Origin of the sequence: Geomonas oryzisoli, assembly GCF_018986915.1 — a bacterium.
Classification (GTDB): Bacteria; Desulfobacterota; Desulfuromonadia; order Geobacterales; family Geobacteraceae; genus Geomonas; species Geomonas oryzisoli.
Window position 1 is genome coordinate 1,637,162 of the sequence record NZ_CP076723.1, and the last position, 55,998, is coordinate 1,693,159.

Sequence of the window (55,998 nt, forward strand, 5' to 3'; positions counted from 1 at the left end):
CCAGGGCTGTGCGAGCTGGTCTGCTCCAACTCGCTGCGCGGCGATTCCCTTGAGAACGCAGTAGGCCTTTTGAAGGAGGAGTTGCGTCGCCTGGACTCGCTGTTCATGGAAGGGGCGCAGGCCACCAAGGTCCCCGCCGGCGGCGCGCTCGCCGTGGACCGCGACCTGTTCTCCGCCTACGTCACCCGCAAGATCGAGGAACACCCGAACATCGAGGTGGTGCACGAGGAGGTGACCGGCATCCCCCAGGACGGGATCGTGGTGGTGGCCTCTGGCCCGCTCACAACCGGAGCCCTGGCCGACGACATCGGCCGCCTGACCGGCGGCTACCTCTACTTCTACGATGCCATCGCCCCCATCGTCGCCGCCGATTCCATCGACTACGACAAGGCCTTCCGGGCCTCCCGCTACGGCAAGGGTGACGGCGACGATTACCTGAACTGCCCGATGGACGAGGAGCAGTACCACGCCTTCGTCAGTGAGATCCTTGCCGCCGAAAAGGTTGAGCCGAAGAGCTTCGAGAAGGTGGTGCACTTCGAAGGGTGCATGCCCATCGAGGAGATGGCGAGTCGCGGCGTCGAGACGCTGCGCTTTGGCCCCATGAAACCGGTCGGCCTCTGCGACCCCCGCGTCGGCGTGGAACCGTACGCGGTGATCCAGCTGCGCCAGGAGAACCGTGAGGCGACCATGTTCAACCTGGTCGGCTTCCAGACCAAGCTCACCTGGCCCGAGCAGAAACGGATCTTCCGGATGATCCCGGGACTGGAACAGGCGCAGTTCCTGCGGCTGGGCTCCATGCACCGCAACACCTTCATCAACGCGCCGCAGCTGCTCCTGGCGACCTGCCAGCTGAAGAGCGATCCCCGGGTCCTCTTCGCCGGGCAGATCACCGGCGTCGAAGGGTACGTCGAGTCCGCCTCCAGCGGCTTCGTGGCCGGGGTCAACGCGGCGCGTCTGGCGTTAGGAGAGGAGCTGGTCGTCCCTCCCGCCGAAACCGCCATCGGCGCCCTGGCGCGCCACATCACCAACACCGAGGCGGCGCACTTCCAGCCCATGAACGTGAACTACGGGCTCTTCCCGCCGCTCATCGGGCGCATCAAGAAGAAGGAAAAGCGTGGGCTGTTGGCGCAGCGCGGTCTGGAAGCGCTGCAAGCGTGGCTGCCAAAGGTAACCGGGTAGTCGCCGCGCCCCAGCGTCCCCCCCTTTGCGAAGGGGGGATAGGGGGGATTTCGGGCCGTCCGTCGGGGCGTGCCGGGGAGGGTGCTATGACGGGGAACAAGGAACAGCAGGAGATAAGCGTCGTCGGGCGGCTGCTTTCGCTGGAGGCTTTGGTCTTCGTGATGGGTGTCGCCTCGCTCATCTACGGCCTGGTCACGGGCAGTCACTGGAGGACGGTCGTCGGCATCATAGTGGTGCTGGCGATCATCCTGATCTTCCGCTATTGCCGCCGTTGTAGGGGCGAATAATCATTCGCCCAAAAGGAGAAACCATGTCCGCAACCACCATCGTCCTCGCCTCCGCATCCCCTCGCCGCAGCGAGCTGCTGGAATCCGCCGGCATCACCTTCCGCGTGCTTCCCGCCGACATCTGCGAAGACCAGCTCCCCGGCGAGGAACCTGTCGACCACGTGCTGCGTCTGGCCGAGGGGAAGGCGCGCGCCGCGGCCGGCATGACCGAGGGGCGCTTCTTCCTGGGCGCCGACACCATCGTCCTTTGCGACGGCGAGATCATGGGGAAGCCCAAAGACCACGCCGACGCGCAGCGCATGCTGAAAAAGCTCTCGGGCGTGCCGCACGAGGTGGTCACCGGGTTCGCCATCTACGACCGCGAGCGCGACGACGCCCTGGTCGAGGCCGTGCGCACCAAGGTCTTTTTCAAGGAACTCCGTGACGAGGAGATCGACGCCTACATCGCCACCGGCTGCCCCTTCGACAAGGCAGGCGGGTATGCCATTCAGGGGGGGGCGGCGCACATGGTGCGCAAGATAGACGGCTCCTACACCAACGTGGTCGGCCTGCCGCTGTGCGAGGTGGTGGAAAAACTGAGGGTGCTGGGAGCGCTGTAGAGAGGGGGACGAAATGGGAGAGATTTCCGAACATCTCGCCGCGATCCGCGCGCGTATCGCACAGGCGGCGGCCAGGGGCGGCCGCGACCCCGAGACGGTGCGCCTGGTCGCCGTTTCCAAGACCAAGCCTGCCGCGGCGATAGCCAAGGCCTTCGCCTGCGGCCAGACCGTCTTCGGCGAGAACTACGTCCAGGAACTGGTGGCGAAGCAGCCCGAGCTCCCCGCCGAAATCTGCTGGCATTTCATCGGCAGCCTGCAGAGCAACAAGGTGCGCCAGATCGCCGGCAAGGTCGACCTGATCCACTCCGTGGACCGCGTGAGCCTCGCCCGCGAGATCGACCGGCAGTGGGGTGCCCTGGGCAAGGTGTGCGACATCCTGGTCCAGGTGAACATCTCCCGCGAGGAGACCAAGGGAGGGACCAGCAGCGAGGAACTCCTCGGTCTGGTGCGCGAGTTGGCGCAACTGCCGCACCTGCGGGTGAAAGGGCTCATGACCATGCCCCCCTTTTTCGACGATCCCGAGGGGGCGCGCCCCTACTTCCGGAAACTGCGCGAGCTCGCCGAAGAGGTGAGGCAGGCCGGGATCCCGGGAGTGGAGATGCGCGAGCTGAGTATGGGGATGTCGGGCGATTTCGAGGCCGCCATCGAGGAAGGCGCGACCCTGGTGCGGGTCGGCTCCGCCCTGTTCGGCGAGCGTCACTACCACTGAAGCGGGGGAGGCCATGGTGCCAGGGCAGGAAAAACAGGTATCAAAGCTACGGCGCCCGTTCGTGGTCGTGGGCGCCGTTGTGGGAGCGGTATTGAGCGGCTGGTATCTCTACGACAGTTTCGGCCGGCGCAGCATCTCCGCCGACCCCATCTGGACCCGCTTCGTCAACGTCGCCCTCATCATGTTCGTGGCCATATTCCTGGCCAACCTGGTGCGGCGCGGCGTCGAGTCCTTCACAAAACGCTAGTCTTCCTCGGCTACCTTGGCACGTGCCGGCACCAGCGCCAGGAAGCCGGCAACCCTCTGGGCGACAAGCGATTCCAGTACGGCAAACACCAGGGATATGATTGCGTAGCAGGCCAGCGCCGCCTCCATGGAGGCCGGGATGCTCAGGTCGTGCGGGGAGTTGCGCACCATCCAGATCATGGCGACGGCCGCAGCACCGCAGCCGAACTGGCGCCACACCCAGTTGTTCTGCTCGGCGAGAAGCTGCATCAGTTGCCCGATCTCCCCCTCGAGGAAGTACCGCTCCGCAACGATCCAGGACATGTAGATGCGAGGCAGCATGACGGCGGTCATGGTCATGGTGACGGTCATCATCAGTGCGCCGAACGTGTTCATTTATCCCCTCCTGCTGACGGTTAGATGCCTTAGCCTCCCTCTAGCACAAACAACGCCCAAAAACTTCCCCGGTGACATTATCTCTCATTAAGAAGCAACTCTCGTTATTACGCAGTCTTAGACTGCTGACCGCGTGTTCCTGCGTCGCGTCACGTGGCAGGGCGGGTGGTCCCTGTACGGCATTTGAACAATTGCTGTTCGGTTATTACGCGAAACCGCCCAGCAAAGGCAAAGAACCGTTGGCCACGGAGAACATCTGAGAGAATCTGAGAAGAGATCACGGCTCAAAGCTCTTCTCTGAAGTTTAAGCCTTGCAGTCCTCAGAAGGTCCTCCGACTTTCTCCTTGTAACGGTTTTTGTTGTTTGAGGTTTTCTCCGAAGTTCTCAGATTTTCTCCGTGGCCAATGGCTGGGTTTAGTTCCTTGAAGAAAATTAAGTTGTCACTGCAGCCGCGTTCGTGCTAACGCTGATAAGTTGCGAATTCAGCACAGGGAGAAAGCATGATCCATCTGTCCAACATCACGAAACAGCACGGCTCGCAGGTCCTTTTCCGCGACGCCAGCTTCCAGATACTGCCCGGCACCCGTTCCGGCCTGGTCGGCCCGAACGGCGCAGGCAAGACCTCACTGTTCCGGATCATCACCGGAGAGGAAGAGGTGGATGCCGGCGATATTACCGTCGCCAAGAAGACGACCATCGGCTACTTCTCGCAGAACATCGGCGAAATGGCGGGACGCTCGGCACTGGAAGAGGTGATGGCTGTTTCTGCGGAGACGGTGCGCCTGGCCGGGGAATTGAAGCAGATGGAGGAGCAGATGGGGCTTCCCATGTCCGATGACGACATGGCGTCACTGCTGGAGCGCTACGGCTCCGCCATGGAGGAATTCGAGCATAGGGGGGGCTACGATCTCGACTCGCGCGCCAAGGAGGTCCTGACCGGCCTCGGCATCGGGCCGGACCGCTTCCACAACCCGGTGGAGTCCTTCAGCGGCGGCTGGCGCATGCGCGTGGCCCTGGCCGGGATCCTGACCCTGTCGCCCGACGTGCTCCTCCTGGACGAGCCTACCAACCACCTCGATGTCGAGTCGATCATCTGGCTCGAGGAGTGGATCGCCAGCGAGTACAAGGGCGCGCTTCTCATGACCAGCCACGACCGCGACTTCATGAACCGCGTGGTGAACCGCATCGTCGAGGTTGCCAACAAGACCGTCACCACCTATGGCGGCAACTACGACTTCTACGAGAAGGAACGCGACATCCGCCGCGAACAGCTCCTGGCGAGCCATAAGCGCCAGCAGGAGATGCTGGCCAAGGAAGAGGAATTCATCGCCCGCTTCGCCGCACGTGCCTCGCATGCCGCCCAGGTGCAGTCGCGCGTGAAGAAGATCGAGAAGATCGAGCGCATCGAGATCCCGCCCGAGGAGCGCGTGGTCAAGTTCGAGTTCGCCACCCCGCCCAGAAGCGGCGACGACGTGGTGATCATGGACAACCTGGGCAAGAGCTGGGACAACCCCGACGGCAGCGTGCATCCCATCTTCTCCGGGGTCACCGGGGTCATCAAGCGTCTGAGCAAGATCGCGGTGGTAGGGGTGAACGGCGCCGGCAAGTCCACCTTCCTGAAGACCATCGCCGGCCAGACCGACGCCAGCCAGGGGACCGTGAATCTCGGGGCCAACGTGGAGCTGGGATACTTCAGCCAGCACGCCATGGAGATCCTCGATCCCAAAAAGACCATCTTCGAGACGGTGCAGGACGTCATCCCGCTGGCCACCATCGGCGTCATCCGCAACCTGCTGGGCGCCTTCCTGTTCCAGGGGGACGACGTCGACAAGCGGGTCGAGAACCTCTCGGGCGGCGAGAAGAGCCGCGTCGTGCTTGCCACGCTGCTCGCGCGTCCGGTCAACTTCCTGGTGCTGGACGAGCCGACCAACCACCTGGACATCCGCTCCCGCGAGATCCTCCTCGATGCACTGGAGAACTTCCAGGGAACCGTGATCCTGGTGAGCCACGACCGCCACTTCCTGCGCAAGCTCGTCGACCGCGTCATCGAGGTAGACCACGGCGAGATGAGGGTTTACGAGGGGAACTACGACTACTACCTCTCCAAGACGGCGCATGCCTAGTCCCACTTCGCTAAAGGGGGATTTAGGGGGATTTGCTTTTGATTGAGGAGTAAAAGGGCGCGAAGCGGAAGATAGCCTAAGATAATCGCCAAGCGGCGAAGATTAACGGCGCTTACATTCATTGTTTGCCTTGAGCCGTCGCTCCGTGCTATAAGAGCCATCTGTAATTCAATGCCATCGAACCAAGGAGATTGCCATGTCGAAAAAACAAAACGAAATGACCTTTAAATACATCTTCACCTACGATTACAACCCCGTCTATGTCAACGGCGCCCACGGCGGCATCTCCCCGCGCGGCGAACTGGTCATCAACTTCTACCTCGAGCGCCAGCCGCTGCCGAACTCCATCAGCCACGAGATCACCCCGGCCGGCACCATCGGGCCGGAGACCGACGTCGAGCCGGCGGATCTGGGCCGCAGCCTGGTGCGCCAGGTCATCAACGGCGTGGTGGTGAACCACCAGACCGCGCGCGAGCTGCACTACTGGCTGGGCGAGAAGATCAAGGAACTCGACGCGATGGAGCAGGCGCGTCAGGATATGGCAGCCGAGCAGGCCGGCCAGGTCACCCACTAGGGGATCGCGACAGCGAAGTAAAAAGGGGCGGCATCCCGTACGGGATCGCCGCCCCTTAATTTTTTCTCCCCTCGAACCGCTGTTTACCCCTCCCTCCGCATGAGGAGGTAAGGGGGAGACGCAATCATATCTGCAACTTGCGGCTTCACCCACCCCCCGCCACCCTCCCGTCGAGGGAGGGGGAGAGCCGAGGGGGCCGCCCGTGTAGGGGCGAATAATCATTCGCCCGTCCACCGCCGGCACCGGGCGCGTCCTCGGAACAGCCGGCGACCCCGCCGGGCTTAGCGCACAGTTACAAGGAGTCACATGTCCAGACAGTACGTGGTAGGAAACGAGTCGGTGCGCATGATCGAGCTGGGGCATCCGTGGATCATCGCCGATGCCTATACCAGAAAGTGGCCCGCCGGTGAGGCGGGGGACCTGGTGGAGCTGGTCGACGGCGCCGGGCGCTTCCTCGCCACCGCGCTTTTGGACCCCAAGGACCGCATCGTGGCCCGGATCCTGTCCCGGCAGCGGATGCGCCTGGACCGCGGATGGCTGCAGGCTCGCCTGGAGCGGGCGGTGGCGCTGCGGAAAAACCACGCCGACCTGGATGACTCGAACGCCTACCGCCTGGTCAACGGCGAGGGGGACGGCCTCCCCGGGCTCACCGTGGACCGTTACGGCGACTACCTCATGGTGCAGGTCTACTGCTCGGGGTGGCGCAGGCATATAAAGCTCGTGACCCAGGCGCTCGATGAGGTGCTGGCGCCGGCGGGGATCTACGAGAAGGGGCGCCCCCAGAACACCCGGGAGCTGGAGTCGGAGAGCGACGACAAGAAGTACGGTCGACTGCTGGCGGGAACGGCCGCGGCGGAGCCCCTGCTGGTTCGCGAGAACGGGCTCACCTTCCGGGTCAGCCTGGAGCGCGGCCTGAACACCGGGCTCTTCCTCGACATGCGCAAGAACCGGCGCGACCTGATGGCGCGGGTGAAGGGAAAGCGCTTCCTGAACCTCTTCTGCTACACCGGCGCCTTTTCGGTCGCAGCCGCCGCCGCCGGGGCGAGCCTGGTCACCAGCGTGGACGCCTCCGCCGGTTACATGGCGCAGGCCCGGGAAAACTTCGAGCTGAACCGGCTGAACCCGAAGCGGCACGAGTTCCTGGTGGGGGACTGCTTCACCGTGCTGGACGACCTGGCCCGGCAGAAGAAGGTCTACGACGTGATCCTCATGGACCCTCCCTCTTTTTCCACCACCGCGAAGAGCCGCTTCACCACGCGCGGCGGCACCTCGGACCTGGTGGCCGCCGCGCTCAAACTGTTGAAGGTGGGAGGCTTGCTGATCACCTCCTCCAACCATCAGAAGGTGGACCTGGCGGACTACCTCAAGGAGTTGCGCCGCGGCGCGCTGCAGGGGGGGGACCAGTTGCAGGTGGTTTCCTTCACCGGGCAGCCCGAGGATTTTCCCTACCCCGTGACCTTCCCCGAGGGGCGCTACCTTAAGTACGTCATCGCCGTGAAGGGGTGAAGCGCCGTCAGCTGACGCCGCAATCGCGCAGGTACTTCGAATAGCGCTTGTCGGTGAGCTCGATGTGGTTCAGTACCCAGCTGGACAGGAAGTTCAAAAGCTCGAGGGCGAGGCCGGGACGCTTCGAGCTCAGCCGCTCCTTGAACGCGAACGCCTTGGCTATGAAGCGCTGGTGTTCCAGCTCGTGCAGCGCCATCTCTGGGTATTTATGGGTGCGGAACAGCTCCTCCTCCACGGCGAAGTGCGCCTGCGCATAGTTGAACAGGTTGGTGAGGACGTCTTCCACCACGTCGGCGGACTCGTTGTTCCTGATTGCCCGGTCCAGTTCCTCCATGAGCTGGATGAGCCTCTTGTGCTGCTCATCCACCTTGCTGATCCCTACCTCCAGACTTTCCGACCACTCTATTATTTCCATGAACCTCTCCCTTTGGGGGCGTGCTGAAAAAACTCTATCGTCCTGTGCCGTAGCCAACCGGACCACTCTGTGCTATGGTGTCGCTTCGCCGCCAACTTCGCCGCCAACTTCGCTGCATCACCCGGAGCCTGTCATGGCCGAGCACCGACAGCACGAACTGGAAATCTCCTGCCAGCAGATACTGCTTCCCGATTCGAGCGTGTACTCGGTGCAGTGGATCGAGCTCCCGGCCGAAGCGGCACTGCGGGCGACGCCGGCCTTCTTGCTGGAGCATTACTTCAAGGTGGTGCGGCGCTGCACCCTGGGGCTGATCACCCCGGTCCAGTACCCGCGCGGGGTCGAGTTCCGCATCACCGGGACCCGCTGCGCACTGCTCGCCTTCAGCGCGGCGCGCTTCGAGGCCGAAGAGGGGACGCGGTCGGTCCATCTCTGCATCAGCGGCGGTATCCTGGTGCAGCCGGGGGAATGCGACAGCGGCATGTTCTCCCTGTCGAGCGCGACCGGCGCGGATGCCGGGCGGGTCACGGTGCAGCTCTCCGATTACTGTCCCCTTCTGTTAGGGAGCAGGAACCCCTCCTGGCTGCGCAAACTCTGCTACGGCATGACGCAGTCCTTCTTCCACAAGGTGGTGACCTTCAGGTACCTCGCCTCCGTCTTTCGCGAGCTGTGTGGCGTGAAAGCGCGGGTGGCGGTCAGAAACGTGGTGGTGCGCCGGGGTACGGACATCTGACCCAAGCTACTATTCGGATACAGGGGAGAGTACTTGAGGGGATTTGCAGCGGAAGGTGATCGAGCGGCGCTCTAGTCGGGCTTCTTCTGGTTCAGCGCTTCGTAGAGCGCGATCTGTTCGGCGCTGGAGAGCTTTTTGCGCGAGCAGTGCTTGCCCCGGCACATCCTGCACCTGTCATCGGAACACCACTGGCAGAAGGTGCAGTCGGGGCAGGGATGCTTCTTACAGTTGTGGGACTCTTTCTTTTCTTCCATGTGACCGCTCGTACGGGGGCTGTGTGACAAAAAGCGGCGCCGGCATTACAGCCGTGCGCCGCTTTCCTGTTTCGGTGCTAGTACACCACGTTCCTCTTGGGGGCGGTCCCCTCGACGATGCGGGCGAACGATTTGCCCTGGTCCGCGTTGATCAGCAGGTAGCGCGGCAGCTTCATCGCGACGTCGCCGGGGCCTGCGTGGTGGGCCTCGATGGTGAAGGTCGCCACGTACCCCGCCTCGGCAGCCCTCTTAAGCAGGTAATCGTCGTAGATGCCGAAGGGCCACGCCAGAAGGTCCACCTTGGTCCCCAGCTTCTCTTCCAGCTTAGCCTTGGACTTCTTGAGCTGGGTCTGCACCGACTTCTCGAACTCGGCCGGAGCCATCTTCTTCTTGTCGCGCTTGAAGTTGGGGTGCCAGAAGGTGTGGGACTGGATGTCGAACCCGTTCTTCTGCAGGATCTTCAGCTGCTCCCAGGTCATGGCGTATTTCGCGTTGGAGATCGCTGAGGGATACACGAAGACGGTGACCGGGACGTTGTACTTCTTCGCCAGCGGCAGCATGTCGCTGAACACGGTCTTGTGCGCGTCGTCTTCGACGATCACCACCGACTTCGGCGCGGGGGCGGGTCCCTTCTTCAGGTAGTAATCCACCAGCTTCCTGAGCGGGATCACGGTGTAGCCGTTGTCCCTGAGGTACTTCAGGTGTTCCTCGAAGACCGAGGTCTTGATGGTCATACCGTCGGCCACGGTGGGGCCGAAGCGGTGGTACAGGAGTATGGGGACGTTGACGCCCTGGCCGACGGCGGGCTGGGCCGGTTTGGCGGCGGGGGTGACGGCCTGCGCGCCCGGTACGGCCAAAAGGGCGACGGCGAGGAGCAGGAGCAGGATGCGGAACTTCATACGGTACAAAACCTCCGGTTGATTTTCGAACATCCCAACATACCAGAAAGCTCGCAAATGTGAAACGCAGAATCCTCAGGACAAGGTAAGGTTCGGGAAGAAAGGCCTGGGGATGGTAGAATTCTCCCTTTACCCATCTTGGCACAAGGAGGCACCACATGGCATCTTACCAGCTCAAGTGTCCCGGCTGCGGCACCCTGAACCGCATCCCGGAGGAAAAGGAGGGGGTGGCCGGGGTGTGCGGCAACTGCCGCGCCAAGCTGCCGCCTCTCTACAGCAAGCCCCGCGCGCTCGACGACGCCGGTTTCGATGCGTTCGTCGCCGCCTACCCCGGACCGGTACTCGCCGAGTTCTGGGCCCCCTGGTGACCGCACTGCGTATCATTCGCACCGGCGGTGCGAAAGGTGGCGGCACTTCTGGCCGGGGAGGCCGCGGTGGTTCAGGTCGACACCGACGCAAGCCCCGCCCTCTCCGGGCGCTTCGGGGTGCGCGGCATTCCCGTACTCCATCTGCTTCTGCACGGAAAGTCGGTGGCACAACTCTCCGGCGCTCAGTCGGCGGAGGCGGTGCTCTCCTGGTTCAGACGTCAGCGGTGATTGGACATCACTGCGGCGACTGTAACGGCTGAGCATTGACAGCGCCTCCGTGTTTGGCAGAATTGGTGTCTATGACTTCATGATGAGGAAGGGAGGTGGCAATGACGAGGGACCAACTGCAGATCCTTGAGAATCAACTGGTGGCCAACTGCCAGTACAAGGGTATTCAGACCACCCTGCACAAGTTACTGGAGAGTCTCTATGAGGGAAAGAGCCTCGATGCCATTCTCACCGAGATGCTGGAATGAGTCGCGCACGATGACGGTAACATCGGTTGAGGGGGGCGTACCCCCCGGTAAGGGTCCTGATGTTTCGAAACGCAAAACCCACAATCCGCCGCCAGTTGTCCGTCCTGGTGGCCGCCTGCGTCCTCCCCGTGTGGCTGATAGCGGCCTTGATGGCGCGGCACGCCTACGTCACCAAGCTGGACCAGGTGAGCCGGCACCTGCTCGAGAACGCCCGCGCCATGACCATGGCCGTCGACCGGGAATTCGCCAACGTGCAGGCATCGCTCACCGCGCTTGGCAGTTCCCCCTCCTTCAGGAGCCGAGACTTCGCCGCGCTTCACTATCAGAGTAAGGAAATCCTCAAGAACTACCCCGGCGCCGACATCATCGTCGCGGATAGCACCGGGCAGCAGCTGGTGAACACCTACCGCCCCCTGGGTAGCCCGCTCCCCAGGCGCAGCAACCTGGACACCGTGCAGCGCATCTTTGCGGAAAATAAACCCGTCGTCAGTAACCTCTTTCGCGGCGCGGTCACCAAACGACCGGTGATCGCCGTCGACGTGCCGGTTGTCATCGACGGTGTGGTCGCCTACGACCTTTCCATGACCTTCCCATCCCAGGTCCTTTCCTCCGTGCTGCAAGGCCAGAACGTGTTCAAGGACTGGTACGGGACCGTGGTGGATCGCAACGGCGTGATCACCGCCCGCACCAGGAACCTGGACGAATTCGTCGGCAAGGAGCTGACCGGCGACCTGGCCACGGCCCTGTCGCGGACCAGGGAGGGGACGCTGCTCATAAAGACGGCGAAGGGGGGCACCACCTATTCCGCTTTCTCCAGGTCCTCCTTTTCCGGGTGGACGGTGGCCATCGCGGTCCCCGCGGATACCGCACTGTCCGAAATCTACAGCTGGGTAGGGTGGGCGGTGGGGCTCGGCGTCGCCATCTCGCTGCTCGGGATCCTGCTCGCCTTCTGGCTCGCGAGCCGGATCGCACAAGACATCCAGTCGCTAACGCAGCCGGCGCTCGCCATCGGCGGCGGCGAGGTTGCGCCTGCGGTAGCTACCGCTTCCAAGGAGACCTCGGAACTGGCCGAGGCACTGGTGCAGGCATCCCAGTTGCTGCAGCGCCGGGCCGCAGAGAGGGACCGGGCTGAGCGGCAGCTCTCCCTCACCATCGAGGACCTCCGCCGCGAGACGGCCGAGCGGACCCGGGCCGTGGAGGAGGTGCGTCGGCAGGAACAGCTGCTCACCCAGCAGAGCCGGCAGGCGGCCCTGGGGGAGATGGTGGGAAACATCGCCCACCAGTGGCGCCAGCCGCTGAACGCGTTGGGGCTTTTGGTGCAGCAACCCCTGCTGTTCCACGAACTGGGGCAGTTGGACAGGGCGTTCCTGGAGGAAAACGCCGCCAAGTCCATGGAGATCGTGAAGCATATGTCGCAGACCATCGACGACTTCAGGAATTTCTTCCGGCCTGACAAGGAGAAGCTGCGTTTCAAGGTCTGCGACGAGGTTGCCAAGGCGCTCTCCCTGGTGGACGGCAGCCTGCAGTCCCTGGGCGTGTCCCTGAAGGTTCAGCAGGAGGGGGACCCCGTCGTCGAAGGTTACCCCAACGAATTCGCCCAGGTCCTGCTCAACATCCTGCTGAACGCGCGCGACGTCATTGCCGAGCGCGCCGTGGTCGCGCCCATGGTGCAGGTCCGCATCGGTGAGCACGGGGGGAAGGCGGTGCTGACGGTAACCGACAACGCCGGGGGGATACCCGAGGAGATCATGGACCGGATTTTCGATCCCTACTTCACCACCAAGGGGCCCCAGACCGGAACCGGCGTCGGACTCTTCATGTCCAAGACCATCATAGAAAAGAACATGGGAGGTGTGCTCACCGCGTGCAACGTCGGGGGGGGCGCCCAATTCAGGATAGAGGTGTGACATGGCCACGACCATGATGCTTGTTGAAGACGACCGGGACACCTTGGAGATCCTTTCCGTCGTGCTGCGGCGAAAATATGCCGACCTGCTGTTGTGCACCGCGGAGAACGGCAGGAAAGGTGTTGAGCTCTTCAAAGAGCGGGATGTGGACATCGTCATCACCGACGTCAACATGCCCGAGATGGGTGGCGTCGCCATGGTTCGGGAGATCCGGGGGATGAAGCCCCAGGTCCAGTTCATCTTCATCACCGCGGATGCCGGCAGGGCGACGCTGGAACACTCGGTGGGCAACGGCTTCCAGTTGGATCACTATATCGAGAAGCCCGTCGACTACCGTCACCTTTTCGCGGCCATCGATGAAACCTTGGCAAAGATGAACCCGGCTCCCCGCGACGGCGGCATCCGGACCTGAAAGTAGAAACGAAAGGCCGTGCCCTCAAGGAGGACAAGTGCCTAAAACGTGTACAAACGTTCCTGCCCGTTGTATACTTTCGCACGCTTACATGTGCTGTGCTGTGCTGTCATGACAGAGACCCCCATCCAACAAGGAGGAATTCCGATGAAAAAGAACCTGTTCGCCGTTCTCGTTTTGACCCTGCTTGCGCTTCCCGCTGTCGCTTCGGCGACACCGCTGCATCCCGGCCCCTACGTCGCCGGCTTTGTCGGCGTCACCGTACCCGAGACCGTCAACGCCACCAGCTTCGATGGTGCGACCGCCTTCAACGACCGGATCAAGTTCGATCCCGGCCTCAACGTGGGTGGTGCCCTGGGTTTCGACTTCGGCTACTTCCGCATGGAGGGCGAGATCTCCTACAAGGACCTGCAACTGAACACGGTCACCGACCGGGATACCGGAGAGCGCTTCAGGATCGACGAAGGGAGCGTGGATACCACCGCCTTCATGGCCAACATCTTCTTCGACCTGCACAACGACAGCCCCATCACCCCCTACTTCGGAGGCGGCGTCGGGTTCGCGGCCCTGCACCTGAACGACGTGTTCACCCCCACCCTGGCCGGGCCTTTGTACCTGTCCGACGACCAGGTGGTGCTCGCCTACCAGGCAGGGGGCGGCCTGGAGCTCGCCCTGAACCGGCAGCTTTCCCTGGACCTCGCCTACCGCTACTTCGGCACCTCGAAGGCAAGCTTCATCAACAGCGAGTTCGAGGTCCAGTCGCACAACGCCACCATGGGGCTCAGACTGAAGTTCTAAGACAAGCAGGCAAGGGGCAGCCATGAACGATCTGAGCGCTCAGAACCAGGAGCTGGAACGGCAGAATCAGCAACTCCTGGATGCCTACGCCAAACTGGACAAGGCGCTGGCCCAGTACGCGGAGCTCTACGATTTCGCGCCGGTGGGCTACCTGACCCTCGGGGAGGGGCGCCGCATCGTCAAGGCCAACCTCACCTGTTGCGCCCTGCTGCACAGGGACCGTATCGTGCTGCAGGGGAAGGATCTGCTCGATTTCGTGCTCAAGGAAGACCGCCCCGCCCTGGTCGATTACCTGGGGCGCCTGTGTCAGGGAACGGGGAAGGTGAATTGCGAGCTCAGGCTGCACGACGGCACGCCGGTACTCTTGGAGTCCGTCGTCTCCCAAGGGCAGCGGGAGTGTCGCATCGTCATGCTGGACATGACCCGCCAGAAAAAGGCCGAGACCGCCTTGAGGGAAAGTGAGCAGCGTTTCAAGACCCTGGTGGAGGTCACCTCCGACTGGGTCTGGGAGGTGAACGCGGAAGGCGTCTACACCTACGCCAGTCCCAAGGTGTACGACCTGCTCGGGTACGCCCCCGAGGAGGTGCTGGGAAAGACCCCGTTCGACTTCATGCCCCGGCGCGAGGCCGATCGCCTGCTCATGATCTTCGGCGAGTTGGCGGCGCGCCGGGAGCCGTTCCACAACGTGGAGAACCTGAACCTGCGCAAAGACGGGCGGGAGGTGCTCCTGGAGACCAGCGCCGTTCCCATCTTCGATGTGCACGGCGCCTTTGCCGGTTTCCGGGGGATCGACCGGGACATCACCCACCGGCTCGCCGTGAGCCGGGACCGCTAGGGCGGTATGCACGGCTGCGACGGTAAAAGGCCGGGTCCAGGGGACCCGGCCTTTTCTGTTTGTTCTTTCTACCTGTAAGAAACCCTCCTGTTTGTCCGGCTGTAAAAGGGTATTACGGCATTATTCCTTTGTAATAAACGTGTCCTGTGATATTTTCCCGGGTACGTGACGTGTCGGGCCGGTGCCGGATCAAAAGAATTAATAGTCAAGTCTCGCGCGCAACTGGTCGACAGTACGTAATGTCATGTTCATCAGGTGCCATGTTGTCAGGTGATTAACTATGCTGAGGTTGGATACCATAACTGCACCGCTTCTTGCCTGCTTCGTCACACTCATCGCAACGCTTTATTGGGCCGACCCGCAACTGGTCCTCGAGCCGACGGCGCTGCTTCCCGCTCTCAATTCCGTTTTCCTCGCCCTGATCCCTTTCTTCATCGTGTTCGTCTGCACCCGGCTCTTTCTCGCGGTCGGGCGCGTCCCTCTGCTCATGCTCGGCTGCGGCATGCTGGCCCTGGGGGCGGGGGGGGCGGTGTCGGGATGGTTCATAGGCCAGGCCAACGGTCCCAACATAACGGTCACCATCTACAACAGCGGAGCGCTGCTGAGCGGCACCTTGCTGTTCGCCAGCGCGATCATTCCGCTGCTGGGGCTCAGGGACACACTTCCGGGGTCTCGGCTCCCGCTGGTCGTCGTCGGCTACCTCGGCGTCCTTCTCCTCTCCGGCGGCAACGTCGCTGCCGCTGTCCTCGGTCTGGTCCCCCCCTTCATCGTCCAGGGAACCGGCCCCACCCCGACCGGGAGGGGCGTGCTGGCCGTCACCATCCTGTTTTACGCCGCGACTGCCCTTTTGTGCCTGAAACAGTACCTGAACATACGGTTGGGACTGCTGCGCTGGTACGCGACCGGCCTGGCCCTGTTCGCGACCGGGCTCACCGGCGTGCTGCTGCAGAAGTCGGTCGGAAGCCCCATCGGGTGGGCGGGGCGGGGCGCGCAGTACACGGGGGGGATCTGCATCCTGATCGGCGTGCTGAGCTTCTGGAAATCCATGATGCGCACCGGCCAGCCCATCGCCGAGGCCTTCGGCGAGGTGTCGCGCAGGCGCATCAGCGAGCTCGAGCAGATGAACGCCCAACTGCAGCGGGTGATCGCCGAGCAGCAGGCGACGCAGAATGCGCTGCAGGAAAGCCGCATGCTGCTGGCCAACATCATCAGCGGCACCTCCGATGCCATCTACGCCAAGGACCTGCGCGGGCGCTACACCCTGTTCAACGCCGCCGCCGAGCGGGTCGTTGGTAAGAGCGCGGCCGAGGTGCTGGGCAAGGACGACGGCTTCCTCTTCGCGCCGGAAGAGTCCGCCGCCGTGATGAACTACGATCGCAAGGTGATCGAGTCCGGGGTGGTCAATACCTACCAGGAGGTCGTCGGCGACGCGTCCGGCCGGATCGTCACCTTCCTGTCCACCAAAGGGCCCCTGTTCGACGTCGCCGGAGAACCCTCGGGGCTCTTCGGCATCTCCCGCGATATCACCGAGCTGAAGAAGGCGCACGACGAGCTGGACAGGCTGATGCAGGAGCAGAGCAACCTCCTGGAGAACGTGCCGGCGATCATCTACAACTACTCCACCAAACGGGGCGGCCTCTTTTATTCGCCCCAGGTGGAAAAGGTCTTCGGTTACCAGCTGCAGCAGTTCTACGACGACCCGATGCTGTGGAAGAACTCCATCCATCCGGACGATATCGGCAGGGTGGAGGAGGTGATCGCCGATATGCGGGCCAAGGGACAGGGAGAGCAGCACGTCGAGTACCGCGTGCGCAACCGCAGCGGTGAGTGGATCTGGCTCCACGACGCCTTGATCAGACCGGAGGTCGCACTCGACGACACCATCATCTTCGGCATGGCCCAGGACATCACCGAGCGCAAGCACCTCGAACTGAAACTTGCCGAGAGCGAGCTCAAGTTCCGCAACCTGGTGATGAATGCGCCGTTTCTGGTCACCAACGTCGACCGCGCCGGAACCATCGAGTTCATCAACCGCTGCTCGGAAGGGTTTGATCCCACAACGGTCATCGGGACCAGCTCGTATGACTACCTGGATGGGGACAGCAAAGAGATCTACCGCGCGGCACTGGAGAAGACCTTCCTGTATCAGACGCCGCAGCGGATCATCGTCTCCGGCTTCGGGGACCGCGGCGCCATCCGCTGGTTCGAGACGGTGTTGGGGCCGCTGGTTAACGGCGGCAGGATCGAGTCGGCCATACAGGTCACCATCGACATCACCGAGCGCAAGCTCGCCGAGATGGCCCTGGAGGACGCCCGCGACGAATTGGAGCGCCAGGTTGCTGCGCGGACGGAATCGCTCACCGCGGCCAATACCCGGTTGCGCGCCGAGGTCGAGGAGCGCATGCGGGCCGAAGACCAGATCCTCGAGCACCAGAAGAAGATGGAAGCCCTGACCCAGGAACTTTCCCTCACCGAGGAGCGCGAGCGGGAAAGGATCGCGGGGGAGCTGCACGACCAGGTCGGCCAGCACCTCATCCTGGTGAAACTGAAGCTGCAGTGGCTCGCCAACGAGCTCGTCTCCGAGAAGGAAATCACGGTAGCCGAGGAGATCGACAAGCTCCTTTCCCAGTCGATCCAGGACATCCGCTCTCTGACCTTCCAGTTGCGCCCCCCCATCCTGGCCAACGCGGGGCTGGGGGCGGCCGTAAAATGGCTGGCGGAGGAACTCAGGGAAAACTACGGGCTGAACTTCGAGTTCGTCGAGGAGCAGGCCCCGCCTCCCTTCAGGTACGAGGTACGCTCCTCGATCTTCCAGGCGGTACGGGAGATCCTTTTGAACGTGGTCAAGCATTCGCACTGCAGCCTGGCCCGGATCAGGCTGGGCAATGACGGCTCCCGCATGGTGATCGAGATCGTCGATAACGGCACCGGCTTCGATCCGCAGGAGGTCGCCCGTAAGAAGAGCCGCTTAGGCGGGTTCGGCCTGTTCAACCTGCGCAGCAAGATCGAGTACCTGGGGGGAGAGCTTCTCATCGAGACCGAGGTCGGGGCGGGGACGCGGGTGGTCATCGCGATGCCGCCGGAACCGGTTGGCGCCGCCGAGGGGCATCCGTAACTGAACGGGTAGGGCTTGGGCTGCGGCCGGGGTCTGCTTGAAAAAAGACACCGGCGCATGCGCCGCATCTGACTCATACGGGAGCCACATTCGTGAAAAAAATCGGTTCGGACGATCTTGCCGGCCTCAGCACCCAGGCGCAACTATCCCCGCGCCAGCGGATGAATCTCAATCTGCATTCCGATCTGGCCGACCCGGTCCAGCGCCTGGCGATAGCCATGGAGCCTGGAACCTACATCCGTCCCCACAACCATCGCCAGACCTGGGAGATTCTGATCCCGCTGCAGGGCCGTTTCGTCGTGCTGACCTTCGACGACGGCGGGGTGGTAACCGAACGCGCCGTACTGGGGGAGGGGGACTGCGCCGTGGAAATTCCTGTGGGGGGGTGGCATGCGGTGCTTTCCCTGGACGAGGGGGGCGTCATCTTCGAGGTGAAGCGCGGCCCCTACGCTCCCTTCCGGGAGGAGGACTTCGCCGCATGGTCCCCGGCTGCCGATGACGGCGCGCATGGGGAGCTCATGCGCTGGTTTCGCGATGCCGAAGTCGGGGAGCGTTGGTCCGGTTGCGGGGGAGGCTGCAGCTAGAGGGGCGGCCCCTGCAACGCCACAGGCATGGCACGGCCGGGGACGTACCCCATTGCCACCGTGCAGTCCGGGGCCCCGGCCCCGTACTCGGCGGCCGCTTCCCTGAGGGTCAGAAAGCGCACCCCGCGCCCGGTCAGGCGCGTGAGCAGGTCCTTGAAGGCGTGGACGCAGGCTTTCCCCTCGAGCTCGGCGTGGATCGTGTGCACGTTCAAACCCGAACGCAGGCGCTGCAGGTAGAGGTCGTTGACCATGGCCGCGGTGACGCCGTTCTCCCCGATCAGCTCGTCCATGGTGGGCCAGGTGGAAGGGACCTGCAGGGTCTGGGAGCGTCTGCCGTTGAAGACGGGGTAAAAAGGATACTCTCCCCTGGTGTCGCTGCAGTAGGCAAAGCCCAGCGCATCCTGGACCTCGAAGGACGCGGCGCTGACGGTCCAGCCAGGTGCGGCGCAGGTGGCGGCGGGAGAGCCGAAGATCTCCCGGAAGCCGGCGCAGGCCCGCCCCAGTTCAACTTCGACCTCCTGCCGCGAAAGCCGGTGCAGGTGGTCGTGCCACTCGACGTGATCCCAGCAGTGGATCCCTGTTTCGTGCCCCGCATCCCGCACGCTCTTGATCATCTCTCCCAGTTCCTTGCCGATCATCGGCGCGGGAAGCAGCGTCCCGTAGAGCATGGTCCTCACCCCGTACATGGACGGCGCCCTGGTGCGCAGCATCTTGGCCAGGAACCCCTTGTGGACCAGGCGGCGCACCGCCTTGCCCGAGTTGTCGGGACCCAGGGAAAAGTAGAAGGTGGCACGGATCCCGAAACTCTCGAGAAGCCTGAGCAGGTTGGGTATGCCGTCCCTGGTGCCGCAGTAGGTATCGACATCGACCTTAAGCGCTACGGTCTGTGGTTGGTAGTGGTGCATGCAGTCTCCTTGTCCGGGCTCAGGCCAAAAGCTCGCCGCGGCACGGCGTCGCTGCGACGAAGTCGGCTGCGCACAGTTCCGCAGCCCCGTCCAGCTGCAGACGCCGTAACTCCAGGAGCCCGTTGCCGGTGCCGACCAGAAGCGGCTGCGTCGATACCACGCGCCCCGGCTCCCCCGTTCCCTCCGCGGGGAACGCCTGCCAGACGAGGAGTCTGTGGCCGGCAAGGGTGGTGAAGGCGCCGGGGTAGGGGTGGGTGACGCCGCGCACCAGGTTGTAGATCTCTACCGCGCTCAGGTTCCAGTCGATGCGGCCATCCTCGGGCTTGCGCCCGCCGCAGTAGTTGCCCGCGCTCAGGTCCATCGGGACGCGCGGCGCGCTCCCCTCTACGAGCTGCGGCCAGCTGCGGCGCAGCACCGTCACCGCCGCGTCGGTCACCTTGTTGAAGACGTCCAACGCCGTGTCCTTGAAGGCGATCTCCACCCGCTGCTGGTCGACGATGTCGCCGGCGTCCGGCTTCTCCACCATGTAGTGCAGGGTGGCACCCGTGGCGGTCTCTCCCTTGATCACCGCCCAGTTGATCGGAACCCGCCCGCGATACCTGGGGAGGTAGGAGCCGTGCATGTTGAGGGCGCCGCGTCCCGCCAGGGCCAGCACCTCCGTGGTGATCATGTCGCGATAATAGAAGGAGAGCAGGAAGTCCGGGGCGAGCTCCGCGAGGAGCTCACGGTTTTGCGGCGTGTTGACGCTGCTGGTCAGGCAGGGTATGCCGTGGCGCGCCGCAAGGTCACGCACCGACTTGAACCAGATCTCCTCGGTTGGGGAGTCCTCGTGGCTGAAGACCAGGCGGACGTCCGCCCCCTGGCGCAGCAGCTCCTCGAGGCAGCGGTAGCCGACGTTATGGTAGGCGCAGACGACGACCTTATCCTTCATCGCTTCCTCCGTAGATCCTGCGTACCACGAAACGCGGCCTGCGCCGCACCTCCTGATAGATCCTCCCCACGTACTCCCCCACGATACCGATGCCGAAGATGGTGATGCCGATGAAGAAGAACAGGATGGCGAACAGGGTGAAGACCCCCTCGACCTCGGCGCCGACCAGGAAACGCCTGACGAGCAGGAACAGGGCGAAGGCGACGGCGCCAAGCGAAGTGACGATGCCGGTCAGGGCGAACAGCTGCAGCGGCACTACGGAGAAGCCGGTCATCAGGTCGAAGTTCAGGCGGATCAGCTTGTAGAAGGAGTACTTGCTCTCCCCCTCGCTGCGTTCGGCATGCGCCACCTCGATCTCGCTGGGGCTCGAGGCGAAGGTCTGGGCGAGGGCGGGGATGAAGGTGCTCGCCTCACCGCAGCGGTTGATGTTGTCCACCACGTTTCGGTGATAGGCCCGGAGCATGCAGCCGTAGTCGGTCATCTTCATGCCGGTCATCTTGCGGGTGGTGATGTTGACCAGGCGCGAGGCGCTTTTTCTGAAGATCGAGTCCTGGCGGTTGTGCCGGATCGTCCCCACCACGTCGTGGCCGTTCTCCATCTCCGCGACCAGCTTGGGGATCTCCTCGGGCGGGTTCTGCAGGTCCGCGTCCAGGGTCACCACGATGTCGCCCCGGCTGATTTCGAAGGCGGCCATGATGGCCATGTGCTGGCCGAAATTGCCGTTGAACTCGATCACCCGCACCTCGGGGTAGTCGTTCGCCAGGCGCTTCAGGATTTCCAGCGACCGGTCCCGGCTGCCGTCATCGGTGAAGATGATCTCGAAGGGGCGCCCCATCCCGGTCAGGGCCGGGTAGAGGCGCTGCATCAGGTTGTCCAGGTTCCCCTCCTCGTTGTAGACGGGAACCACGATGGAAATGTAGGGGGTCATGTACGGTTCCTTGCGATCACGTCCTTGACGGCCTCGACCACGTCGCGGGCGTCGTCCTCGGTCATTTTAGGGAACAAGGGCAGCGACAGGATGCGGTCGGAGGCATAGTCGGCGTTTTGCAACGCGTTTTCCGGCTGCGGCAGGTTGGCCTGGTACCAGGCGTGGCGGTGCACCGCCTTGTAGTGCAGACCGCTGCCGATGTTGAGCTCCTTCAGCTTCGCCATGAAACCGTCGCGGTCGATGGAGAGGCGCTCAATCTTCACCAGCGGCGTGTAGAGATGCCAGGCGTGGCGCTGCGGGTAGGGGGCGTACGCGGGGAGACACAGCTCCGCGACGTCGGCCAGTTCCCTGTTGTAGAAGTGGGCGATCTCGGTGCGCCGTTCGATGAAGCCGTCCAGCTTGGGGAGCTGGTGGATGCCGATCGCAGCCTGGATGTCCATCATGTTGTACTTGAAACCGGGGAGCACGATGTCGTAGTTGGGGGTGCCGCTGGCGGCGAAGCGCTTCCATGCCTCGCGGCTCATGCCGTGGAACTTCAAAAGCGACACCTCCTCGGCGAGCGCCTCGTCCGGGGTGCAGACCATTCCCCCTTCGCCGGTGGTGATGTTCTTGTTGGGGTGGAAGGAGAAGATGGAGACGCTGTCGAGCGAGCCGATCCTGCGCCCCTTGTACTCGGTCCCGGCGGCGTGGGCCGCGTCCTCGATCACCGTGAGGTTGAACTCGCGGGCCAGTTCGAAGATCGGGTCCATGTCGCAGGGCTGCCCGGCGAAGTGCACCGGGATGATGGCCCGGGTGCGGGGGGTGATCTTCTCGCGCACCCGGGAGACGTCCAGGTTGAGGGTCCCGGGCTCGATGTCGACTAGGACCGGCTTCAGCCCGCACAGCACGCAGATGCTCACCGTGGAGGCGAAGGTCATCGGCGTGGTGATCACTTCATCCCCTTCCTGGAACTTAAGGGCCAGAAGGGTCAGGTGCAGCCCCGCGGTCGCCGAGGAGAGGGGCACCGCGAAGGGGGCCCCCACATAGGCGCGGAACTCCTCCTCGAAGCGCTTCACCTTCGGACCGGTGGTGATCCAGCCCGACTTGAGAGAGTCGACCACCTCGTTTATTTCGGCGTCCTCGATGGTCGGTGTGGAAAAGGGTAGAAACTCGCTGCGCACGTGGCCTCCGGATGATTACAAAAGATGCTGGATGGTTTCCCGCTGCTCGATCAGGTAAAAGTCGAGGGTCTGCTTCAGGGCGTCGTCGACGGAAGTCTTCGGCTCCCAGCCCAGGTGCTTCTTTGCGTTGTCCACCGAGGGGACCCTGGTCAGCATGTCCTGGTATCCCTTACCGTAGTAATCGCCCGAGGTGACCTCGACGATGCGGCAGCTTTGTGCCTTGTCCCGGTAATCGGGATACTGTTGTACCAGTTCCAGCAGCTTGTGCGCCAGTTCTTTTACCGATAGGTCGTTGCCGGGGGTGCCGATGTTGAAGATCCGGGCGTCGGCGCAGCCATCGCGGTTTTCGATGATGCGCATCAGGCAGTCGATGCCGTCCTCGAGGAAGGTGAAGGAGCGGCGCTGCTCGCCGCCGTCCACGAGTTGGATCGGTTCTCCGGCCAGGATGTTGTAGAGGAACTGGGTCAGGACGCGCGAGCTCCCTTCCTTGGCCGTACTGATGGAGTCAAGCTTGGGGCCGATCCAGTTGAAGGGGCGGAACAGGGTGTAGTGCAGCCCTTCGTGGGCGCCGTAGGCGTAGATGACCCGGTCCAGCATCTGCTTGGCGCAGGAGTAGATCCAGCGTTCCTTGTTGATCGGGCCGAGCATGAGCGGGGAGTTCTCTTCGTCGAACTCGCGGTCGGGGCTCATGCCGTAGACCTCGGAGGTGGAGGGGAAGATGACGCGCTTGTTGTACTTCGCGCAGAGGCGGATCACCTTCAGGTTTTCCTCGAAGTCCAGTTCGAAGACGCGAAGCGGATCCTTGACGTAGGTGATGGGGGTGGCGATGGCCACCAGCGGCAGCACCACGTCGCATTTCTTGATGTTGTATTCGATCCACTCCTTGTTGATGGTGATGTCACCTTCCAGGAAGTGGAAGCGCTGGTGACCCATGGACCGCTCGAGCTTGTCGCAGGCCATGTCGAGGCCGTAGACTTCCCAGTCGGTGGTGGTCAGGATTCGATGGGTGAGGGCATTGCCGATGAAGCCGTTGACACCCAGGATCAGTACCTTCATGTAACTCTCCTTTGTTGCTGAGTACCCTCCGGCCGGTCGGTGCCGGCCGGAGTTGTATGTCTATCTGTTGGTTACCAGGTAGTGTTTCGAACTTTGCCACAGGATGCGCGGCCGGACGGCGGAGCTCGCCGAGAGCTCTGCCAGATAGCCGCGCAGTATCATGGCGTACACCGGCTTGGGGCCGTTCCAGAGCGCACGGAACCTGTCGCGGTTCAAGAACCAGGCGGACTGGTCGCCGATCTTGCTGCCGAACTCGATCTCGCCGGGGCCGTCGAAGATGACGCAGCGGCGCTCGGCGTAGTAGCCCAACCCCTGGCGCAACCCCTGGCTCGCCAGCACCGCATCCGGACCGGCCAGCTTTTTGACGATCTCCCCCGGTTCGCGGTACGACTTGCGCTCCACGAACAGCGGAAAGACGATATGGGGCGCGGTCAGAAAGAGGAGGATCGACCCGGCGAGGAGGCCGCAAAAGAGCTGCCGCGCGTCTTCACGTTTCACCGCAGCCAGCCCGACCGCTCCCTGTAAGATCAGGATCGAGCCGATCACGAGCCCCCCGACCGGTCCGACCAGCGGCCTGTGCGCAACCAGCGGGTAGAGCAGGGCGGCGCACCCCATAAGGGTCAGCAGCCAGCCGAAGGCGAGCGCGGGGCGGCGCATCGGGCGGAAGTCGCCGTTGAAGGCCCGGTCGAAGAGCGTGCCGATCAGTATGGCCAGCGCCGGGTACACCGGCAGGATGTACGCCGGCAGCTTCGAGTTCGACTTCGAGAAAAACGCGAAGATGATGATCGCCCACAGCGCGAGGTACAGGCGCGCCTCTCCCCCCGTAGCGGCCCGGTTGCGCCAGAAGTTGCGCAGCGCGCTCGGGATGAAGAATGACCAGGGGATCATGAAGCCGAACAGGATGGGGATGAAGTACCAAAACGGCTGGTAGCGCCGGTGCACCTTGGTGAGAAAGCGCTCGAAGTGTTCGTGGATGAAAAAGAACTGGAAGAACTCGGGATTGCGCTGGCACACGAGCACGAACCACGGCGCGGCGACGGCGAGAAACAGCAGCCCCCCCGGGATCAGGCGCATTTCCTTCAGGATGCGCCAGCGGCGGGTCAGCACGATGTGCCAGAATATCACCGCCCCCGGAAGCACGATGCCGATCAGTCCCTTGGCCAATACCGCGAGTGCCGCGAAGACGTAGAAGAGGTAGTAATAGCCCGCCCTGGGTTGTTGCGCGTCGCGGGCGGCGAGGATGTAGCTCCCCAGCGCCACGGTCATGGTGAAGGTAAGCGGGATGTCGGTGATGTTGATGCGCGCCTGGATCAGGAAGCCCGTACAGCCGCCCAGGATCAGGGCGGCGAGGAGTCCGGTCCGCCGGCCGAAGAGCTCCCTTCCCAGGTGATAGCTGAAGAGCACGGTGCCGAGGCCGCTCAGGGCGCAGACCAGCCGGGCCGAAAATTCGCTGATGCCGAACAGGTAGAAAGAGATGGCGTTCAGCCAGTACAACAGCACCGGCTTCTCGAAGTACTTCACGTAATTGAGCAGGGGGGTGACCAGGTCGCCGCGTTCCAGCATCTCCCTGGGGATCTCGGCGTAGCGCGCCTCGTCGGGGTCTATGAGGGGGAAGTGGCCGAGCAGTTGGAGGAACAGCAGTCCGAACAGCACGGTAAGCAGTAACAGATCCCGTCTTCGCGACTCGTGCGAGCGGGTAAGATAGTCCAGCGGATCCAGCGGAAACGGCATAAAAGAAGGCTCCCCAGGTGCTGCTTCGCTAGGTGTCAGAGGCTATGTTAACGAAACGATCCCCGATAGTAGGTCATGCTCCATTACCTGCATATGACATCAATATGACAATGTTGTCATAAAAGGAGCGGGTTGCACGTCTGTCTTGCACAGACATCCGTCTTTGGGGAATGGCTGTGTCTCAAAGGTGCAAGGGCGATATTTTTTGGGGAAGCCTGCCGTGCAATAAGTGCAGATGCGATCGAAATAGTTTCGCTGCACGGCGCAGGTCGAGTTTTATGGGACGGAAACAACCCTTGACATCGAAAAGGCCATCTGTTACATACACAGAACACTTTGGGGCGATTAGCTCAGCGGGAGAGCACTGCCTTCACACGGCAGGGGTCACTGGTTCGAACCCAGTATCGCCCACCATAGATACAGCAAAGGCCGAGTCAAGCGACTCGGCCTTTTTCTTTTCCTCCATGTCCTACTGAAGTCCCCGTTACCTTTACCAACAAACCCGCCCCCACCTCTTCCCAGTTCTAAGAGCGCCCGAGGTCCATCCCACCCACGAAGCGCCGTCCGTGCCCCACGTCCTCCCCTTGTCAAAGGGGAGACAGAGGGGATTTGTCCGTGTGAGCGCCCGAGATCCATCCCTCCACGAAGCGCCGCCCGTGCCCCACGTCCTCCCCTTGTCAAAGGGGAGACAGAGGGGATTTGCCTTCTTTCTCCGAACGCCGCCAGAAAAAGCCCTTTTCGCTAACGTCGTTTTAGATATCGGCTGTTTGGCCTTGACACTTTCCTAAGGCAGTTGCTATAGTGCTGCCTCGCCGCGCAGCTTCCGTTAGCGTCAGCGCGGACGGCCGACAGCGGCAGTAGCCACAACAGCACCGGGGGATGTTTTGAAACTGGAACGCGGTCTTATTCAGGTGTATACCGGTAACGGCAAGGGGAAGACCACCGCCTCGCTGGGGCTCGCCCTGCGTGCCGTCGGCCGCGAGCTGAAGGTCTGCATGATCCAGTTCATGAAAGGGGGAGGGCCTTACGGCGAGCAGATGGCCGCCGAGAAGCTGGCGCCTTTTCTCACCATCATCCAGACCGGACGGCCGGGATGGGTGAACAAGGACAACCCGGCCCAGGCCGACAAGGACCTTGCCGCCGAGGCGCTTGCCCTCGCTACGGAGAAGCTTTGCAGCGGCGAGTACGACCTCGTCATACTCGACGAAGCCAACGGCGCCGTTTCCATGGGGCTTCTTCCGGTTGAGCGTCTGCTGGAGCTGATGGCCGCCAAGCCGGAGCACGTGGAGCTGGTTTTGACCGGCCGCAACGCCCACGAAAAGGTCATCGAGGCGGCGGACCTGGTCACGGAGATGTGCGAGATCAAGCACTATTACAAAGCCGGTGTCGGCGCGCGCGTCGGCATTGAAAAATAGATTCCATTTCAATTTACTGATATCGGAGGTTTGCCATGGCTGAAAGAAGAATACGCGTGCTGGTGGGAAAGCCTGGTCTTGACGGCCATGACCGGGGTGCCAAGATCATTGCCCGTGCCTTTCGCGATGCGGGTTTCGAGGTAATTTACACGGGGCTGCACCAGACCCCGGAGCAGATCGTCTCCGCCGCCATCCAGGAGGACGTCGATCTCGTCGCCCTTTCCATCCTCTCCGGCGCACACAACACCCTGCTTCCGGCGGTGCGGGAGATCATGACCGAGAAGGGTGCTTCCGACATCGTTTTGATGGCTGGGGGCGTCATTCCCGAGGACGACATCCCCGGGCTGAAAGCGGCCGGCATCGCCGAAGTATTCACCCCCGGCACCTCCACCGAGACCATCGTCGGCTGGGTACGCAGCAACATCACGCCCCACGCCTAAAACTGCAACTGACGTTCAACGTTCGACGTTCAAGGTTCAACGTTAACTGCAAAACCATGACGCAATTCCGAGCGCCGCGTGTTGCCTAGAGCAGACGCGGCGCACGCCGTAGAAGTCACCAACATGCCTGACGGTGGCGATGCACCCGGTAGAAGTCACCAACATGCCTGACGGTGGCGACGCACTCACTTGAACGTTGAACGTTGAACGTTGAACCGCTTCTGGAGTTCTTATGACCCTGGCCGAACGCGTGCTCGACGGCGACATACGCGCCGCCGCGCGCCTGATGCGCGACATCGATGACCGCTTCAAAAGCGCCATCGAGGAACTGAAGACCCTCTACCCCCACACCGGCAACGCCTACATCATCGGCATCACCGGACCGCCGGGGGCGGGGAAGTCGACCCTGGTGGACCAGATCGTTGCCGCCTACCGCAAGAAAGACCTCCTGGTCGGTGTGGTCGCCATCGACCCCACCAGCCCCTTCTCCGGCGGCGCCATCCTCGGCGACCGCATCAGGATGAACCGCCACGCCGACGATGCCGGCGTCTTCATCCGCAGCCTCGCCACGCGCGGGGCCCTGGGCGGCCTCTCACGCTCGACCACCGACGTGGTCAACGTCATGGATGCCATGGGGATGGACGTCATCGTCATCGAAACGGTCGGGGTAGGGCAGGACGAGGTGGATATCGTCAGTACCGCACACACGACGGTGGTGGTCATGGTCCCGGGGCTTGGCGACGATATCCAGGCCATCAAGGCGGGTATCCTTGAAATCGGCGACGTCTTCGTGGTCAACAAGGCCGACCGCGACGGGGCCGACCGCACCGCCCGCGAACTTACCACCATGCTGGAGATGAAGCACCCGGACCCGGACGGATGGGCACCGCGCGTGCTGCAGACCGAAGGGGCGCGCGGGGTCGGCATCGCCGAACTGGTGGAGGAGTTCGACGCGCACCACACCTACCTGAGGGAGTCGGGAGCCTTGCAGCGCCTCATCGAGGAGCGCAACGTCAAGCTCTTCACCGACACCCTGAGGGAAGAGCTCTTCGAGACCGTCTTCGGCGCCATCAAGGGCAACGGCACCTACGATGAGATCCTGGCCGGCATGCGTTCCAAGAGCACGGACCCCTACAGTGCCGTCCAGGAAGTAATGGCGGGACGCGCTTTTTCTTGACCGGGCGGGGCAAAGGTGTTAATTAAGATACGAAATGGGGCGTCACGCCCCATTAGTCGTTTCTCGGTTGGGAGCTGGCAAGATGTTACGTAAGGTTTTGGTTTTTGTAGTCCTGGCGATCCTTTTTTCCATCGTGGTATATAACCCCTCCGCAACCTCCGAGCCCGGAGCGAACCCGCAGGACCCTGCCAAGGAAGACCTCTCCCGAGTAGAGTACCCAAGCCTCGCCAAGGTCCCCTGGCGCTCCCACTTCATCGAGCCGCAGGAAACCCTCGAGTCGCTCTACGGCGCCGATTGGGTCACCGTGGCCCGCTTCAACCGCATCGACCGACGCCACGTCTATCCCGGAATGACCATCAAGGTCCCCGTCGACATCGTCGCCGCCCGCAACTACACCCCCATGCCGCAGGAGTACCCCGAGGCGAAGCGCTACGGCAAGTACATCCTGATCGATATGACCGAGCAGTGGATGGGGGCCTACGAAAACGGCAAGCTGAAGTTCTCCGCCCCCGCCGCGACCGGTGCCCCCGGCCACGAAACCCCGGTCGGCGTCTTCCACATCGATGCCCGTCATCGCAACCACACCTCTTCGCTGTACAAGACCGAGGACGAGAGCGGTCAGTACCCGATGGACAACGCCATGCGTTTCCACATCGGTCCCGACAACGTCTCCTACTGGATCCATGCCCGCGACCTTCCCGGCAAGCCCGCCTCGCATGGTTGCGTGGGGCTCTACGACGAAGGGATGCAGAACAGGGTGTACGGCATCCCCGCGAAGCCGCAGCTGATCGACTCGCAGAAGTTTTACGCCTGGGCCGTGGGCGAGAACGAGTACGATGGGGACACCGGCGATCTCGAGGAGCTGGAAGGCGCCCCCGTGGTTGAAGTAAGAGGCACCAACCCCGTTTACCGCAAGTAATAACGCGCTATACTCTCCAGTTGTGCCAGTGACTGAATAAGCGGTCAATTTACTGTCACAACTGGAGCCTTCGTGCAGGAACTCTTCAAAGAATACCTGCAGGTGCATGGTTACTGGGTGCTCTTTCTAGGGACATTTCTGGAAGGGGAAGCCATCCTCATCTTTGCAGGCTTTCTCGCCTTCCAGGGATACCTCGACATCTACCTGGTCATGTTGTCCGCCTTGGTCGGTTCCTTCCTGGGAGACCAGTTCTACTTCCATGTCGGTCGAACCAACGGTCCGCAGTTGTTGCGTCTCTTCACCAGCTTTGCCCGAAAGTTCAGGAAAGCCTTGCGGCTCATCGAGCGTTACGGGACCTTCGTCGCCTTCGTTTCCCGGTACACCTACGGCTTTCGTATAGTGTTGCCGGTCATCCTGGGCATGACCACCTTTGCGTCGCGCCGCTTTCTCTATCTGAACTTTCTCTCCGCCCTAACCTGGTCGATACTATTTTCCCTGGCCGGCTATCTCTTCGGCAAGGCCGCCTCCCTTTTCATAGAAGACCTGCAGAGTTACGAGCCCTATCTGATGTTGGTTCTGGCGGGGATCATCGCCTGTCTGTGGTCCAGCCATTTCGTCGTGCACCGGTGGCGCAAGCGGCACGCGCGAGCCAGGCTCAAGCGCATCAAGTCCCGGCCCCGCCGTCCCAAGATCAATCATAACCACCGTTAGCCGGCAAATAAGGGGACTGGCTCCGCCAGGTGCCAGTCCCCTTATTCACTGCAAAAGCAATTACGCAAAGACACGAAGTAGTCGCCAAGCACGCCAAGGATAAGCTTTTTGGGTTTCCCCCAAAGCCCCTCTTCGCGTCCTTCGCGGATTCCCTGCGTTCTTTGCGTAACTGCTTTTCAGCCTGGTTAGCCAAAAGCAGTTACGCAAAGACACGAAGTAGTCGCGAAGCGCGCCAAGGAAAAGCTTTTAGGTTTACCACCCCAAAGCCCCTCTTCGCGTCCTTCGCGGAATCCGTGTTCTTTGCGTAACTGCTTTTCAGCCTCGTTTCTCCGTTGTCAATTGCCTTAGCTTATGGTCTAATGCCGCCCGCGGCGGAATCCGGCCGCATATTCCGCCGTAACCAACGAAGGACTTTTGCATGGATTTGAAGGAAAGAGTTTCCATAGTGTTGGTCGGGACCCAAAGCCCCGGCAACATAGGCATGGTCTGCCGTGCCATGAAGAACATGGGCCTGCGCGACCTGCGCCTGGTCAACCCCTGCCAGGTGGACCACCTGGACGCGATCAAATTTGCCGTCTCCGCGCGCGACCTTCTGGAGAGCGCACGCATCTTCACCTCGCTCGAGGACGCCATCGCCGACAGCGAGTACTCGGTGGCGACCACGCGGCGCCACGGCAAGTACCGCGCCGAGATCTCCACCCCTCCCCAGATCGTGGAGCGCTTCGCCGGATGCGCGCCCACCAGCCGCCTGGCCCTCGTCTTCGGCCGTGAGGACAGCGGGCTCACCACCGACGAGGTTGCCCTGTGCCGCTGGCAGTCCACCATCGAGACCGCCGACGAGTTCGGCTCGCTCAACCTGTCCCAGGCGGTGCTCATCTTCTGCTACGAGTTCCTGAAAGGCGCCGCACCCGCGCCGGTCAAGGCCGCGCGCGAACTGGCCGGGTCGGCCTCTCTCGAACCGATGTACACCCACATGGAAAAGACCTTCCTGAGGATCGGCTACCTGAACCCGCAAAACCCCGACCACATGATGCGCACCATGCGGCGCATCTTCTCCCGCGCCGAGCTGGACGAGCGCGAGGTGGCTTCCCTGCGCGGCCTGCTCTCCCAGATCGACTGGGCCTGCGCCGAGTTCAAGGGGAAGAAGGGCGCCTGATTCGCATCAACGTTAAAATATGTTAAAGTTTGTCGCCGCGCCGCCGAATCGGATGGGGTAGGTGGGGGCGCTGCATCCGGACCTGTTCTGCTGCACTTGACTGTGAGGGACCTACTGTGAAAGTTCTCCTTACCAACGATGACGGTGTGCACTCCCCCGGCCTCGCTGCCCTGATCGCGAGGGTGTCCGAGGTGGCTGAGGTGGTCGTGGTGGCGCCGGACCGCGAGCAGAGCGCGGTTTCCCACGCGCTGACGCTGCACCACCCTTTGCGGGCCGCGCGCATCGCCGACAACATCTACTCCGTCGAGGGGACGCCCACCGACTGCGTCAACCTCGGCATCCACAGCCTCCTTTCCTTTCGTCCCGACCTGGTCATCTCCGGGGTGAACCGCGGCGCCAATCTGGGCGACGACGTCACCTATTCCGGCACGGTCGCGGCCGCCCTGGAAGCGACCCTGATGGGGATCCCGGCCATCGCCGTTTCGCTGGTCACCCGCAGCGCGGGCGACAACTTCGATGCAGCCGCGGCCTTCGCCGCCGCCCTGGCGCAAACGGTCCACCACCGGGGACTCCCCCGCGACACCTATCTGAACGTCAACGTGCCGGACCTCCCGGCCGACAGACTCCTCCCGGCGCAGATCACCCGCCAGGGGAAGCGGAGCTACGAAGGGACCATCGTGGACAAGGTCGATCCGCGCGGCCGGAACTACTACTGGATCGGCACCGTCGATCTCAGTTTCCAGGACGTGCCCGGCACCGATTTTCACGCCGTTTCGCGCGGTCACGTCTCCATTTCGCCGCTGCACATCGACCTTACCAACCACGCCGCCATCCGCGATCTGCAGGGCTGGGAACTGCCGTGATGCTGGACTTTTAGCACGTCATTTGTTATATTTCCCCGCTGCCAAAGATCGGGGGGGGAATGAATTCAGCTGTAGCACGCAAGAGGATGGTCGCCGAACTGGTGAAACGCGGCATCACGGACCAGCGGGTGATCAACACCATGCTGGAGTTGCCCAGACACATATTCGTCGAAGAGGCGATGGCCGCCCAGGCCTACAGCGACGGTTCACTCCCCATCGGAGAGAAACAGACCATCTCGCAGCCCTACATCGTGGCGCGCATGACCGAACTACTCGCCCTTACCGGGCGCGAGAAGGTGCTTGAGCTCGGCACCGGCTCCGGTTACCAGGCCGCCGTCTTGGCCACCCTGGCCGACCGGGTCTGCACGGTGGAGAGGATCCGCCCGCTGGCCATGAAGGCGCGCAAGGCGCTGGACAGCCTGAGGCTTTTGAACGTGAACCTGAAGATAGGCGACGGCACCGAGGGATGGCCCGAGGAGGCTCCCTTTGACGCCATCCTGGTCACCGCCGGGGCGCCTTCCCTGCCCGAGTGCCTGGTGCAGCAGCTCGCCCCGGGGGGACGGCTGGTCATCCCGGTCGGGGACCGCGTGGACCAGAGACTGCTGGTGATACGGAAGGGGGCGGACGGCAGCGTGACCCGCGAAGAAGCGGACGACTGCCGCTTCGTGAGACTGATCGGCAAAAACGGCTGGAACGACGAGCAATAGCAGAGGCTGCGGCAACCATCAAAGCTGCCAAAGGAGTCTGGTATGGAAAACGACGAGCTTTTGGAGGAGAAGGACCCTCTCTTTCTTGACGGCGAACATGACCCTGATCCGGACTCACTCGAACTCGAAGAGGTGGAGGAGGTCGAGGAGGACGAGCACGCCGAGGTCGAGGAAGAAGAGATCAAGGTGGCCGTCGTTGAGCACTTCGACGATGCCATCAAGCTGTACCTGCGCGAGATCCAGAAGACCAAGCTTCTGACCGCCGACGAGGAGAAGGAGCTCGCCGCGCGCATCGACCAGGGCGACAAGGCGGCGCGCGATCGGATGATCGTCTCCAACCTGCGCCTGGTGGTGAAGATCGCCAAGCGCTACATAAACCGCGGCCTTCCCTTCCTGGACCTGATCGAAGAGGGGAACATGGGGCTCATCAAGGCGGTGGAACGCTTCAAGCTCTCCAAGGAGTGCCGTTTCTCCACCTACGCCACCTGGTGGATCCGGCAATCCATCGAGCGTGCCCTGGTGAACCAGTCGCGCACCATCCGTCTGCCGGTGCACGTCTCCGACGACATCAACAAGATGCTCAGGGTGACCCGCGAGCTGGTGCAGAAGATGAACCGGGAGCCGACCGTGAAGGAAGTCGCCGACGCGCTCGAGGTGAACGTCACCTACGTGCGCCGGCTCATGGTGCTCCTGAAAAAGACCTATTCCATCGAGCGCCCCATGGGGGAGAACAACGACTACTTCCTGATCGACACCATCGAGGACACCTCGACCGTGTCGCCGGCGGTGCTGCTCGAGGACCTGAACAAGTACGAACTGGTCTCTGAGTGGTTCGAGACCCTCTCCGACGCCGAGAAGAAGATCCTGACCCTTCGTTTCGGCCTGGACGACAAGGACCCGCAGACGCTGGACACCATCGGGCGCAGTTTCGGCGTGACCCGAGAGCGCATCCGGCAGATCGAAGCCAAATCACTTGAGAAACTGAGAAAGATCGTCGAAGCCACCGACATAATGGGGCGCGGCACAACTACTGCGAAATAAGGAGCGGCTTTTGGACATGGAAGATCTTAAAAGCATCATCAGGAACATCCCGGATTTCCCCAAGAAGGGGATTCTCTTCAAAGATATCACCACGCTTTTAGGGGACGCCAAATCGTTTCAGCGCATGGTAGATCTGTTGTCCCACCGTTACGTGGGGCAGAAGATCGACAAGGTAGTGGGAGTCGAGGCCCGTGGTTTCATCATCGGTGCGGCTCTCGCTTACAAACTGGGGGCAGGCATCGTCCTGGTGAGAAAGCCGGGCAAGCTTCCCTCCACCACCTTCAAGAAGACCTACGATCTCGAGTACGGCACCGACACCCTCGAGATTCACACCGACGCCTTCAACAAAGGTGATCGCGTGCTGATCGCCGACGATCTGTTGGCGACCGGCGGCACCATGGCAGCCGTGGTCGACATGATCAACAGCATGGACGTCGAGCTGGTCGAGTGCTGCTTCATGGCCGAGCTAGAGTTCCTGGAAGGGGCCAAGAAGCTTCCCGAAGGGAAAGTGTTCTCGCTGCTGAAGTTTTAATAAAACCTCTTGCCAAAAGTGTGACGGTATTGTATAAAGTCCGTCTGACTTGTCCCCGTAGCTCAGCAGGATAGAGCACTTCCCTCCTAAGGAAGGGGTCGGACGTTCGAATCGTCTCGGGGACGCCACAAAAATTAAATGGGTTACGGCAACATTGCTGTAGCCCATTTTTTTTGATACCTATCATCCAACGATCATCACCGTCAGTTATATGGAGTTGGTAATGGATTCTGAACGCCTGGAAGAACGGGTATCGGACTACCTCAAAGCTCTGGCGCAGTTGGAGAAAGCCGGCAGTCAACCGAAGGATGAATTCCTTAGGGACTCTGTTATTCAGCGTTTCGAGTTTACCCATGAACTCGCCTGGAAAATGCTGAAGCTGCGTCTTGAGCAAGAGGATGTTTTCGCCAGGACGCCTCGCGAGACGTTGCAGTCTTCACTGGAGGCAGGTTTTATTGAGGACGGCAATGCCTGGAGCGATTTGCAGAAGATGCGAAATCTGACCAGCCATACCTACAACGAGGAACTGGCTGAAGAGGTCTACTCATTCGTGGTGACGCAGGGTATGGTCCTTTTCCGGCAGCTTGCGCAAAAGGCGGTGTCATGGCAGACGACGATCTGATTTACGGTCTGGCGCGTCGGCACTATCTGGGGCTTGTTGGCGTTTTCAGCAAATTTTCCCATATAGAGAAGGTAATGATATTCGGTTCACGCGCCAAGGGGACAGAAAAACCGTATTCCGACATTGACCTCGCCGTGATCGCACCTAAGATGGAGAACGCTGAATTTTCCCGCCTGCTGGACGAATTGGATGCGTTGGATCTTGTCTTTAAACTCGACGTGCTGCATTTCGATACTCTGCGGCAGCCGAAGTTAAGGAAAACGATTGAGCTGTATGGCAAGCAGTTTTACCCACTGCACGAGACATAGAACATTGATGATAGCAATTGTTGCCTGCGTTCCTCCTCAAAAGGGGCTACGAGCTAATGCGACTCAGTGACTTTCTCAAAAAACTTCCCCACGTGAAGCCGCTCCTTGTGGAGATATGGGGTGGCCTACCCCCTTTATGAAAACTAGAGGCCTAGGTGCCGAAGTGGGTTAAAATTGGATCTCGACATCTCTAAACTACGCACCTTGAAGCGGCGGGGAACCCCGCAGTATCCGCTCCACATCCTCCCTTTCGAGCACTTCTTCCTGCAGTAACGCCCCTGCCAGGGCGTCGAGAGTATCCCTCCTGTCCTTTAGTATCCCGGCCGCAGTTGCCTCCGCCTCCCTTATGATCTGCTGGATCTCCTGGTCCATGACCCAGGCCATTTCCTCGCTGTAGCGTTTGGGGAGGGACAGTTCCCTGCCGAGGAAGGGATGTTCTTCGCCGCGGCCGAGGTTCATCGGGCCGACCTTGTCACTCATCCCCCACTGCGCGACCATCTTCTCAGCCAGCGCTGTAGCGTCTTTGAGGTCGTTCTGCGCTCCGCTGCTGAACTCGGCGTACACCATCTTCTCCGCGACCCTCCCCGCAAGGCTGATGCTCAGCCGGTTCATCAGGTAGGAGCGGGGATAGTAGTGGCGATCTTCCCCCGGTAAGAGCTGCGTCACCCCCATCGCCATGCCACGGGGGATGATGCTGACTTTGTAGATCGGATCTGCGCCCGGCAGTTGCCAGGCGACGAGGGTGTGGCCGGCTTCATGGTAGGCGGTGATCCGCTTTTCCTCGTCACTGATGGTCAGCTCCTTGACCGACCCCATCAGGATGATGTCCTTGGCCTCGCTGAAATCATGCGCGTCCACCAGCTCCTTACCCTGCCTCAAGGCCACCAGCGCCGCTTCGTTGGCAAGGTTCTCCAGGTCCGCGCCGGTCATCCCCGGTGTCCCCTTGGCCAGAGTTTCCAGATCCACATCCGCCGACAGCTTCTTGCCGCGTACATGGATCTCGAGGATCGCCTTGCGTTCCTTCCAGCCGGGCCGGTCGATAACGATGTGGCGGTCGAACCTCCCCGGTCTGAGCAGCGCAGGGTCCAGCACGTCGGGCCGGTTGGTCGCAGCCATGACGATAACCTCCTCGTGGGGGTCGAAGCCGTCCATTTCGCTCAGCAGCTGGTTCAGGGTCTGCTCCCGCTCGTCATGCCCGCCGCCGAGCCCCGTGCCCCGGGTCCGGCCGACGGCGTCGATCTCATCGATGAAAATGATGCTGGGATGGGTGCTTTTGGCCTTCTTGAACATATCCCGCACGCGTGAGGCGCCAACCCCCACGAACATCTCGACAAACTCGGAGGCGCTGATGTTGTAAAAGGGGACGGCGGCCTCACCTGCTGTAGCACGTGCAATAAGGGTCTTGCCGGTTCCCGGCGGGCCGACCAACAGCACTCCCTTGGGAACCTTCGCCCCGATCCTTTCAAATCGGGATGGGTCCGTCAGGAACTCGATGGTTTCCTTGAGTTCCAGCTTGACGTTGTCCATGCCGGCAACGTCGTTGAAGGTCACGCTCGGCTTGCTGACGTCATAGAGCCTGGCCTTGCTGGCGCCGAAGGTAAAGAGCCCCCCCGGGCCGCCCTGTATCTGCTGGTTCCTTTTCAGGATCACGACCCAGACACCGATAATGAGCAGCCAGGGGAGCAATGCAAGCACTGTCTGCCACAGCGCCCCACGTTCGGCGGATTCGATGGTGATGGTTACCTTTTTATCCTGCAACTGGGCAAGCAACCCCTCCCCCTGGAAAGGGGGAAGTACGGTCCGGAAATATTTCACCGGCGCGGGTTTCCCTCCTTCCTGCAGCAGCAGGCTTGTCTCATTGCGCAATTCACCGTTTAATGCTTCCTTCCTGATGACCACCGATTTGATATTGCCCGCGGTAAGCTGCTCCACGAACTGGCTGTAATTGATCGTATGACGCAAGGGTTCATTGAGATTGACCGTGCTGTTCCATAACGACAATAGCAGGACCAGGAGCAGGAACGGTGCCACCTTCCAGAAATTCGGCATTTCGGGGGGGGAGCCTTGCTTAGTGTCATTCATGATCCACCCATGTCTGATATGCATCCTTGGGATGCTGACCCGTCAGATTGTCAGTTTCCCGCCACACAGCCGAATTTCTCAGCGCTTGTAACCGATACGACGCAGCAGGTCGCGCCGTTCCTGCCGGTCTTCGTCCGTTTCCACCCCTTTGGGCGGCAGCCCGTCGATGACCCCGAGAACCCCCCACCCCTGGAGCGTTGAGGCGACGATAACCTGGAGCGGATTTGCCGTGGCACAGTAGATCCGGCACACCTCCGGGCAGTTCTTGATCTGGTTGAGCACGTTTATGGGGTAGGCGTCGCGCAGCAGGACACAGAAAACATGGCCGGCACCGATGGAATTGAGCACCTGCACACATCCCTGGACCAGTTCCACGTCGTTCCCCTCGGTCCTGATCAGGCACGGGCCGGATGCCTCGGTAAAGGCGACTCCGAAGCGGGCCTGCGGTACTGTAGTGGCAATGATTTCGTACAGGTCCTCGGCCGTCTTGATGAAGTGCGTTTGGCCCAGGATGATGTTGCATCCATCGGGGTACTCGATTTTTATGTCGTGTATTTCCACGTTCATACGTTCCTCCCTTGGTTATCAAGATGTCCGGTGACCGTTTCAGCGCAGACCGGTTCCTGTATTGTGCCGTGTCGTTTCAGATGCCGAGGCCCGCTATGGTTGCGCCGCATGCGGGACAGACCCCGTTGTGAATCCTGTTGCTGTCGATTGGCGTTTCATGTGCCAACTCCCCGGTTCTGAGCGCTTCGTGCCTTCACCTCTATCTAGTGAATTTGGATCCGGCTGACGTCTGGCGCGGAGATCTGGTAGGCTCCGTCTCCAGTGTCTCCGTGGAAGACGGCACCCGTGCGTACAGTCAGTTGAAGGCGACGACCGGATTTAAGCAACAGATCGGCCGGCACCGTATCGCCACTGACAGGGCCAAAGCCGATTTCTTTCAGGTCATGAAAGAAGACGCTTATGTCTCCCGCCCCTCTTTTCCCCTCGAGGAAAACCTTGCCGTTCATGGAAAACCTGGTCAATTCGATTTTCATTCCGGAGCGGTCGGTAAGTTGCACCTTGATATTCTCATCCGTTTTGGGTACCTCTCCCTCCGGTGCGCCTCCCAGGCTACCCATGCCCATCAACACTGCGGTTGTTAAAAGGACCAGCGCGGCTGTCATAAGGTTTCTCATACCGTCTCTCCTTTCCAACGTATAATTTGATGCAGCAGCACCGGCCGGTGCCAGGTAAAAGGCTCTCTCACACGACATCCGACAGTGCTTGTGTGTCGGCAAGCACGGTGATCGTCGAATGCCGACAAAGGATGCGGTTGGGCTCCGCAAATAGAGGGGTGCAATACAATACGAGGGCAACCAGCAGCAACCTGGTCTTCATTTCCCCTCCGTCAGGAACATCTCTACGCGGGAAATGCCCGGCTGTGACAGTGTCTTGACTGCACTGACAGTATATCACTTTGCGATGGCCGGGTGTCGTGAGCGACAAGGGGGGAGATACGTGATACCGATATGCCTTGAGCGGTATCGGACATGCCCGGCTTTCGGCTGGGGGGGGGGATGATCGCGGCGCAGACACTGGCGGCACGCTGGAAGAAAGTGCTTGAAACATTGCATGGATCTGGGTATATCTAGACCGGGTTGAGCGTTGCGGGACGGACGGCTCGGCACATCTATTAGGTACGTGGCACTTACGGGGGTTCCTGTGGGTGCTTTTTTATGTTCTGGCTGTGGGGAGTTGATGGAAATCGTACAACAGGAAATCGAGCGGCTGGACCGCGTGCATGAGGCGATCGAGCGTTACGCGGTCGACCGCCTGCAGACCATCGGGAGGCATGAGGCCTACACGAAGGAACTGGAACAACAGCGATTAAACTCCGTTGACTGGCGCGAGAAGAACGATCTGGCGGAGAAATTGATCGAGCACGGACACCACTCTCCACGCAAATACCTGCACGAATTCTCTCAGCAGGCCTCTCCTTACTTCGGCATTCTCGGCATCCACGACAACGACCGCAGGATCGGCAAGAAGGAATACCTGATCGGCAACCAGACGCTCATGGACGGACAGCGGGTCGTCGTCATCGACTGGAGAAAGGCGGAGATCACCGGCCCCTTCTACGATGGGTACGACATCGGTGAGGAATATGAACTGACCATCAGAGGGGTCGAGCGCGAAGGGGTGATCACGCGCCGGGACAAGGTGACCATCACCAGGAAGGCCCTGAACCGCATCGAGACTCCTTCGGAAACGTACGAGCTGCGCGGCGGTGCCTGGCACAAGAACGGCGGGGCCGGCGAGTCGACCGCCGACACCAAGGAGCGGACCGAGGACCACCGCATGGTGGATTCCATCGCGGCGCTGATCTCGCCGGAACAGTTCCGGGCCATCACCAAGCTCAGGGACGGAGTGGTCGTCATCAACGGGGCGGCCGGTGCGGGCAAGACCACCGTCGCCCTGCACCGGCTCTCGTTCCTCATGTTCGACGCACCTGAGAAGTACCGCCCGGAGCGGTGCATCGTGCTCATGTTCAACAGGGTCCTGCGGGACTACGTCAAGCAGAGCAGCGATACCCTCCTTGGGCCGGTCCGGGTCGATACCTACAGCGCCTGGTCCTTGACGGCGCTCGCCGCCCTCGGGGTCCATTCGCTGAAGACGGTCTTCGACGATCCCTTCGGCGCGCAGAAGAAAAGCAGCCGCGTCCCCGCGCTTTTGGCGAAATACGTGAAGGAGACCACGAAGATCGAGCCGGTCACCGACCTGTGGCGCTTCCTCATGCAGGATTACGTCGTCGCCGCACTCTGCACCGACTTCGCTGCAGAGTTCCAACAGACGGCCCAGAGGAAGTTCGCAGCCAAGGAGCGGACGGTCTCGTTCTCCGATGTAAGCATCCTGCTCCGCCTGGCGCAACTGCGGCGCCCGGCAGGTGCCGTGGTGCTTGGGGCGCTCAATGCCTACGACCATATCGTGGTCGATGAAGCGCAGGATCTCTCCTCGCTGGAGCTTCGTACCATAGTCGCCGCCACCTCCGCCGCGCGCAGCCTCACCATCTGCGCCGACGAAAAGCAGCAGATCCTCAGCTTCCTCGACTCGCAAGGATTCTCCAGCGTCATGGCACAGCTCCATTCCCAGGGACTGGAAAAGGAGAACCTGACGGTCTCGTACCGCTGCCCCAAGGAGATCGTCGATCTCGCCGCGCAGGTGAGCGGGCGCAGCGCCGACACCACCAAGGCCCATTCCGGCGTGGTCGACTTCCACGCTACCAGGAATGCGGCAGAGTCCATGACGAAGATCCGGGAGCTCGTCGAGGCGTTGGTGCAGGCAGGACCCACCTCGCTTACCGGCGTCATCTGCAAGAAGAAAGCTGACGTCAAAGCGCTGCACGCTGCGCTTGCTGGTATACCCGGTCTGCACGCGGAGGGTGAGGTATCCTTTTCGCCCGGCGTGCAGGTCATTCATGCGCACGCCATCAAGGGGGTGGAGTTCACCAACGTCATCCTCTACAACCCCAGTTCCTACGATTACCGCCAGACCGACCCCGACAGAAACCTCCTCTACGTCGCGATCACCCGTGCCTGTAAGGCCCTCCACATCGTTCACCACCAGCCGCTGGCCCAGGGGCTGCGGTAAGGGGCTTCTGTGGCATGTCCTTAGCTCCCAAGGGCACACCCTTTGGAGCCAAGCGGTATGCCATCAGTCCCTAAGGGCATACCCTTTGGAGCCAAGTGGTATGCCATCAGTCCCTAAGGGCATACCGTTTGGAGTGAAGTGGTATGCCATCAGCGCTTAAGGGCATACCCTTTGGAGCCAAGTGGTATGCCACTAAGCACCTAAGGGCACACCCTTTGGATCCAAGTGGTATGCCGTCAGCCGCTAAGGGCATACCCTTTGGAGCCAAGTGGTATGCCACTAAGCACCTAATGGCATACCCTTTGGAGCCAAGTGGTATGCCATCAGCCGCTAAGGGCATACCCTTTGGAGCCAAGTGGTATGCCATCAGCCGCTAAGGGCATACCCTTTGGAGCCAAGTGGTATGCCATCAGCCGCTAAGGGCATACCCTTTGGAGCCAAGTGGTATGCCATCAGCCGCTAAGGGCATACCCTTTGGAGCCAAGTGGTATGCCACTAAGCCCCTAAGGGCACACCCTTTGGAGCCAAGTGGTATGCCATCAGCCGCTAAGGGCATACCGTTTGGAGCCAAGTGGTATGCCACTCAGCCCCTAAGGGCATACCCTTTGGTGCCAAGCGGTAGGCCGTCAGGGCCACCGTGTTGAAGCAGAGACGCGGAGCAAAAGAGGGATTCGTTGTATTGCGAGAGGGGGGGCAGAAAAGAAAGTTCCCTCGAAAGATTTCCGCCTTCAAGGGAACAGTTGTGGTCTCATTCGGCATGGGCGGTTCTCCTAGCTAGAAGCAGGCGTAGGAGATTTCCTTCTCTTGGGGGGCGGGGCAATTACTTGCAAACCAGCCTGCAGCAGCGCCGGGATGTCATCTTCAGTGGCAACAACCTGGAGGTAAGCGGCGATCTTTTTGAAGAGGTCGATCAGTTCCTTGAACGCCTTGTTGCGTAACACGATGGCCACGCGATCGAAATTGACGGCGGCATTGTATTTCTGCTCTGCGTCGTCGAGCACTTCTTTTACCCTAGTGAGGGCAATGCCCGCGTCGGCTACGTTGCGGAACAAGGCCAGCCCGCTTAAACCGGTGTAGTATCGCTTGCAGTTGCCGAGGAATACTGGCGGTCTACCTGCCAAGTCGAACTTGAGATGTAGCATGGTTACCTCCGGATATGGTTAGCTGTTGTTAATCTCGTAACGGGTTCAAGGTATACCCTACCCCACGATTCTTGGCAACAACTCGAGGCAAAAAAATATTACTCCTTCGGTTCGGCCTGTGCTGCAGCCGAATGTAAATGCTTGTCCCAAAAGAAAAAAGGAGACGGGGAATTCCCCCGCCTCCTTTTCGTTTTTATGGTTCTCTCCGTCTACTTGCCGAGCCTCACCTGGAAGGGGCCGATCTGCTGATCGGCGATGCCGCTTTTGATGTAGATATTGTAGGTGCCTTCGGGCAAACCGGTCGTCTTCCAGTTGTACTGCCAGGTGTTAGTCAGGCTGTCGTACTGAAGCCCGCTAAGGCCCGCATCGTCCAGGGTGACCAGGTCGGTGGAGGCGGCGCCAGTGCTTGCCAGCTGCATGCCGACGCCGGGCACGGTACTGGCACTGACGAGGACCGCGCCGCTGCTGTTGGTGAACTGCCACTTAAGCGGTATGGTGCTCTTGATCTTGTACGTCTTGTTGGCGTCGTAGGGCGGGAGGAGTCCTTTGAAGCCGTACTGCACGGTCACGTCGAACTTGGCGCTGGCACCGTTGCCGTGGCTGTCCTTGGCGCCGCAGGTGACGGTGGTGACGCCGAGGGGGAGGGTGCTGCCGGAGGCCGGGGTGCAGGTGACCGGGACGTTGCCGTCAACGAGGTCGGTCGCGGTCGGTCCGTAGGTGGCTGCCTGTCCGACGATCAGGGTAAGCCCCGTGGGCACGCCGTCAAGCTTGGGAGCGGTGGTGTCCTTCACGGTCACGCTCTGGGTGGCGCTGCTCGTGTTGCCTGCGGCATCCTTGGCGGTCCAGGTCACCACGGTGGTGCCGACCGGGAACACGGCCGGTGCGTCGTTGGTGAGGCCGGTGACCCCTACCGCGTCACTGGCGGTCGCGAGCCCGAAGGCGACAGTCGTGGTCGGCCCGGTGGCTTCAACGGTGACCGCTGCCGGCGGGGTCACCACAGGCGGAGTGGTGTCCTTCACGACGACGGTCTGGGTGGCGGTGCCCTGGTTGCCCGCGGCATCCTTGGCGGTCCAGGTGACCGTAGTGGTGCCGACCGGGTAGGCGGCGGGAGCGTCGCTCTTGATCTCCTTCACCCCGACGGCGTCGGTCGCGGTGGCGGTGCCGATGGCGACCGGGGAGAGCGGGGCGGTCGCTTCCGCCACGACGGCGGCGGGCGCGGTCACTACCGGTGCGGTGGTGTCCTGGACTGTCACGGATTGGGTTGCCTTGCCGACGTTGCCTGCGTCGTCGCTGGCGGACCAGGTGACGACGGTGACCCCGACAGGGAAGCTTGCCGGCGCATCGCTGGTGATCCCCTTCACGCCGACCGCGTCGGTCGCGGTCGCGGTCCCGATGGCAACCTCGGTGCTGGGACCGGTCGCCTCCTGGGTCACCGGGGCCGGAGGTGTCACGGCCGGGGCGGTGGTATCCTGGACCTTGATGGAGAATGTGCCGCTGGCTGTGTTATTGGCGGCGTCGGAGGCGCTGCAGGTGACGCTGGAGGTCCCCAGCGGGAAGGTGGCGCCGGAGCCGGGGGCGCAGACGACGGGGAGTTTGCCGTCGACGTTGTCCTGGGCGCTCGGCAGCGTGAAACTGACCTCGGCACCGGCTGCCGAGGTCGCTTCGGCGGTGATGTCCAAGGGGAAGTTGGCTATGACCGGTGCGGTGTTGTCGAGGACCTTCACGGAACACTGCTTGCTGTTGGTAAGGGCGCCGACGTCGCCGACCACGAGCTTGAAGGTCATGGTGTCATTGGCTGAATCGAGGTGCGGAGCGGCGAAGGTGATGCTCTTGGCGGTCGCCTGGTCGTAGCCGGGCAGTGTTGCGTTGGGAGGGCCCATTACCTGGTTCCAGTCGTAGCTGGCGATGCCGTCGTCGCTGTCCGTGGAGCCGGAGCCGTCGAGGGTGATCTCGCCCCCCTCCTTCACCGATTCGGGGCAGGTTAGCGCGGCTATCGGTGGATCGTTCACCCACAACACGTTGACGATCTGCTCGGCGCTGCCGGTGAGCGAACCGTCGGATACGGTGAGTAAGAACTTAAGCGAGGTGCCGCCGGGGAAGGGGACGTCACTGGGGGCGGTGAAGGTCGCCGTGGCGCCGGCCGTGGTCAGGGTGACCGCGGGGCCGCCCAGCTGCGTCCAGCTGTAGCTCAAGGGATTGCCGTCCGGGTCGGAAGAGGTGCTGCCGTCAAGGGTGACCTGGTTTCCCTCGTACACGGCGCTCGGGGTCACCGAGATGGCTGCCGTCGGCGCCTGGTTGGTGACCACGTTTTTTACGCTGATGGTGGTGGTCAGGTGCTCGCTCTGCAGCGGAGAGCAGCCGCTTGCGGTGAGCTTGAAGATGAGGGTGGCTCCCGAAGGTCCGACCTCGGGGGCGGAGAACGTGGGCTGGGCCGCGGTGGGATCGCTCAGCTTGACCGCGGGGCCTGAGACCTGCTCCCAGAGATAGCCGGTCGTGTCCTTGGACGGAGATGCGTTCAATTTCACGACAGTGGGAACGCCGCTGGGATCCTTCTCGTCCACCCCCTGGTTGTCGGGGGATATCTGCGGTATCACCTTGCAACTGGGCCCCGCCGCCAGCGCGGGGGATGCTACCAGCAACCACATCATCGCCGAAAGTAGTTCTCTTCTCATCTCCGGTTCCTCCTTCTGGGTTGGTATCACGTGCGCATATGAAAAACGGAAGTCAGCTAGCTCCGGGCAGCGGCAGCGTCTCCTGCCGGGTCCATCAGGTGCCTGGTTATGGCGACGGCGACACCGAGCCTACCGGCCCCGGGCTCGACCCGCACCACATCCGCCTGGCAGCGCAGCCTCACCTTGTGCCCCTGGTTCTGGTGCTCCAGCAGCATGACCAGTTCGAGGCTCTCCCCCAAAGAGACCGGCTGTTCGGTGAAAAAATAGAGACCGCAGGAACTGAAATCACGTGTGATCCCCTTCCCATGCTTGACTTCCAGCGGGATTTCCCCTTTAAAGCGAACCGAGTTTCTCTCAGTGAATATTTTCATATGGCAGATCCCAAAGACGTTAGACTCTGTCGCTGGCTGCAGATGTTCTATTGATACGCCATACGTGCAAACAATTGAATATATATCAGGGCATAATTATTTATAACTTTCGATATACTCAGGATGTGTCGTGAGGGCGAAGGCTACTGAGGAGGGTGGTGATGAGCTGTGACGTGTGCGGCTTGAAACGGAGGGACTATACAGCATTGTTGTGCGATTTATATTGAATGATCAAGCGGGGTTGCCGAAAAGATAAGTGGACGTCCACGCCGCGTGGCGAGTTTGGCGTGTCGCCCCCTGCGAGTTTTGCGGCGGACCCCGGCGTCGCCGGTGTTCCCGGGTCACCACAACCGGCTTTAATTCGTGGGGGTAATAGTCTACAGTAATTTATTTGAATCTTTGCTATAAAAGCTTCCCATGTGGAGGATGATTAATGACTATTGAAGAAGCTTTTGGCATTGTAGTCCGCAGGCTCAGAAGGGAGCGGAACCTTTCCCAGGACAAACTGTCCATGTCCAGTTGCCTGGACCGCAAGTTCATTTCCAATATCGAAGGAGGGAAACAGCAGCCCAGCCTGGTTTCCATCTTCGCCCTGGCCAGTGCCCTCAATACATCAGCATCCAGCATCATCTACGAAACCGAATTCATTCTGAAGATCAACACGCCCGACCGGTTGCGGACCGAGGGGTCCAGGATCGACTGGATCAGTAGCATGGAGATCATGATGAACAAGATCAACAACAGCTACCAGGGATCGGAGACGATTCTCATCGTGGACGACGAAAGGCAGTTGCGTGAGATGCTCTCCGACTTTCTTGCCAGCTATGGCTACAAGGTGATCACGGCTGAAGACGGTCAGGACGCCCTGGAGAAATACAAGGAGAACGGACCGATCCACCTGGTGGTCATGGATGTCGTCATGCCGCGCAAGGACGGCATCAGCTGTTTCAAGGAGATCAAGAAGGTCAACCCGAGGGCGAAGGCTGTTTTTATGAGCGGCTACCGGCCGGACCACTTGCACGCCAAGGAGGATTTCCACCTGATCCAGAAACCGTTTTCACCCGTGGAGATGATCAAGGCGATCAGGAGCGCGCTGGAGTCCGACTCGGAGCCGACCTTCGAGGCGTGAGCCGACAGCGTCCAAAGATGGAACCGGATAGAAGTGGGGAAGGGGAGTTCGATATCGAACTCCCTTTTTTCGTTCAGGGGTGCCGGTAAAAAAGGCTGAGCAGCCACGCCGTGGCCAGGGTCGAAGAGAACCAGACCAGCGCCCGCGGCGTGATGTCCTTGGGGATGTCGATGTAGGGGCGCTCCCCGCGCAGCGACTGGATCTTGTATTCGATGCTCTGCTTGCCGTGGACAAAGACGGCGATGGAGACGGGAAACCAGATGGCACCGGTTATGGTGCAGAAGGCGCTCATCGGGCCGGTCAGGTACTCGCCGGTCGAGAGCATGAGCGCCAGGGTCATGCCGGAAAGAAGTGCCGTCGTCTTGGTCGCATAGGGTATTTTCATGGCCTGCCCCCCCTGCATGAGGTTGGTGGGTGCCGACCTGGAGAGCAAAGCACAGCAGGACACATTAGCAAGTTAAACGGTACAGGGGAGGTCCCGAGGGGTTGACAGGAGCAAAGCCTTTGTGGTAGCAAAGGATAGCGTCGCGGCGCTAACTCTCTGATTTATAGGAGTTTATGTGAAGGATACAATGTTGTGCCGCCGGATGTTCCTCAAGTCCTCCGCCTTTTTCGCCGCCACGGTCCTCGGGGCGAAGTCGGCGCTCGCCAAGTTCATGGAAGGGGGCGGGGCGCCCGAGGGGAAGCTCTCCCTCTACAACGTCAACAGCAGCGAGAGGCTCACCGTCACCTACCGCAACAGCCTGGGCGAATACTGCGAGGAAGCCCTGCAGTCCCTCAACTGGATCTTCCGCTGCCACCAAAGCAACGAAACCACCAAGATGGATCTCCGCGTCCTCGAGTACCTGAACCGGCTGGACAACGGCCTCGGGGGCGGCAACGAGATCCACATCATCTCCGGCTATCGTTCGCGCGAATACAACGCCCGGTTGAGAAGCCGGTCGGCAGGGGTGGCCAAGGCCAGCCTGCACACGAAAGGGATGGCGATAGACCTCGCCATTCCCGGCATCGGGCTGGACCGGATCCGGCGCACCGCCGTCGCCCTGGCCGCCGGAGGGGTCGGCTATTACCCCCAGTCCGGCTTCGTCCACATCGATTCGGGTCTTTTCAGGACCTGGTAATCCCTCCTACCACCGTTGGCCGTGCCGCTGCCCGGTTGCATCTTGCGAAAGGGGGGCGATCTCGAAATCAGCCGAGGACCCTGGTCTGCAGCAGGTACACCGCGATGCCGCCGAAGTAGCCGAGAAGGGCAAGGGTGCTGATCCGCTTCATGTACCAGAAGAAATGAATCCTCTCCAGACCCATCGCCGCCACCCCCGCAGCCGAACCGATGATTAGGATGGAGCCTCCGGTGCCGGCGCAATACGCCATGAACTCCCATAGAAAGCTGTCGGTGGGATGCTGTGCCAGGTCGTACATCCCCATCGAGGCGGCGACCAGCGGGACGTTGTCGACGATGGCGCTCACCAGTCCGATCAGGGTCACGATCAGGTCCAGGCGGCCGACACTCTGGTCCAGCCACTTCGCGATGGCGGCCAGTATGTGGGTGTGTTCCAGGGTCGCCACCGCGAGCAGGATCCCGATGAAGAAGACGATGGAACTCATGTCGATCTTCTCTAGCGCGTGGGCCAGGGTCAGGTGCCTCTTGTCCATTTCCTCCTTGTTGCGGTGCACCAGGTCGCCGGCCAGCCACAGGACGCCCAGTCCCAGCAAGATCCCCATGAAGGGGGGGAGGTGGGTAACCGTCTTGAACACCGGGACGCAGACCAGGATGCCGATGCCCAGGAAGAACATCAGGTTGCGTTCGAAATCGGTGGTCACGGGGAGGTCGCCGTTGTCGCGGGCGGCCGGGGCAACGACCTCGCGCCCCCGCAACTGGAAGGCCACCACGGCCAGAGGCAGCAGCAGGTTTACGAGGGAGGGAGCCAGTACCCCTTTCATGATCGACAGGGTCGTGATCTGTCCGCCGATCCAGAGCATGGTGGTGGTGACGTCGCCGATCGGGGTCCAGGCCCCACCGGCATTGGCGGCGATGACGATGAGACCGGCGAAGAAGAGGCGGTCCTCCTGGCGGTCCAGGAGCTTCTTCATCAACGAGATCATGACGATGGTGGTGGTGAGGTTGTCGAGGACAGCGCTCAGGAAGAAGGTGACAAAGCCGACCAGCCACATCAACGAAGAGAGTTTGCGGGTCTTGATGTGGGCAGTGATCACCTCGAACCCGTTGTGGGCGTCCACGACTTCCACGATGGTCATGGCGCCGATCAGAAAGAAGACGATCTGTGCGGTAGCGGCCAGCGATTCGTTCAGCTGGTGCACCACGAGGTGGCTGTCGGGGCTCAAGAGGGCGTACACGGACCAGAGTAGGCCAGCGCCAAGCAGTGCCGACGAGGACTTGTTGATCCTGATGGGGTGTTCAAGGGCGATGGCAGCGTAGGCAACGACGAAAATAGCAATGAGCAGTGAGGTCATATCAGTGGCTTCCTGGGAGTGGCGTTAGCATGAACCAAGCATAAATAGCCTAACTCCGGCGCGGGGTAAAGGATATTCGGGTGCTTTGTTCGCCAAGAGAAAGGGCCTGTCCATGAGGACAGGCCCTTTTAGTTCCAATGCGGCGGCCGTGCTAGTACCCTAGGGCCCGTGGCAGCCAGAGCGAAACGATCGGCACGTAAGTGACGAGCAGCATGAAGCCGAGCATGGCCAAGAGCCAGGGCCACACGGCGACGGTCAGCTCGGATATCCCCATCTTGGTGATGCCGCTGGCGACGTAGAGGTTCAGGCCCACAGGCGGGTGGCACATGCCGACCTCCATGTTGACCGTGATCAGGACACCGAAGTGCACCGGGTCGATGCCGAGCTTCATGGCGACCGGGTACAGGATCGGGGCGAGGATCAAGATGATGGAGGAGGGTTCCATAACGTTTCCGGCCAGAAGCAGGAGCACGTTGGTGACCAGCAGGAAGGATACCACGCCCAGGTTGTGCCCGAGGATCCAGTCCGCCATGAGCTGCGGGATGTTCTCGTGGGTCATCAGGAAGGAGAAGAGCACGGCGTTGGTGATGATGTACAGGAGCATCGCCGACATGCTGGCCGAGTCGAGCAGCACCTTGGGCACCTTCTTGAAGGGAACGTCGCGGTAGACGAAGACGGCGATGACGAAGGCGTAGACCGCGCTCATGGCAGCAGCTTCGGTCGGGGTGAACAGGCCGGAATAGATGCCCCCCAGCACGATGACGATAAGGAACAGGCCCCAGATGCTGTCACGGAAGGCCTTGGCTCGCTCGCCCCAGGTCGCTTTCTTCATGCGCGGCAGGTTACCCTGCTTTGCCCTCCACCAGGCAACCAGGCCCAGCAGCGAGGCCAGCATGAGGCCCGGGATGACGCCGCCCATGAACAGCGCCCCTACCGAGGAGTTGGTCGCGACGCAGTAGACCACCATCGGGATGGAAGGTGGGATCAGGATGCCCAGGGAGCCCGATGTGGTGATGACACCCGCGCCGAAGCGCTTGGGGTAGCCGGCGCGCACCATGGCGGGCATCATGATGGACCCGATGGCGACCACGGTTGCCGGGCTGGACCCGGAGACCGCGGCGAACAGGGCGCAGGCCATGACGCCCGCGAGGGCGAGGCCGCCGTGCCAGTGCCCGACCATGGAGGTGGCGAAGTTGATCATCCTCTTGGCCACGCCGCCGTGGGTCAGGAAGTTGCCCGCCAGGATGAAGAAGGGAATCGCCATGATCTCGAACTTCTCTATGCCGGTGAAGAGCTTCATGGCCACCGCTTCGGTGGGGACTTCCGAGAAGAAGAAAAGGAAGGTGAGGACGGTGAGGCCCAGCGCGATGGAGATGGGCATCCCCGTCAACATGAGCGCCAGCAACAGCGCGAAGACGATGCCGGTGCTGCCGAGGGTGGCTATGGCTCCAAGGATGACGGCGATGCAGAGCAGCCAGGTCGCCGCCTTTTTCTTGGAAAACTGTTCCCAGCCGACTACTGCAGTACTCATTTCACACCCCCCTGCGCTTCCTTATTGTTGAACTTGTGCTGCTCGTACTCTTCCAGGGCCTCGGTGGAATCGAGCGTGCCGATCTCGTCGATGCCGTCCACGTGCGCGTGGTCGTGGCGCGGCAGCTCACCGGTGCGCAGGAAGGCGACGCCGACCTGGAGGAAGCGGAAGCACATGAGGTACGAGCCCAGCGGCACCGCGGAATAGATGATCCAGGTAGGCCACTCGAGGTCGGGGGTGGTGGGGCCTTCGATCAAGTCCGCCACGTTCATGCCGAGTTTGTTGAAGACGGCGTAGTGCATGCCGTTTTCCCAGACGAACTTGGCGCCCAGCGAGCCGATCAGGCCGGTGAAGAGGGCGCCGCCGAGGATGGCCAAGATGACGGTGACCTTGCGCCAGGAATCGGGGAGGCGGGTGACCAGGACGTCGACGCCGACGTGGATGCCGCTCCTGACGCCGTAGGCGGCGCCGAACTTCGCCATCCAGACGAACATGTAAATGCAGAGCTCCTGTGCCCAGCTCATGTTAATGGAAAGCAGCCAGTCCTGCAGCCCGGGAATGGCCAGGCCGGACAGATAGCGATGGCCGACGGCCAGGGCGATGATCACCGTGGCGGCGCCGATGAGGAAGGTGATGATGATTTCCTCAAGATGGTCAAGATACTTCATCATGATGGGCTTCTCCTGGAACTCGTTGCAACGGCCGCCGCGAAGCCGCGGCGGCCGTTGCACGTGCCGGCGGTTGGTTGGGTCAGTTCGCGTTGTAGCCGGTCGCTGCGTAGACTTCCTTCACGATGTCCGCGCCGATGCGGCTCATGTTATCCTTGTGGGCCTTGTCCATCGCCTTCTTCCAGGCGGCACGCTCCTGCGGGGAGAGGGAGACCAGCTGGCTGCGGCCGGACTTCTTGACGGCGGCAAGCGCCTCGTCGTTGTCCTTCTTGGCCACCTCGTTGGCGTACTTGGTGGCGTCCTTCATGCACCCTTCCAGGGTGGCGCGGATGTCGGCCGGCAGCCCCTGCCAGAACTTCTTGTTCACGATGACGGCGTAGCCCAGGTACCCGTGGTCGGAGAGGGTGACGTACTTCTGCACCTCGTGCATCTTCTGGGTGTAGAGGTTGGAGGGGGGATTCTCGGTGCCGTCGACGACGCCGGTCTGCAGCGCCTGGTACACCTCGGAGAAGGCGAGCACCTGCGGGATGGAACCTACCGACCGCATCTCGGAGTCGAGCACCTTGGAGGACTGGATGCGCATCTTCTGTCCCCTGAAGTCGGTGATGCTCTTGAGCGGCTTGTTGGCGCTCATCACCTTGAAGCCGTTATCCCAGTAGGCGAGGCCGAGAATCCCCTTGGGCTCGAGTTTCTTGAGCAGCTTCGCCCCGACCGGCCCCTGGGTCACCTTGTGCAGTTCCTGATAGTTGTCGAAGATGAAGGGGAGGTCGAACACCTCGAACTCCTTGACCCCGAGGGGGGCGAATTTGGCCAGCGACGGGGCGAGCATCTGCACCGCGCCCAGCTGCAGCGCCTCCATCTCTTCCTTGTCCTTGTAGAGCTGGCTGTTCGGATAGACCTCCACCTTCACGCGTCCCTTGGTACGCTCCTCGGCCAGTTTCTTGAAATAGTCGGCGGCCTGCCCCTTCGGGGTGTGCTGGGCGACGACGTGGCTGAACTTGATCACGATGGGTGCGGGTGCGGCCAATGCGGTCACCGGCAGGGCGAGGGCTGCGGCCATGGTCAGGCTTTTGAGACAGGCTTTCAGGTTCATACGGTACTCCTCCTTGGGATGTTTGTTGCGGTTGTAAGCAATGTTTAATTAGTCGTGAGCCTTGGTGCTGTCGCGTGGTACGGTGTGGTACGTATACGATACATCGTTCTGTTGCAACTGCGGTGCCACATAGCGGCAGTTGCAAGTTGCCGTTTTGCCGATGTCAGTCCCAACAGAATAATGGTTGAAAGAGAAGGTGGTGGCTGAAATCCGCCACTGCGATGGCGGATATCTGCCAAGCCGAGGGGCACGGCGGAGATTAGAAAGCGGCCGGGAGGAGAAGGGAACTGTGAAGAGAAGGTTGGGGTTGGCTAATCCTGAAGTGTGAATGCGATGGGAGCGATGCAAGTGGTGCAGGGGGAGAGGGCGACCGCCGCGGGGTGGGCGGCGGTCGCCGATGGAAATGAGCTAGAGTCCGTATTTGTCCATCTTGTAGCGCAGGGTGCCGCGCGGGATCTTCAGGCTGGCGGCGGTCTGCAATACGTTGCCGCCACTTTTTTTCAGCGCCCGCTCGATGAGAGACCTTTCGATGCTGCAGATGGCTTCTTCGAGCCCGAGACCCTCCGGGACGGCTATGGCGTTGACGCCGCCCGCCGCGATCCCTTCGCCGCTGCTTCTGATTTCCTGTGGCAGATGCTCCGGGAGAAGGGTGGGGCCGCTGCGCATGATGCAGATGCGCTCGATGACGTTTCTCAGCTCCCTCACGTTCCCAGGCCAGGCGTACTGGGCCATGAGCCGCTCCGCCTCGGGGGAGACGTCGCGGAACTGACGACCGAAGGAACGGCTGAAGCTGTCCAGGAAATAGGCGGCCAGCGCGGCGATGTCGGCTGTCCGCTCCCTCAGGGGCGGGATGTGGATCGGGAACACGTTGAGCCGGTAGAATAGGTCCTCCCGGAAGCTCTTCTCGGCTATGCGCTGCAGCAGGTCGCGGTTGGTGGCGGCCACCACCCTGACGTCTATGTCGATGTCCTTCACCGCGCCGACCCTGCGGATGGTCTTCTCCTGCAATACCCGCAACAGCTTCGCCTGCATGGCCATGTCCATCTCCCCGATCTCGTCGAGGAAGATGGTGCCGTGGTGGGCCTCCTCGAAAAGCCCCTTCTTCCTGGCGGCGGCCCCGGTGAAGGATCCTTTCTCGTGGCCGAACAGTTCGCTTTCCAGTAGCGACGCCGGAATGGAGGCGCAGTTGATGGCGACGAAGGAGCCGTCCCTGCGCTCGGAGAGGTCGTGGATGGCACGGGCCACGAGCTCCTTTCCGGTGCCCGATTCTCCGGTGATGAGTACGGTCGAGGGGATGCGGGCGATCTCGCGTACCTGGGCCACCACCTCGTTGAAGGCGTCACTTTTACCGATGATGGGGGAGGGGCCGGGGAGGGAGCCGTCGCCGTGCCTCAGTTTTCTCACCTCGCGCTTGAGGGTCTGGGTCTTCAGGGCGAGCTTCACGATCAGCCTGAGGGCGTCGGCCTTGAACGGCTTTTTCATGTAATGAAAGGCACCCAGTTTCAGCGATTCCACGGCACTTTCCACCGATCCGTACCCGGTGATGATGATCACCAGCAGTTCCGGGTCGATCTCCTTCAACCGCTTCAGCACGTCGATACCGTCTTCGGTACCGAGGTTCAGGTCCAGCAGGGCGAGGTCGATCTCCTCCGAGGCGACCAGGTCGCGCGCCTGCTGCCCGGATGCGGCCGCAAGGACCTCGAACCCCTCGCTGGAGAGGATGCGCTGCACGTTTTCGCAGATGAAGGCTTCGTCGTCTATGATCAGTATCTTTTCCATACGTTCCTTTTGCTGAGCTGGGTGGAGAACCCCTAAGGGGACAGGCACCTGGCGGAGCCAGTCCCCTTCTTTGACTAGGGGCCACCCAGCGGCAGTTCTACGGTGAAACGGGTTCCCTCGCCCGGCGCGCTCTCCACCTGGACCCTCCCTTTGTGTTCCTCGACGATGCGCTGGGTGATGGAGAGTCCGAGACCGGTGCCGGCCCCCTTCCTGGTGAAGAAGGGCTCGAAGATCAGGGGAAGATCCGCCGCGGCGATGCCGGGGCCGTCGTCGCTGATGTCGATCACCGCATACCCCTCACGCAGCGAGGTGGCGATGCTGATGTGCCCCCCGCCGGGGAGGGCCTGCTGAGCGTTCTTGATGATGTTGAGCACCGCCTGCTTGATCTTCTCCGGGTCGAACCGGAAGGGGGGGACGTCACCTTCTTCGACGGTCAGTCGCACCTGCTGCTTCTCGCACGGGCGCCTGAGCAGAAGCACCGTGTCGTTCACCAGCCGGTTAAGGTCGCACTCCCTGAACTCGGCGCGCACCGGGGACGAATAGTTCAACAGGGCGTTGACCAGTTTTTCCACGCGCTCGATCTCGGCCAGGGCCTTCTTGATCAGCTCCCTGTCGGCGCTGTTGGAGGCCGCCTGGTCGTGCAGGTCATCCAAAAGGAGCGAGATGCCGGTGAGCGGGTTTCTCACCTCGTGCGCGATCCCCGCCGACAGTTTTCCCAGCGAGGCGAGCCGGTCCAGGCGCATCATCTCCTCGTGCAGGTTCTCGCGCTCGGTCTCGTTTCTGAGCGTGACGGTGAGCCCGTGCTCGGAGTCGTGGCCTATGGGGAAGAAGCCGACGTCGAAATGGGTCCTGCCCGGCTCGAGGTCGAAGCGGAAGGTCTCCCTGCCGTACCCCGCGTGGCCGGCGAAGACGGCGGCGATGCGTTCGCTCAACCCCTCCCAGTCCCGGAAGATCTCGCGGTAGTGTGTCCCTTCGGATACGTCCTCGCCCAGAAAGAGCCTGCCGGTGCGGTTGATGGAGGTGAGAAAGCCGTGCGGGGAGAAGGTGACGATGCCGCTGGAGATACTCTCCAAGACGCTCGCCTTGAAGTTGCGTTCGTCCATGATCTCCAGCCGCGACTGCTTCAACTCCTCCAGGGTGGAGAGCAGGCTCTGCTTGCGGCGATCCAGTTCGTCGGCCATGTTGTTGAAGGTCTGGGCCAGCACGCCGACCTCATCGGCCGAATTGACCGCCACCCTCTCGGCGAAGTCGTCGGCGGCGAGTTTGCCTGCGTTCTCGGTCAACTGGCGCAGCGGAACGCTGATGCCGCGGGAGAGGAGCCAGGCGGAGAGTGCGGAGACGAGCGCGGTGAGGAGGATGATGACGGCGCTGGTGCGGCGGTGCTCGCCTAGCTGTTTGGCGATGAGCCTCCCACCCTTGCGCGACGCCTCGTGGAAGCGGTCCACCTGGAAGCCGATGGTGACACCGCCGAAAACGCCGTGTTTGGCGTAGTCGCCGGTATCGTAAAAGATGGGGGCGAAGGCCATGATCTTCTTGGCTCCGCCGACGTTGGTGATGTCGACGTATCCCTCCTGTTTGGCGCGCACGGCGGCCGCCACTTTCGGGTAGCCCGGATGGACGAAGCCGGCGTAGTCGAGGTTGAAGGGGATGCGGCCGCTCTCTATGTCGGCCTTGGTGGAGCGGGCGGTGTAGGGAGGTACCGGGTTGCCGGCGGGGTCCACGCCGCGGATATCCCAGAACTTGGGATGGGTGATGATCCACCCCTCGTCGTCGAAGAGAAAGGCGTAGTTGCCGCTTTGATAGGAAGGAAAGAGCGAGGAGGCGTTCTTGCCCGGGTCGATGTGCTGGGTGAACTCCATCAGGTGCCGGTGGTCCAGGGAGAGGAGCACCATGCCGTCGAAGGCCCCGCGCTCGTCGAAGATGGGCGCGCCGAAGCGGATCACCCCCTGGTACATCTTGCCGTCGTAGGCGCTCTCCGGGTCGGGGGCGCCGGCCAGCTGTTCCTGTTTGCCGACGTGGAACCCGGTCAGGTGGGAGACGTAGATCTCGCCCGGCTTGAGGGCGCGCACCTTTTCGAAGTAGGTCTCGCTCTTGAACTCGGTGTTGGCGGGGATGGAGACATCGGCCAGCTCGCTTTCCGGGAGGAAGCGGCCGTTGCGGATCACCACCCGCTCCCGGCCCTTTCTGTCGATGAGGGCGATGGAGCGGTAGATGGGGAGGAACTCGTGGGTCCCCTGGGATGCGGTGGCTCCACCGCCGCGCTGCCACACCTCGGAGAGCCGGGTCCGGTAGAAGTCGAACAGGGCGGAACGGGAGAGGGGAGAACGGGAGAGAAAGAGGAGGTCGCACTCGCACTGGTGCAGGAAGTCCTTGATGTTTTCAGCCAGGTCGCGCGCCTTCATCTGCAGCGATTGGACCGCCTGGCTGTCGTCG

Annotated in this window: 56 protein-coding genes and 2 tRNA genes (2 of these 58 only partly in view); 34 read left to right on the plus strand and 24 right to left on the minus strand. The window is 61.7% G+C overall.

Annotated elements, in window-relative coordinates; translation table 11 throughout:
• The 5 genes in view from trmFO to KP004_RS07250 are tightly spaced (at most 23 nt apart) and all read left to right on the plus strand, a layout consistent with a single transcriptional unit that may run on beyond the window.
• A protein-coding gene (gene trmFO, locus KP004_RS07230; protein ID WP_216801663.1) for a methylenetetrahydrofolate--tRNA-(uracil(54)-C(5))-methyltransferase (FADH(2)-oxidizing) TrmFO crosses the window boundary here: on the plus strand, positions 1-1,179 show its 3' portion. The gene continues 132 nt to the left of window position 1, outside the view; the window shows 1,179 of its 1,311 coding nt (coding positions 133-1,311); its start codon lies off the left edge, out of view; the stop codon is at positions 1,177-1,179.
• A complete protein-coding gene (locus KP004_RS21110) occupies positions 1,155-1,466 on the plus strand; it encodes a hypothetical protein (RefSeq protein WP_239026978.1) in 312 nt (103 codons plus the stop codon). Before trmFO ends, KP004_RS21110 begins: the two co-directional genes overlap by 25 nt.
• Positions 1,467-1,489: 23 nt before the next feature.
• A complete protein-coding gene (locus KP004_RS07240; RefSeq protein WP_216801664.1) occupies positions 1,490-2,065 on the plus strand; it encodes a Maf family nucleotide pyrophosphatase in 576 nt (191 codons plus the stop codon).
• Between the two features lie 13 nt (positions 2,066-2,078).
• Positions 2,079-2,774: a YggS family pyridoxal phosphate-dependent enzyme gene (locus KP004_RS07245; RefSeq protein ID WP_216801665.1), complete on the plus strand. Its 696-nt coding sequence runs from the start codon at positions 2,079-2,081 to the stop codon at positions 2,772-2,774.
• A 13-nt stretch (positions 2,775-2,787) separates the two neighbouring features.
• The gene (locus KP004_RS07250) at positions 2,788-3,021 is read left to right on the plus strand and encodes a hypothetical protein (RefSeq protein ID WP_216801666.1); all 234 of its coding nucleotides are present in this window, start codon (positions 2,788-2,790) and stop codon (positions 3,019-3,021) included.
• Here the strand turns inward: KP004_RS07250 and KP004_RS07255 are convergent.
• Positions 3,018-3,395, minus strand: coding sequence for a hypothetical protein (locus tag KP004_RS07255; RefSeq protein ID WP_216801667.1), 378 nt, complete (start codon positions 3,393-3,395; stop codon positions 3,018-3,020). The two genes, KP004_RS07250 and KP004_RS07255, sit on opposite strands and share 4 nt — an antisense overlap.
• Positions 3,396-3,895: 500 nt before the next feature.
• Between KP004_RS07255 and KP004_RS07260 the strand changes: the two genes are divergently transcribed.
• The 3 genes from KP004_RS07260 (at position 3,896) to KP004_RS07270 (ending at position 7,598) form a co-directional block, all read left to right on the plus strand.
• Positions 3,896-5,518: an ABC-F family ATP-binding cassette domain-containing protein gene (locus tag KP004_RS07260; protein WP_216801668.1), complete on the plus strand. Its 1,623-nt coding sequence runs from the start codon at positions 3,896-3,898 to the stop codon at positions 5,516-5,518.
• A gap of 196 nt (positions 5,519-5,714) precedes the next feature.
• Complete coding sequence (locus tag KP004_RS07265; protein WP_216801669.1) at positions 5,715-6,092, plus strand: hypothetical protein; 378 nt, start codon at positions 5,715-5,717, stop codon at positions 6,090-6,092.
• Between the two features lie 306 nt (positions 6,093-6,398).
• Positions 6,399-7,598, plus strand: coding sequence for a class I SAM-dependent rRNA methyltransferase (locus KP004_RS07270; protein WP_216801670.1), 1,200 nt, complete (start codon positions 6,399-6,401; stop codon positions 7,596-7,598).
• A gap of 7 nt (positions 7,599-7,605) precedes the next feature.
• Here the strand turns inward: KP004_RS07270 and KP004_RS07275 are convergent, their stop codons facing one another.
• Positions 7,606-8,013, minus strand: a complete 408-nt coding sequence (locus KP004_RS07275) for a bacteriohemerythrin (protein WP_216801671.1) — start codon at positions 8,011-8,013, stop codon at positions 7,606-7,608.
• Positions 8,014-8,146: 133 nt separating this feature from the next.
• On the opposite strand from KP004_RS07275, the gene KP004_RS07280 reads away from it, so the two are divergent.
• Positions 8,147-8,743: a hypothetical protein gene (locus KP004_RS07280; RefSeq protein WP_216801672.1), complete on the plus strand. Its 597-nt coding sequence runs from the start codon at positions 8,147-8,149 to the stop codon at positions 8,741-8,743.
• 71 nt (positions 8,744-8,814) lie between these two features.
• On the opposite strand, the gene KP004_RS07285 is transcribed toward KP004_RS07280, so the two are convergent.
• Together KP004_RS07285 and KP004_RS07290 are read right to left on the minus strand one after the other, a co-directional pair.
• Complete coding sequence (locus KP004_RS07285) at positions 8,815-8,997, minus strand: hypothetical protein (protein ID WP_216801673.1); 183 nt, start codon at positions 8,995-8,997, stop codon at positions 8,815-8,817.
• A gap of 77 nt (positions 8,998-9,074) precedes the next feature.
• Positions 9,075-9,896: a polysaccharide deacetylase family protein gene (locus KP004_RS07290; RefSeq protein ID WP_216801674.1), complete on the minus strand. Its 822-nt coding sequence runs from the start codon at positions 9,894-9,896 to the stop codon at positions 9,075-9,077.
• A gap of 158 nt (positions 9,897-10,054) precedes the next feature.
• On the opposite strand from KP004_RS07290, the gene KP004_RS07295 reads away from it, so the two are divergent.
• The 8 genes from KP004_RS07295 (at position 10,055) to KP004_RS07330 (ending at position 18,391) form a co-directional block, all read left to right on the plus strand.
• Positions 10,055-10,492, plus strand: coding sequence for a thioredoxin family protein (locus KP004_RS07295; protein ID WP_216801675.1), 438 nt, complete (start codon positions 10,055-10,057; stop codon positions 10,490-10,492).
• Positions 10,493-10,593: 101 nt separating this feature from the next.
• Complete coding sequence (locus KP004_RS07300; protein WP_183347616.1) at positions 10,594-10,740, plus strand: hypothetical protein; 147 nt, start codon at positions 10,594-10,596, stop codon at positions 10,738-10,740.
• 95 nt (positions 10,741-10,835) lie between these two features.
• Entirely contained in the window at positions 10,836-12,647 is a 1,812-nt protein-coding gene (locus KP004_RS07305) for a sensor histidine kinase (RefSeq protein ID WP_216801676.1), read from the plus strand.
• A 1-nt stretch (position 12,648) separates the two neighbouring features.
• The gene (locus tag KP004_RS07310; RefSeq protein ID WP_216801677.1) at positions 12,649-13,059 is read left to right on the plus strand and encodes a response regulator; all 411 of its coding nucleotides are present in this window, start codon (positions 12,649-12,651) and stop codon (positions 13,057-13,059) included.
• A gap of 147 nt (positions 13,060-13,206) precedes the next feature.
• Positions 13,207-13,857, plus strand: a complete 651-nt coding sequence (locus KP004_RS07315) for an outer membrane protein (RefSeq protein ID WP_216801678.1) — start codon at positions 13,207-13,209, stop codon at positions 13,855-13,857.
• A gap of 22 nt (positions 13,858-13,879) precedes the next feature.
• Positions 13,880-14,692, plus strand: a complete 813-nt coding sequence (locus KP004_RS07320; protein ID WP_216801679.1) for a PAS domain-containing protein — start codon at positions 13,880-13,882, stop codon at positions 14,690-14,692.
• Between the two features lie 280 nt (positions 14,693-14,972).
• Positions 14,973-17,807, plus strand: a complete 2,835-nt coding sequence (locus KP004_RS07325; RefSeq protein WP_216801680.1) for a PAS domain-containing sensor histidine kinase — start codon at positions 14,973-14,975, stop codon at positions 17,805-17,807.
• Between the two features lie 92 nt (positions 17,808-17,899).
• Positions 17,900-18,391, plus strand: a complete 492-nt coding sequence (locus KP004_RS07330; protein WP_216801681.1) for a WbuC family cupin fold metalloprotein — start codon at positions 17,900-17,902, stop codon at positions 18,389-18,391.
• On the opposite strand, the gene KP004_RS07335 is transcribed toward KP004_RS07330, so the two are convergent.
• Genes KP004_RS07335 through KP004_RS07360 form a run of 6 tightly spaced genes read right to left on the minus strand, consistent with a single transcriptional unit; the run spans position 18,388 to position 25,102 of the window.
• Positions 18,388-19,296 (minus strand): polysaccharide deacetylase family protein, encoded by a 909-nt coding sequence (locus KP004_RS07335; RefSeq protein ID WP_216801682.1) that lies wholly within the window; start codon positions 19,294-19,296, stop codon positions 18,388-18,390. The two genes, KP004_RS07330 and KP004_RS07335, sit on opposite strands and share 4 nt — an antisense overlap.
• 19 nt (positions 19,297-19,315) lie before the next feature.
• The gene (locus KP004_RS07340; protein ID WP_216801683.1) at positions 19,316-20,227 is read right to left on the minus strand and encodes a formyltransferase; all 912 of its coding nucleotides are present in this window, start codon (positions 20,225-20,227) and stop codon (positions 19,316-19,318) included.
• Positions 20,217-21,155 carry a glycosyltransferase gene (locus tag KP004_RS07345; RefSeq protein ID WP_216801684.1) on the minus strand — a complete coding sequence of 313 codons (939 nt, stop codon included), beginning with the start codon at positions 21,153-21,155 and terminating at the stop codon, positions 20,217-20,219. The genes KP004_RS07340 and KP004_RS07345 overlap by 11 nt, the downstream gene beginning before the upstream one ends.
• Positions 21,152-22,315: a DegT/DnrJ/EryC1/StrS family aminotransferase gene (locus KP004_RS07350; RefSeq protein ID WP_216801685.1), complete on the minus strand. Its 1,164-nt coding sequence runs from the start codon at positions 22,313-22,315 to the stop codon at positions 21,152-21,154. The genes KP004_RS07345 and KP004_RS07350 overlap by 4 nt, the downstream gene beginning before the upstream one ends.
• A 15-nt stretch (positions 22,316-22,330) precedes the next feature.
• Positions 22,331-23,371 (minus strand): bifunctional UDP-4-keto-pentose/UDP-xylose synthase, encoded by a 1,041-nt coding sequence (locus KP004_RS07355; protein WP_216801686.1) that lies wholly within the window; start codon positions 23,369-23,371, stop codon positions 22,331-22,333.
• Positions 23,372-23,431: 60 nt separating this feature from the next.
• Positions 23,432-25,102, minus strand: a complete 1,671-nt coding sequence (locus KP004_RS07360; protein ID WP_216801687.1) for a phospholipid carrier-dependent glycosyltransferase — start codon at positions 25,100-25,102, stop codon at positions 23,432-23,434.
• 339 nt (positions 25,103-25,441) lie between these two features.
• Here KP004_RS07360 and KP004_RS07365 point away from each other — a divergent pair.
• The 14 genes from KP004_RS07365 (at position 25,442) to KP004_RS07430 (ending at position 34,993) form a co-directional block, all read left to right on the plus strand.
• Positions 25,442-25,516, plus strand: a tRNA-Val gene (locus tag KP004_RS07365).
• A gap of 470 nt (positions 25,517-25,986) precedes the next feature.
• Positions 25,987-26,517 (plus strand): cob(I)yrinic acid a,c-diamide adenosyltransferase, encoded by a 531-nt coding sequence (cobO, locus tag KP004_RS07370; protein WP_216801688.1) that lies wholly within the window; start codon positions 25,987-25,989, stop codon positions 26,515-26,517.
• A 35-nt stretch (positions 26,518-26,552) separates the two neighbouring features.
• Positions 26,553-26,957, plus strand: a complete 405-nt coding sequence (locus KP004_RS07375) for a cobalamin B12-binding domain-containing protein (protein ID WP_216801689.1) — start codon at positions 26,553-26,555, stop codon at positions 26,955-26,957.
• Between the two features lie 232 nt (positions 26,958-27,189).
• Positions 27,190-28,134 (plus strand): methylmalonyl Co-A mutase-associated GTPase MeaB, encoded by a 945-nt coding sequence (gene meaB / locus KP004_RS07380; RefSeq protein ID WP_216801690.1) that lies wholly within the window; start codon positions 27,190-27,192, stop codon positions 28,132-28,134.
• Positions 28,135-28,216: 82 nt separating this feature from the next.
• Positions 28,217-29,053: a L,D-transpeptidase gene (locus KP004_RS07385; protein ID WP_216801691.1), complete on the plus strand. Its 837-nt coding sequence runs from the start codon at positions 28,217-28,219 to the stop codon at positions 29,051-29,053.
• A gap of 72 nt (positions 29,054-29,125) precedes the next feature.
• Entirely contained in the window at positions 29,126-29,764 is a 639-nt protein-coding gene (locus KP004_RS07390; RefSeq protein ID WP_216801692.1) for a DedA family protein, read from the plus strand.
• Between the two features lie 418 nt (positions 29,765-30,182).
• On the plus strand, positions 30,183-30,920 hold the full coding sequence (locus KP004_RS07395; RefSeq protein ID WP_216801693.1) for an RNA methyltransferase: 738 nt from the start codon (positions 30,183-30,185) through the stop codon (positions 30,918-30,920).
• A gap of 116 nt (positions 30,921-31,036) precedes the next feature.
• Entirely contained in the window at positions 31,037-31,783 is a 747-nt protein-coding gene (gene surE / locus KP004_RS07400; protein WP_216801694.1) for a 5'/3'-nucleotidase SurE, read from the plus strand.
• Between the two features lie 59 nt (positions 31,784-31,842).
• Positions 31,843-32,490, plus strand: a complete 648-nt coding sequence (locus KP004_RS07405; protein ID WP_216801695.1) for a protein-L-isoaspartate(D-aspartate) O-methyltransferase — start codon at positions 31,843-31,845, stop codon at positions 32,488-32,490.
• 42 nt (positions 32,491-32,532) lie between these two features.
• Positions 32,533-33,531: a sigma-70 family RNA polymerase sigma factor gene (locus KP004_RS07410; protein ID WP_216801696.1), complete on the plus strand. Its 999-nt coding sequence runs from the start codon at positions 32,533-32,535 to the stop codon at positions 33,529-33,531.
• 16 nt (positions 33,532-33,547) lie between these two features.
• Positions 33,548-34,063, plus strand: coding sequence for an adenine phosphoribosyltransferase (locus KP004_RS07415; protein ID WP_216801697.1), 516 nt, complete (start codon positions 33,548-33,550; stop codon positions 34,061-34,063).
• 51 nt (positions 34,064-34,114) lie between these two features.
• Positions 34,115-34,191: transfer RNA gene (locus KP004_RS07420), tRNA-Arg, on the plus strand.
• A gap of 95 nt (positions 34,192-34,286) precedes the next feature.
• Positions 34,287-34,685 carry an HI0074 family nucleotidyltransferase substrate-binding subunit gene (locus tag KP004_RS07425; protein WP_216801698.1) on the plus strand — a complete coding sequence of 133 codons (399 nt, stop codon included), beginning with the start codon at positions 34,287-34,289 and terminating at the stop codon, positions 34,683-34,685.
• Positions 34,667-34,993 (plus strand): nucleotidyltransferase domain-containing protein, encoded by a 327-nt coding sequence (locus tag KP004_RS07430; RefSeq protein WP_216801699.1) that lies wholly within the window; start codon positions 34,667-34,669, stop codon positions 34,991-34,993. The genes KP004_RS07425 and KP004_RS07430 overlap by 19 nt, the downstream gene beginning before the upstream one ends.
• 195 nt (positions 34,994-35,188) lie before the next feature.
• Here KP004_RS07430 and ftsH read toward each other — a convergent pair whose 3' ends face one another.
• From ftsH to KP004_RS21285, 4 genes are all read right to left on the minus strand, one after another.
• Entirely contained in the window at positions 35,189-37,042 is a 1,854-nt protein-coding gene (gene ftsH / locus KP004_RS07435; RefSeq protein ID WP_216801700.1) for an ATP-dependent zinc metalloprotease FtsH, read from the minus strand.
• A 111-nt stretch (positions 37,043-37,153) separates the two neighbouring features.
• The gene (locus KP004_RS07440; protein ID WP_216801701.1) at positions 37,154-37,642 is read right to left on the minus strand and encodes an adenosine-specific kinase; all 489 of its coding nucleotides are present in this window, start codon (positions 37,640-37,642) and stop codon (positions 37,154-37,156) included.
• A 203-nt stretch (positions 37,643-37,845) separates the two neighbouring features.
• Positions 37,846-38,256, minus strand: coding sequence for a hypothetical protein (locus KP004_RS07445; protein WP_216801702.1), 411 nt, complete (start codon positions 38,254-38,256; stop codon positions 37,846-37,848).
• A gap of 67 nt (positions 38,257-38,323) precedes the next feature.
• Complete coding sequence (locus tag KP004_RS21285; RefSeq protein WP_275423153.1) at positions 38,324-38,458, minus strand: hypothetical protein; 135 nt, start codon at positions 38,456-38,458, stop codon at positions 38,324-38,326.
• Between the two features lie 360 nt (positions 38,459-38,818).
• Here KP004_RS21285 and KP004_RS07450 point away from each other — a divergent pair, with 360 nt between their 5' ends.
• A complete protein-coding gene (locus KP004_RS07450) occupies positions 38,819-40,708 on the plus strand; it encodes a UvrD-helicase domain-containing protein (RefSeq protein WP_216801703.1) in 1,890 nt (629 codons plus the stop codon).
• Positions 40,709-41,478: 770 nt separating this feature from the next.
• Here KP004_RS07450 and KP004_RS07455 read toward each other — a convergent pair.
• The 3 genes from KP004_RS07455 to KP004_RS07465 form a co-directional block, all read right to left on the minus strand.
• Complete coding sequence (locus KP004_RS07455; RefSeq protein ID WP_216801704.1) at positions 41,479-41,850, minus strand: hypothetical protein; 372 nt, start codon at positions 41,848-41,850, stop codon at positions 41,479-41,481.
• A 209-nt stretch (positions 41,851-42,059) separates the two neighbouring features.
• The gene (locus tag KP004_RS07460; protein WP_216801705.1) at positions 42,060-44,522 is read right to left on the minus strand and encodes an HYR domain-containing protein; all 2,463 of its coding nucleotides are present in this window, start codon (positions 44,520-44,522) and stop codon (positions 42,060-42,062) included.
• Between the two features lie 56 nt (positions 44,523-44,578).
• Positions 44,579-44,893: a PilZ domain-containing protein gene (locus KP004_RS07465; protein WP_216801706.1), complete on the minus strand. Its 315-nt coding sequence runs from the start codon at positions 44,891-44,893 to the stop codon at positions 44,579-44,581.
• Between the two features lie 433 nt (positions 44,894-45,326).
• Between KP004_RS07465 and KP004_RS07470 the strand changes: the two genes are divergently transcribed.
• Entirely contained in the window at positions 45,327-46,022 is a 696-nt protein-coding gene (locus KP004_RS07470) for a response regulator (RefSeq protein WP_216801707.1), read from the plus strand.
• Between the two features lie 73 nt (positions 46,023-46,095).
• Here the strand turns inward: KP004_RS07470 and KP004_RS07475 are convergent, their stop codons facing one another.
• Complete coding sequence (locus KP004_RS07475) at positions 46,096-46,407, minus strand: hypothetical protein (protein ID WP_216801708.1); 312 nt, start codon at positions 46,405-46,407, stop codon at positions 46,096-46,098.
• Between the two features lie 175 nt (positions 46,408-46,582).
• Between KP004_RS07475 and KP004_RS07480 the strand changes: the two genes are divergently transcribed.
• A complete protein-coding gene (locus KP004_RS07480) occupies positions 46,583-47,143 on the plus strand; it encodes a YcbK family protein (RefSeq protein WP_216801709.1) in 561 nt (186 codons plus the stop codon).
• A 67-nt stretch (positions 47,144-47,210) separates the two neighbouring features.
• On the opposite strand, the gene nhaD is transcribed toward KP004_RS07480, so the two are convergent.
• The 6 genes from nhaD to KP004_RS07510 all read right to left on the minus strand — a co-directional run.
• Complete coding sequence (nhaD, locus tag KP004_RS07485) at positions 47,211-48,494, minus strand: sodium:proton antiporter NhaD (RefSeq protein ID WP_216801710.1); 1,284 nt, start codon at positions 48,492-48,494, stop codon at positions 47,211-47,213.
• 151 nt (positions 48,495-48,645) lie between these two features.
• Positions 48,646-50,025, minus strand: a complete 1,380-nt coding sequence (locus KP004_RS07490; RefSeq protein ID WP_216801711.1) for a TRAP transporter large permease — start codon at positions 50,023-50,025, stop codon at positions 48,646-48,648.
• Entirely contained in the window at positions 50,022-50,696 is a 675-nt protein-coding gene (locus KP004_RS07495) for a TRAP transporter small permease (protein WP_216801712.1), read from the minus strand. Before KP004_RS07495 ends, KP004_RS07490 begins: the two co-directional genes overlap by 4 nt.
• 79 nt (positions 50,697-50,775) lie before the next feature.
• Positions 50,776-51,786: a TRAP transporter substrate-binding protein gene (locus KP004_RS07500; protein ID WP_216801713.1), complete on the minus strand. Its 1,011-nt coding sequence runs from the start codon at positions 51,784-51,786 to the stop codon at positions 50,776-50,778.
• Between the two features lie 408 nt (positions 51,787-52,194).
• Positions 52,195-53,565: a sigma-54-dependent transcriptional regulator gene (locus KP004_RS07505; protein ID WP_216801714.1), complete on the minus strand. Its 1,371-nt coding sequence runs from the start codon at positions 53,563-53,565 to the stop codon at positions 52,195-52,197.
• Positions 53,566-53,639: 74 nt separating this feature from the next.
• Positions 53,640-55,998, minus strand: the 3' portion of a protein-coding gene (locus tag KP004_RS07510) for a PAS domain-containing sensor histidine kinase (protein WP_216801715.1). Its footprint extends 140 nt past the window's final position; only the last 2,359 of its 2,499 coding nucleotides appear in the window; its start codon lies off the right edge, out of view; its stop codon occupies positions 53,640-53,642.

What these genes read in the sequence shown, in the direction of transcription:
- KP004_RS07465 (WP_216801706.1), bottom strand. Translation starts at nt 44,893, where the DNA reads ATGAAAATATTCACTGAGAGAAACTCGGTTCGCTTTAAAGGGGAAATC.
- KP004_RS07315 (WP_216801678.1), top strand. Translation starts at nt 13,207, where the DNA reads ATGAAAAAGAACCTGTTCGCCGTTCTCGTTTTGACCCTGCTTGCGCTT.
- meaB (WP_216801690.1), top strand. Translation starts at nt 27,190, where the DNA reads ATGACCCTGGCCGAACGCGTGCTCGACGGCGACATACGCGCCGCCGCG.
- KP004_RS07375 (WP_216801689.1), top strand. Translation starts at nt 26,553, where the DNA reads ATGGCTGAAAGAAGAATACGCGTGCTGGTGGGAAAGCCTGGTCTTGAC.
- KP004_RS07440 (WP_216801701.1), bottom strand. Translation starts at nt 37,642, where the DNA reads ATGAACGTGGAAATACACGACATAAAAATCGAGTACCCCGATGGATGC.
- KP004_RS07410 (WP_216801696.1), top strand. Translation starts at nt 32,533, where the DNA reads ATGGAAAACGACGAGCTTTTGGAGGAGAAGGACCCTCTCTTTCTTGAC.
- KP004_RS07445 (WP_216801702.1), bottom strand. Translation starts at nt 38,256, where the DNA reads ATGAGAAACCTTATGACAGCCGCGCTGGTCCTTTTAACAACCGCAGTG.
- KP004_RS07345 (WP_216801684.1), bottom strand. Translation starts at nt 21,155, where the DNA reads ATGACCCCCTACATTTCCATCGTGGTTCCCGTCTACAACGAGGAGGGG.
- KP004_RS07450 (WP_216801703.1), top strand. Translation starts at nt 38,819, where the DNA reads ATGGAAATCGTACAACAGGAAATCGAGCGGCTGGACCGCGTGCATGAG.
- KP004_RS07495 (WP_216801712.1), bottom strand. Translation starts at nt 50,696, where the DNA reads ATGATGAAGTATCTTGACCATCTTGAGGAAATCATCATCACCTTCCTC.
- KP004_RS07460 (WP_216801705.1), bottom strand. Translation starts at nt 44,522, where the DNA reads ATGAGAAGAGAACTACTTTCGGCGATGATGTGGTTGCTGGTAGCATCC.
- KP004_RS07240 (WP_216801664.1), top strand. Translation starts at nt 1,490, where the DNA reads ATGTCCGCAACCACCATCGTCCTCGCCTCCGCATCCCCTCGCCGCAGC.
- ftsH (WP_216801700.1), bottom strand. Translation starts at nt 37,042, where the DNA reads ATGCCGAATTTCTGGAAGGTGGCACCGTTCCTGCTCCTGGTCCTGCTA.
- KP004_RS07415 (WP_216801697.1), top strand. Translation starts at nt 33,548, where the DNA reads ATGGAAGATCTTAAAAGCATCATCAGGAACATCCCGGATTTCCCCAAG.
- KP004_RS07255 (WP_216801667.1), bottom strand. Translation starts at nt 3,395, where the DNA reads ATGAACACGTTCGGCGCACTGATGATGACCGTCACCATGACCATGACC.
- KP004_RS07300 (WP_183347616.1), top strand. Translation starts at nt 10,594, where the DNA reads ATGACGAGGGACCAACTGCAGATCCTTGAGAATCAACTGGTGGCCAAC.
- KP004_RS07360 (WP_216801687.1), bottom strand. Translation starts at nt 25,102, where the DNA reads ATGCCGTTTCCGCTGGATCCGCTGGACTATCTTACCCGCTCGCACGAG.
- KP004_RS07280 (WP_216801672.1), top strand. Translation starts at nt 8,147, where the DNA reads ATGGCCGAGCACCGACAGCACGAACTGGAAATCTCCTGCCAGCAGATA.
- KP004_RS07260 (WP_216801668.1), top strand. Translation starts at nt 3,896, where the DNA reads ATGATCCATCTGTCCAACATCACGAAACAGCACGGCTCGCAGGTCCTT.
- KP004_RS07425 (WP_216801698.1), top strand. Translation starts at nt 34,287, where the DNA reads ATGGATTCTGAACGCCTGGAAGAACGGGTATCGGACTACCTCAAAGCT.
- KP004_RS07455 (WP_216801704.1), bottom strand. Translation starts at nt 41,850, where the DNA reads ATGCTACATCTCAAGTTCGACTTGGCAGGTAGACCGCCAGTATTCCTC.
- KP004_RS07470 (WP_216801707.1), top strand. Translation starts at nt 45,327, where the DNA reads ATGACTATTGAAGAAGCTTTTGGCATTGTAGTCCGCAGGCTCAGAAGG.
- KP004_RS07355 (WP_216801686.1), bottom strand. Translation starts at nt 23,371, where the DNA reads ATGAAGGTACTGATCCTGGGTGTCAACGGCTTCATCGGCAATGCCCTC.
- KP004_RS07505 (WP_216801714.1), bottom strand. Translation starts at nt 53,565, where the DNA reads ATGGAAAAGATACTGATCATAGACGACGAAGCCTTCATCTGCGAAAAC.
- KP004_RS07250 (WP_216801666.1), top strand. Translation starts at nt 2,788, where the DNA reads ATGGTGCCAGGGCAGGAAAAACAGGTATCAAAGCTACGGCGCCCGTTC.
- KP004_RS07275 (WP_216801671.1), bottom strand. Translation starts at nt 8,013, where the DNA reads ATGGAAATAATAGAGTGGTCGGAAAGTCTGGAGGTAGGGATCAGCAAG.
- KP004_RS07340 (WP_216801683.1), bottom strand. Translation starts at nt 20,227, where the DNA reads ATGAAGGATAAGGTCGTCGTCTGCGCCTACCATAACGTCGGCTACCGC.
- KP004_RS07335 (WP_216801682.1), bottom strand. Translation starts at nt 19,296, where the DNA reads ATGCACCACTACCAACCACAGACCGTAGCGCTTAAGGTCGATGTCGAT.
- KP004_RS07405 (WP_216801695.1), top strand. Translation starts at nt 31,843, where the DNA reads ATGAATTCAGCTGTAGCACGCAAGAGGATGGTCGCCGAACTGGTGAAA.
- KP004_RS07285 (WP_216801673.1), bottom strand. Translation starts at nt 8,997, where the DNA reads ATGGAAGAAAAGAAAGAGTCCCACAACTGTAAGAAGCATCCCTGCCCC.
- KP004_RS07245 (WP_216801665.1), top strand. Translation starts at nt 2,079, where the DNA reads ATGGGAGAGATTTCCGAACATCTCGCCGCGATCCGCGCGCGTATCGCA.
- KP004_RS07500 (WP_216801713.1), bottom strand. Translation starts at nt 51,786, where the DNA reads ATGAACCTGAAAGCCTGTCTCAAAAGCCTGACCATGGCCGCAGCCCTC.
- KP004_RS07270 (WP_216801670.1), top strand. Translation starts at nt 6,399, where the DNA reads ATGTCCAGACAGTACGTGGTAGGAAACGAGTCGGTGCGCATGATCGAG.
- KP004_RS07490 (WP_216801711.1), bottom strand. Translation starts at nt 50,025, where the DNA reads ATGAGTACTGCAGTAGTCGGCTGGGAACAGTTTTCCAAGAAAAAGGCG.
- KP004_RS07320 (WP_216801679.1), top strand. Translation starts at nt 13,880, where the DNA reads ATGAACGATCTGAGCGCTCAGAACCAGGAGCTGGAACGGCAGAATCAG.
- KP004_RS07265 (WP_216801669.1), top strand. Translation starts at nt 5,715, where the DNA reads ATGTCGAAAAAACAAAACGAAATGACCTTTAAATACATCTTCACCTAC.
- KP004_RS07395 (WP_216801693.1), top strand. Translation starts at nt 30,183, where the DNA reads ATGGATTTGAAGGAAAGAGTTTCCATAGTGTTGGTCGGGACCCAAAGC.
- KP004_RS21285 (WP_275423153.1), bottom strand. Translation starts at nt 38,458, where the DNA reads ATGAAGACCAGGTTGCTGCTGGTTGCCCTCGTATTGTATTGCACCCCT.
- KP004_RS07430 (WP_216801699.1), top strand. Translation starts at nt 34,667, where the DNA reads ATGGCAGACGACGATCTGATTTACGGTCTGGCGCGTCGGCACTATCTG.
- KP004_RS07310 (WP_216801677.1), top strand. Translation starts at nt 12,649, where the DNA reads ATGGCCACGACCATGATGCTTGTTGAAGACGACCGGGACACCTTGGAG.
- KP004_RS07385 (WP_216801691.1), top strand. Translation starts at nt 28,217, where the DNA reads ATGTTACGTAAGGTTTTGGTTTTTGTAGTCCTGGCGATCCTTTTTTCC.
- KP004_RS07475 (WP_216801708.1), bottom strand. Translation starts at nt 46,407, where the DNA reads ATGAAAATACCCTATGCGACCAAGACGACGGCACTTCTTTCCGGCATG.
- KP004_RS07290 (WP_216801674.1), bottom strand. Translation starts at nt 9,896, where the DNA reads ATGAAGTTCCGCATCCTGCTCCTGCTCCTCGCCGTCGCCCTTTTGGCC.
- KP004_RS07325 (WP_216801680.1), top strand. Translation starts at nt 14,973, where the DNA reads ATGCTGAGGTTGGATACCATAACTGCACCGCTTCTTGCCTGCTTCGTC.
- nhaD (WP_216801710.1), bottom strand. Translation starts at nt 48,494, where the DNA reads ATGACCTCACTGCTCATTGCTATTTTCGTCGTTGCCTACGCTGCCATC.